Here is a 57,671-nt window from a genome sequence, read left to right as displayed (position 1 = left end):
ATTGCGTAAGAAAGCTTCTATGTGAATCCTTTCGACGGCAAGTAGTTGAAGATTCTTCGTTGTAATCATTTTTCTACCTTGTTTAACAAGTATGAGCTCACACTATAGGCACTATCGAAACGCTGTTCTCGGAACCCTAGCGAGTTGGTAAGCACCCCGACTGTCCAACAATTGATATTGATTTGGCTGCAATCCTAATTGCTCAAATTTTTCGGGATATCCCAGCAACAAAATAGAGGGAGAAGTTGGGTTTTTAGATTGCTTAATGTAGTCGATCGCCTTTGTGACAGCTCGGTAGTAAGTCACCGGCTCTTGGGTATAAAAAACCAGACTTGGTTTCCAGAAACCAACCATAATAAACTCTTCCCCCGGCAGTTTTTGTTGAACCGCAACCTGTGCTAAATGTCTCAGAGGTAACTGGCGGTTGATATCAACCACTTTGTAAGCCGGAGTAAGACCAAAGATGATAAATGCTACTAACCCGATCAGGTTAGCAACCAAAATCCAGCGCTGTTGCCGCTTCCAAAGTAAAAGTGCGATCGCCACCGCTGTAATTATCCAAATCGTACCGCCGACAATCAGCAATCCTGACTGCTGAATTGCTTGGGGAAAATTGGGCATTGCGGGGTCGTCTCCCAGCCAGTTGTAGCAGTAGAAAGTTGCTCCGGCTATAATTAATAAAAATACGACATTGAAAATGTATGTAGCTAACAGCCCTCGCGGTAAAGAATTCGATTTTTTTTCTAACTTTATCCGCCTGTTATCGGGTTCGTTGCCTGCAATAATATCCCTCCACAGCAGCGTTACCAAAATCGCAGCGGCGGGGATTAAAGGCAATACATAACTGGGCAATTTGGTAACGGCGATCGTAAAAAAGCCAAAAATGCAGCCGAACCAAAATAGGGCAAATAAACTCAACTGAGCCGATCGCGGTTGACGACGCCAGTAACTGCGCTGCCAAAAACGGGTGCGGGCTATCGCCACGGGCAAATAAATCGACCAAGGTGCAAAACCGACTAGCACTACAAAAAAGTAAAAATACCAAGGCGCTGAGTGCTTGTTGACTACTCCAGTAAAACGCTGGAAATTGTGATAGCCAAAAAAGCTGTCAATATAAGTTTGACCGTTGGCTAAAATAACCAAAATGTACCAAGGCAGGGCGATCGCCAGAATAATCAAGATTCCCGACACCGGACGCATTTCACGCCAAAGTTGCCGAAAATTTCCCAAATAAAGCCCAAAACCGCCAATAATCAGCGCTGGCACGACAATTCCCACAGGTCCCTTAGCCAGAATTGCTAAGGCAATTAGTACGTAAAAAGTCAGATACCACTTATTCGGAAATCGCGAAGCGGAAACAGTGGAAAATTCTGCTTGTTCTCTCTGTTCTTCTAGAGTGTAACCGAGAAAAAATGCGAGGAGTGCCGAACACATACAGCCGACTAATAGCATATCTGAAACGCCAGTCCGTCCCCAGGCAATAGTTTGGGGATTTAAAGCTATTAGGGCCGCACCAATCCAAGGAGTAGAAAAAAAGATTGGGAGATTGGGGGAGTGTCCGAGGGGGGGAGTGTCCGAGGGGGGGAATTTTGCTTCTTCCTCATTCTGTCTTCCTTCTTCCTCATTCTGTCTTCCTTCTTCCTTCGATAAGGTATAAAATCCGAGGCAAGTCAGACCGATCGCGCACAAGGCCGAGGGAAGACGCACGGCCCATTCGTTAACGCCCAGAGTGCGGTAGGCCACGGCCATCAGCCAGTAAATCAGCGGCGGCTTGTCAAACCTGGTTTCGCCGTTGAAATAAGGAGTGATGAAATCCCCTGTCACCGTCATTTGACGCGCGGCTTCGGCAAACAACGGTTCGGTTTCGTCAACTAAACCGATGTTGCCGAGATTCCACAAAAAAGCCACAGAGGCGATCGCGGACAGCCATAAAATTGATAGCAGCAAAAGTGCGAGCCTCTTCGAGGGCTTCGCTAACGGGCGATTTCTAAACTCTGACAAATTTTTAATAACTTCCTTCACGGAAACTTCCTGCGATTTTAGATTTTAAATTTTAGCTCGCATAGAGAGTCTACCGAAAGATTCGCATTCTCGAAACTCCCAATTCGATCGAATGCGGTTCAACTGAGATGTTACACCATTGTCAATAAGGCTTTTATGGGCGGGCTAGAGCAACCCAACTCCTACTCCCCACAACAAAATTCACGCTTTGTAGAACAGGCAAGATGCCTGTTATTTATAATGATTCGGCTATGTAAGGTTAACCTCACATAGCGGGATCATTCTCAATAAGACCGTATCAACCGTGTTTCTCGATTAAAATCTCGGCACCTGCAGCTAAGGGTTCACGGCTGCAAAATTAATTGCCATTCTCCGGCTGTGCTGTTCCAAGCGGGCGAGGATGTCTCCCCGGCGACGAAAGGCCCCCAGTAGCGGCGAGAACCATCCTGAGCAAAAACCACCAGAATGTCTCCTCGTTTGACTTGTAACTTGCCCTCCGGCAGCGATAGCATCAGTCCCTTGCCGCCGCCTTCCCCCGGCGCAAAATCCCAGTGCGCGGGTTTCCCATAGGATTTCTCGGCTTGCCGTTTCGACAGCAGGGCTACTCGCACGGGGTGTTCGCTGCGGTTGCTGACGCGCAAAAGGCCGGAGGCTTTAGCATTTACAGGGACTGAGGAAAGCAATTCCTCCTCTGGATCTGGGGGGGTTGGTGTTGAGTCGGGTTTGGGCTCGCTGGCGGTGTCGGCAGAAGCTGTCGCGACTGGGGAAACCGGGGGTATTGGGGGGAGTGCGGTGGCTTGTGAGGGCCAGTCGCTGGACTGATTTGAACCGTTGGAGATAGTGATTTCAAAACGTCCTAGAAACATTCCTGTAATTAGGACGATCGACACTCCAATTACGATCTGGTAAATTTTAAGATTCATAAATTTTAGGCTTAAAGGATAGACTGCACCCGAAATTAGTCTTAACTATTTTTAATGTAAAACCAGGGTCTGCTGTGGCACAAGATACAGTTACACTTAATTACTTGAGCGTTCTCGGCTATAAGTCCGCGATCGCTCAATACCATTTTAGATGTTAAATTTTAGATTTTAGATTGCGACATACTCCCCCCGGTAAGAATTTGGAGTTGGTCAGGAGGGGCATTTGTTTGCTCATCGGTTTACCTTTTAACAATACTCCGGACAGTTTTTGATTCAGAGGCTGAAACCCTCATTCTACCGTTAGCATTTGACCTCGCTGAGAAGGCTAAAACCCTCATCCTGCGGTTAGTGATTGAAAAGTGTCCGGACTATTGTTTTAATAGAAGTTAAAAAAAAGAGTACCACTATAGGCCTGTACTCCAAACCTCAATAGTCATCAGTTATTCCGCATCTCAAATTTCAAATCTCCAATCTCAAACCGTATAATTTTTATGCAGAATACCCGAATTAACAGATTGATTGAGGTTCTGGGCGATCGCTTCGGAGGCTGGCTGAACAATCCTTGGCGGCGGATTTCGCTCCTGCTAATTAGCCTGCTGTTCGGCACTTTTTTGGGAACAGCTATTTCGACGATCGCGGGACAATCTGCTGAGTGGGATATTATCGCGGCCGGGCTGTTGGTGTTGTTGACGGAGTTCGCCAACTGGCTGGTTTACGCCGGGCCGCGGGCTGTAGCAGGTTCTTTTTGGGTAGATATGCTCAATGCTCTGAAAATTGGCGTGACTTACAATTTATTTGTGGAGGCTTTCAAACTAGGTTCTTAAAAACTTTTTGAATCGGCGCGGCTTTAGGATGAAATATTTGTTAATTGCAGATAGGATTTGTACAAAACCCCCTCTGGCATCAAGAGTTTTGAGAAGATGGCTCGATCGACTGTAACCCCTGTTGAAATTTTACATCGATGGCAAGCCGGCGATCGCCCGATCGCTCCCGACTTCGATCTCCTGGCTTTGTGGGAACTTACGGATGATGTGCGATCCTCTTCGAGGGCTTCGCTAACGCGCGCTTTTGGCATTACTCCCGACAATGTAGCTGATGTTGTCCGCTGCAAAACCGATTTATTCTTTTCTCTTCTTGACGAACTGCATACTTTCCCTCTAAAGTCAAGTGTTTTCCTCGAAACTTTGTGGAATCTGTGGCTGCCGCTGGCAATGCAATTATCGGCTGCCAAACAAAGTTTAAAGCGTCCTCTAATTCAAGGAATTTTAGGAGTGCAAGGAACGGGAAAAACTACTTTATGCCAAGTTTTGAGGCTGATTCTGGGAAAATTGGGATATTCTACTGTCAGCCTTTCTTTAGACGATCTTTACAAGACTTATGCCGATCGCCAACAACTCCAAAAAGCAGACCCGCGTTTAATTTGGCGCGGCCCTCCCGGCACTCACGATATTGACTTGGGAATCGCAGTTTTAGACAAGTTGCGCGGTTCTCTAACTCACAATTTAGCAGTAGTTGACAATCCCAAATCTGATGCCCTCAAACCGGATTTAATTAATAAAAATATAGAAATTCCCAGGTTTGAGAAATCAGCCTATGGAGGTGCAGGAGATAGAAGTCAACCCGAAATTATTTCCGGGGCGGATATTGTACTTTTTGAAGGTTGGTTTGTCGGTGTGAATCCGGTGGTTGATGCCAAATTAAACGAGTTTTTGGCGACTGCACCGTTTCCGATTTCCACAGAAAGCGACTGTCAGTTTGCGCGCGATATGAATGCGAAGCTGCACGACTATCTACCGCTGTGGAACCGATTAGATCGGTTGATGGTTTTGTATCCCCAAGATTATCGCATTTCTCAAGTGTGGCGCAATCAGGCGGAACGGGAAATGATGGCGGCGGGGAAGTCGGGAATGTCAGAGGCTGAAATTAATCGGTTTGTTGAATATTTCTGGAAAGCGCTGCATCCCGAGTTATTTATTAAGTCGATGCTGGAGGGCGATCGCGTGAATTTAGTAATTGAAATTTTGGGCGATCGCACTGTCGGCAAAATTTGTCGGGCGATCGACTTAAAACTAAGCGATTAGGGACACTAAAAATTAATCATTTAAGGACACAACATTGTTGTGTCCCTACGGTATGGCAGCTTATCGTACACTCACTTGACAATTCAGAACTTATGCAAAACGTGATTTGACGCGGGAATTATAGGGGTAAGGCGGGGCATCAGCACCCTACAATACAGAGGTTTTGCATCGAAGATGGAGAATTTCTAAATTAACTGCCGGGAGTACCAAGATCGATCGCTTTCTGCATCACATCGTCGGTAACTTCGCCTGGTGTACCAGCAGGCTTAATTTCCTGAGCCATCGAACGAAAATCATTGGGATTGCCGCTTGTATCTACCGGCTTTGCAGTATTATCTTGAGCAGCGGGAATAGGAAATTTAGGTGCAGTTGCAGCGGCGGCAGCTTGAGCGCCGGCACCTGTGCGATCGATGTCACTAACGCTGAATTCTTTTGAAGCTTCGTAGTCTGCTGATACATCAACGGTCGGCAACTTTTGTTCTCCAGCTTCCGCGCTTTCAGTGATCTGCTGAGCGTCAAAATTTTCAGTGTTATTGACTTCTGTATTGATTTCAGACATAGCCGACTCCTTGGTACTTTTATTTAACAATTCACTGTATCAATTATTACTTTAGCACCCGGCTTTTTCATCTACCCGCAGATGTATCGTTGGCTTCTATCTTAAGGATGATTTATTCTAGGTTAGTGCCTTAACATTACATCACTTTCCGAAAAGAATGCAGCTTTAGACAAGCTCCCAACCCATACATACTAAGCCATTCCCCCTTGTTTAATCTAAAATCTAAAATCTAAAAACTAAAATCGTATTACCTCTCGGGGATGGTGACTTGTACTTACAAATCTTGATATTTGTATATTCTGGAAGCATTTTTAAGGAATTTTGTTTATGAACTCACCCGCCGCCACCAATCCTCACTCTCTCTCCAACGACACTAAAAACATCGTTCAGACAATCAACGGGTTGGGTACAGATGAAAAACTGGCGCTGCTCTACTTTGTTTATGAAAAAATGGGAGATTCAATTACACCAGCCGCTCCCGCCGCTGCCGAACCAGAATTAGCTCCCATGCTGCTGGATGATTTTTACAAGCTTTCCCACGACCAACAACTAAATATAATGCGCGGTATTGTCAATGGCGACGACACGCCCTATTCCCACGCTTACGGAGCTTTAACTGCTAACAATCAGTTGGTGGTTTGGTATGCTTGGGCTATTGGTATGGGAGAAACAATTGTCGATATCCCCGAAGGATATGAGGCAACTGAGGCTGTCAATGGCGTGTTGGGTCAAATTGAAGGTCTTGATTTTGAACAGCAAATTACAGTGCTGCGCGACGTAGCTAATAATATGGGCTACACCGATGTTAAACCAATTGCTACTCAGTCGGAAGTAGGGAAAACTTCTAGTCTGTAGATAGGAGTCTGGTGTTGCAACCTATCCTACACAAACTCTCCTCCTAGCAGAGAGGGACTCAAGAATAAACGAATTACCCAAAACCTCTATATGTAGGGTGCGCCGAGGCGCACCCTACCGCCATAAGGAGTAGGTAAAACCTTTTTTTGCTCTTAGTCATATTTATTTTTTCGTGTCTTAGAGAGGGACGAAAGTTTTTGTAATCAGTTAAAATCGGCTCTTCTGAGAAATATAAAAAGGTCTTCAGTCAGCAAGTGAGTTTTTTAGGGTAAATTTTTCGCGGGAACTCCATCCGAAATATCGAACCTTTGTTGGGTTGACTTTCGGCGGTAATTGTACCGTCGATCATCTTGACTAAAGAAGCACAAATAGCTAGTCCTAAACCAGTGCCGGTATATTGGCGAGTTGTACTTTGGTCGCCTTGGTGGAACTTGTCGAAAATGTGGGGAAGATCCTTTTGACAGATGCCGATTCCTGTATCCCGAACGGTGATAATTAGCCGATCGCAATTTAATTCCCGCACCTCAATGTAAATGCTGCCCTCATGTGTGAATTTAACCGCGTTGGAAACGAGATTCACCAAAATTTGCCGCAGGCGCAACTTGTCATTAACTATCAAGTGATCCTGCAAGCAGACGCTGACGGACAATGCCACGTTCTTATCGGTGGCTTGATTTCCGAATTCCAGGGCGACATCCATTACTAAATGCGTTAAATTAAATTTTTCAATTTTTAATTCTGTGCGGCCACTCTCGATTTTGGAGAGGTCGAGGATATCGTTAATTAGCAGTAGCAGGTTTTTGCCGTTATGTAAAATGCGCCCTACCATTTCTGTTTGCTGGGCGCTCAGCAGTTGTTTGTGCTGGCGCAGCAGCAATTGGGAAAAGCCGATAATCGAATTCATGGGAGTTCGCAATTCGTGGGACATAATGCCCAAAAATTGCGATTTTAACTTGGCTGCTTCTAGCAGTTGCAATTTTTGCTGTTGAATGCGTCGCCCCTGATTTTCCAGTTCTTCCTGCTGGCGAATTAGCAGCTCGTTTTGCAAGTCTAAAAGCTGTTCCTGTTTTTTTAATATTTCGATCGCCCGCGCGCTGTTAATCGCGATCGCAGCTTGTTTTCCCATCACCGCCAGCAGTTTCTGAGTATGCCCGTCAATGGCCGTGCTGTCTTTCCCGTTGCCGATGGCCAACACACCCAAACGCCCGCTTTCCCCGGACTCGATCGCCGCAGCACAGGCCGCCGCCGGCAGCAAGCCGTCGCCAGACTCCGACCGCAACAGTACAGGCTCTCCCGTCGCAAATGCTTTCCACAGCAGCTTGTTTTGCACGTGCGGGGTTTGGCCGGCACGTGCAAAGTTTTCCGCGCCCCCGACAGCGCTGAGTTTGAGGCCGCTGCAATCGCACTCCAAGAGAGCAACCAGGCAAAATTCCGCTCCTGCGATCGCCTCTACAGTCGCATCCGCAATGCCTTGCAACAACTCGCACAAGCTACCCGCGCGCTGGCTTAACAGATTTGTAAATCGATCGAGCGCGTGCAACTCGTGTTCCGCGTCCCTTACCGTCCGGGCTTCAAACCAATTTTTTACTGTAAAATTGTTTTCCGAGGACACTTGATCGGGCAAAAATTCTGGTTCTGCTTGGGGTGCGGCTGGAGTTTTTTGGATGGCGTCGATTTCGGTGTAGGTTCCCGCCCACTCCAAAACTTCCTGACTGTCTACATTAGCGGGCGTTCCTCTGGCCATGTTCCAGCGGTAAATGCCCTCTCGCGTCTGCAGACGAAATAGAATTTCGTAGCTTGGCGGCGGGAACTCAGAAATGTGCGATCGCGCCAAAAGACGAGGATGGTCTTCTGGGTGGATCTGCGCCAGATAGCCGAAACCCAAAGCTGCTGCTGCTGGTACGCCCGTGTACTCCTCCCAGCGCTGACAGAAATAAGTCGCCCAGCCGTCGGCCTTTGTTTTCCAAACTATGTGAGGAATTGCCGACCGCAGGCGATCGTCCTGACTTTCGCAGTCGCCAACTTGCGGTTGGGGGGAGGTTATTTCAGATACTTTGTGTAAGATTTCAGAGTCGGAAAACTCCGACGGAAAAGACTTATTGCGGTCATACTGAGTCATAACAGGTTATATAAATAAGCATTGAACTTGAGCCCTAACACCGGCTAAAGACTCGTGCTGCTAGCTTTATGGATTTTGACGTGCCAACTGCATCAAAATTTTTTATACTTTAAACTTATCTGGGTAGTGATATCTTTACCTCTATCAACGGGCGGACAATGAGATAATTCAGTTAAACTGTTGAAACATTGAGAGCTTACCTGTTCCGAGGAAGGCTCGTGCAGGCATCGCCGCAAAATAACTTAAAAATTAACTTGCATTCTTGGCGGCTGCATGAGTATGCTTAAAAATGATGTGCAGCCTGTAAAACCCTAAATCAGGACACATTCTCAAATTTACTCAGTTTAGCTGAGTCAGTTGACGATATTTTAAAAGTTTAGCGGACTATTGGAAGAAAGATGAGTAAAATTCGCGTTGCTTTGATAGAAGACCATGACCTGACAAGAGTCGGCATCCGCACAGCTCTACAACAGCGTGACACGATAGAAGTTGTCGGCGATGCAGCTAATGCTACAGATGGATTGAAACTGCTTCAGTCTTCAAAACCTGACGTGGCAATTGTAGATATTGGGTTGCCGGATTTTGATGGCATTGAATTGACACAAAAGTTCAAAAAATCCGTAGCGGAGTCCGATCCAGATACAAAAATTTTGATTCTGACTTTTCAGGACAATGAAGAAGAAGTTCTGGCAGCTTTTGCCGCCGGAGCTGACTCTTACTGCATGAAAGATATTAGCTTCGATCAGCTATTAGATGTAGTAAAAGTAACTCACGAAGGTAATTCTTGGATCGATCCGGCGATCGCCCGTATCGTCCTGAAACAAGCTCGTACTCAGGAACCCGCGCCGGAAGAACCGAAGGCTGAGGGCAAAAGAGTCACAATTAAGGCTGCCGAACCCGAGTTTAGTCACATCATTGAGACTTACCCTTTAACCGAGCGGGAATTAGAGGTTTTGGAACTGATCGTGCAGGGTTACAGCAATGCTGCAATCGCCGAAAAGCTTTACATTACTGTCGGTACAGTGAAGACTCATGTCCGCAATATTTTGAACAAGTTGTGCGCTGATGACCGCACTCAGGCAGCCGTTCTCGCCCTGCGTTCTGGCTTGGTTGGATGAAGCCTTATCATCAGGCCAAATCAAGTTAAAAGTAGGGTGCGCTGTGCGCACCTTACGGCTGCTGATTTAGGGTGTGCAGTGCACACCGACTTACTAATTATTAGCAAAAAATTAGGGTAGGCAGTGTACACCAGCCGAGCAATTGTTTGTTGTTGAAAAAGTAATAAATTTTAAATCCGCATCTATCCCAGTACAGATATTTTTTCAACTTTAAAAAAAGTAAATATACCTTAAGATAGATGCTAAAAAACTATCATATTACTAATACTTAGTGTTGACCGATCCCCAATTAGATAAATTTCGCTGCCACTGCTAATATTGCGCGATCTCACTTCATAAAAGGCGCAGGCAGAAGCCAGATTACGATACTTTTAGGAATAGTTAGGCATTAAAGAAATTATATCTGCAGAGCGATGCTGAGTTCGCTTAAATTAGCGAAATTAAAAGTATCAACTGCTACTGAAATGTTTTAGAAAGAGGTATTATGGCCGCCCCAATTGAATTCAAGTTATTTGCTCCCTACAACAAAGGAGCTGCCTTGATTGGCTCTTTTTCTAATTGGGAAGAGATTCCGATGGAAAAGGACGAAGAGGGTTATTTCCGCACGCGAGTTGAGTTGGAGGATGGCGTTTATCAATACAAATTTCGCGTTCAGTCGAAAAGCTGGTTTCTGGAAGCCGATCAGTGGGTAGATGTGGTCGATCCCTACGCGACTGATATCGACGATCCTACTCAAAACGGCATTGTTCGGATCAAAGATGGCGATCGCATTGTCGATACCTACGTCTGGAAAAACGACGATAAACCGCTACCGGCCGATAGGGAATTAGTGATTTACGAAATGCACGTTGCTGACTTTTCCGGCGGCGAAGATGATCCCTTCGCCCGCGGCAAGTACAAGCACGTCGTCGAAAAACTCGATTACCTAGTCGAACTCGGCGTTAACGCGATCGAACTCATGCCCCTCAAAGAATACCCTGGGGACTACAGTTGGGGTTACAACCCCCGCTACTTCTTCGCTGCCGAGTCTAGCTACGGAACCACAGAAGAACTCAAAAACCTGATAGACGAGTGTCACGGGCGCGGCATTCGCGTCATCATCGACGGGATTTACAACCACTCGGAAGCGTCGAGCCCCCTCACTCAAATCGATCACGATTATTGGTATCACCACGAACCCCGCGATCCAGACAACAATTGGGGCCCGGAATTTAACTACGAATTCTACGACGAAAACTTAGACACTTACCCGGCCCGCAGATTTGCTGGCGATACAGTCCGCTTCTGGATTCAAGAATATCATCTCGACGGCATTCGTTTCGACGCGGCGCGACAAATTGCTAACTACGATTTCATGCACTGGGTCGTTCAAGAAGCCAAAAGTGTCGCCGGCCCCAAACCATTTTATACCGTTGCCGAATACATTCCCGAAAATCCCAGCATCACGAATTTAGACGGGCCGATGGACGGCTGCTGGCACGACAGTTTCTATCACTCCATAATTCCACAACTCTGCGGGGACAATTTTGATTTAGAACGGCTCAAAGAGGTAATCGACTGCAAGCGGCAAGGTTTCTTGGGTGCTACGAATGTAGTCAATTATTTGAGTAATCACGACCACGATCGCGTTTTTGCCGAATTGGGCGATCGCGGAATTTTGGATGAAGCAGCATTCAAACGGGCGAAGTTGGGAACCGTGCTGTTAATGACAGCAGTTGGCGTGCCGCTGATTTGGATGGGCGAAGAATTTGGCGAATACAAAGCCAAAACAATTGAGCAAGCTAAAATTGACTGGACGCTGCTAGGAAATGACTTAAATAAAGGTTTGTGGGAATACTACAAAGGCTTGATTCACCTGCGTAAAAATAACCAGGCACTTTACACAGAAAACATCGACTTTTTCCACGAAGACCCCGACTCAAAAGTTTTTGCTTACACTCGCTGGAACGATGAAGGTTCGAGAGTGGTAGTAGTGGCGAATATGTCGGAAAATTATCTAGCAGGTTACAGCGTTCCCCACTTTCCGGCAAACGGAACTTGGCACGAATGGACAGGGAATTATGATATTGAATCTGGCGATGACAATATTATGATTGACTTGCCGGAATACGAAGCGAAAGTGTTTGTTTGGCAGTAAGTTGTCAGACCTCCGAAGCACTGATTCCCCATTCAAAAATATCAGGACTGAAGTTCTTACTACCAACCAGGAATAAATGTGGGTAGTAAGGACTTAAGTTTTTTCTTAATTCCCCCAAACTCCGAGAACGGATTTCCTGACTACAAACTTATCAGGCAATACGGTTCAGTTAAAACTATTTATTCCTCGGATATCCCCCTAAATCCCCCTTAAGAAGGGGGACTTTGAGTAAGTTCTGCCCCTTTTTTAAGGGGGGCTAGGGGGGATCGAGCTTAACTGAACCGTATTGACTTATAAGCATTATTTTACAGACTCTGATCCCATTCACAACTCTAAACAAAAACTCTTTTGTGTTCCGCTTCCCGATTGTTAATTTAAACTCCTTATATCCCAGATTGATTTTCTAAGCACAATTGGGTTATAGCCGCCGCCGGTATTGGTTTGCTAAAAAAGTAACCCTGACCCATATCGCACTGATGCGAGTGCAAAAATGCCAACTGTTCTGCTGTTTCCACTCCCTCAGCAATCACCTGTAAATTTAGGCCCTGTCCCAAGGCGATCGCCAGTTTCACAATAGTAGCACCGCTGCTGCCGGTCACCAAGTCGGCCACGAAAGATTTGTCTATTTTTAAATTATTGAGGGGAAAGTTTTTCAGAGACCACAGCGAAGAATAACCGGTGCCAAAATCGTCCAAAGCAATGTGAATCCCCATGTCCTGCAACTGCTGCAATACCGACACCGTAAAGCTCACATCTGTCATGGCAATACTCTCGGTAATTTCTATTTCTAAATATTCGGGATTTAACTTGGTTTCTGATAAAATTTCAGCGATGGTTTGTACCGTGTGAGGTTGCAGAAACTGCCGGGCTGATAAATTCACCGCTATCCGCATCGGCGGCAATCCCAGTAACTGCCACGCTCGATTTTGCAAGCAAGCAGTCCGCATCACCCATTCGTCAATTTGGCAGATTAATCCTGTTTCCTCAGCTAAGGGAATAAATCGATCGGGAGAAATCAAACCGCGTTCTGGATGTTCCCAGCGAATCAGAGCTTCCATGCCGACTATTTTACCAGTCTTTAAATTTATTTGCGGTTGATAGTGCAGCACAAACTCGGATTTTTTTAGAGCTTTGTAAAGATGATTTTCTAAGTTAAGATCCTCGGAGACTTTACTGCCGATCGCCCGCGTGTAAAACTGATAATTATTGCGACCTTTCTGTTTAGCTTTGTACATTGCAGCATCAGCATTTTTCAGCAAAGTTTCTGCATCTTCTCCGTCATAAGGAGCCAAAGCAATTCCCAAGCTAGCCTTAATATAAAGTTCTAGACCCTCAAAATCAAAAGGACTGCTTAAACTCTGGATAATTAGCTGGCAAATTTTAGTTGCTTCGTCAGGGCTGTTGATATTGTACAGCAGCACAGTAAATTCATCTCCGCCCCAACGAGCCATCGAATCCCCCACGCGCAAACAGTTAGTTAAACGCCGAGATACACTTTGCAGCAACAAATCACCCACTTGGTGACCTAGGGTATCGTTAACATTTTTAAATCTATCCAAATCTAGAAAGATAACCGCCAGCATTTCTGCGTTTTGGTGAGCACTAGCTAAAGCTAAAGATAGCCTTTCATTAAACAGCAATCTATTAGGTAAACCAGTTAAGGGATCGTGAGAAGCTTGATGTCGGATCATCGCCTCGACCCGTCTCTGCATTGCAGCCATGTACAGGTGAGTTCCTAAAGATTGTGCTAGCTTCTGTTCCTCGCTAGTCCATTTTTGAGCTTCGCCTGTTTTGATTTCTTTCCAAGCTGCAAAGGATTGTCGGGGACGATCGTTCCGGGCGTCCGAACTGCAACGCCCCGCCCACAAAATTTCTGTTTCTATAGGGCTGCGAAAAACGGTGAGACAGCCGATGCACTGTTGGCGGTATTGCAGCGGTACTGCCAAAAATGAACGAATGGAAGCTGCGACTAAATTGGCAGATACAGATTTGAGTTGAGGTTCTTTAGAAATATCCGCAATTGCATACAAATGCGGTACGATAAAACTGGAAACATTGCTGTCAATTGAACTGTAATGCTGGGAATATAGATTTTCAAAAATATCTAATGGGCTTGTATGATGAGCAGTTTGTGTTCGATCGCCTTGGTTGTCCAACCCCATGATCTGCTGCCAAAACGGGCTGAGTTCAAGGTCGATGTCCGCGGGCTGCTGGCCACAGGTATAAAGCAAAGCCGGTCGATCGCCAAACTCGGCTGCAAGGTAGAGTCGCCCTCCCGAACCGTGCAAATGCTTGACTGTTTGTTCCAGAACTGCTTTCCGAATTTCGTTGAGTTCCAGAGGAGAATGCAGCAAACTGGTAATTTGGTTGATAACGGCTTCGTCACGCGCTTGCTGTCTAGCTTGACTCAGCAGAAAAGATTGGGCGATCGCAATTGAAAGTTGATCCACAAGCAACTGCACCATTTTCAATTCTCGATCGCTAAACCGTTTCGGTTGGCTGTGGTGAGACACCAACAGCCCCCAAAGGTGATTTTGATGCACAATCGGCACCGTCAGAGAAGAACGTGCCCCCATAGCCTTTAGATATTCAGCGTGACAGGGGTCTACAGGACTATAGCTAATATCTTCAACTGCTAAAGTTTTGCCTGTTTCTGGACAATCTAACCGATTAATTGTTTGATGCTTCAATTCCACATCTACAATCACTCGCTGGCGGGCTTTGAGAAACATTTCCCGAGCGCTATTGGGAATGTCGCCTGAGGGAAAGCGCAAACCCAGCATAGAGGACAAATTGTGGCCGTTGATCGACTCAGCAATGACTTCACCGCTACCGTCGGCCTCAAAGCGATAAACTTTTACTCGATCGCTCTCTAAAAAGCTGCGGATTTCTCGGGCAGTTGTCGTCAAAATCTCCTGCAGTTCTAAAGAGTTGCGGATGCGATTGGTAATTCGATTGAGTAAAATCTCTTGTTCTAAAGTCGATCGTGACATTTGTCTAACTTTGGTGCGGGTCATGCCTTTTGATCTCCCGGGCTGTTGACAGCATTTTTGCGATCCACAGTCTTAACTTGCCTTGTATTATACATTACAACACTTTCGCGGCGTCTAGGGGCTTGACCCAACCTCAGACCTAGAAACTCGGTTTATGGGAATATTTCGGCTTTTTCGACAAATTTCGGTGATCTACGGGGTTTTTCACAGCACTTACAAAGCAAGAAAAGAGCCATCAGAAAATTAGTGAGGACTCAAGTCCAATCTAGTTCGATCGGGACTCAAGTCCTCACTACAAAGCAATTCCAGAGCTACAAGACAAAACGTATAGAGAAACCGGGTTGACCAACCAATATTCTCGCTCTTGAGAGCAGAATACTGATTGGTCAACCCGGCTGGTAAGTATTTATACCTTAAAAGGTCTCGTTAAGCCGACTCCCAAATTCCCCGAATTCTGTCCGGCAAAAAGCCAGCTATTTCCTGAATTCGCTCCTCGGACAGCTCATCCTTGGTGGCAGAAAATACAGCCGCGATCGCAGTTTCCGGTTTTACTCCCGAAGGAAGTGACCCTTCTAGTTCCACCCTCCGTGCAAACAAATTGCCATCGATCCCCGCAGGTGCAGGCGGGCCGGTCAAAGGCTGACGTATGCGGCTGAGCAATCCCACCAGCGGATTTGTATCTTTCCAGAGGTCTGCTATTTCTTGTTGCAGGGTTTTGTCATCCGTAGGCAAAACTTCTTTGTGCAATTCAGATTCCACGTGCTCGATGGCATCTTTTGTCATCACATCGCGCATGACCCGGTACACTACTTCGGTAATGTCCCTGGCATCAAAAATATCCTCCAAGTGGCCGTTTACCATCACTTTTTCCAAAAACGGCATATCCTTTGAAGCGATAGGAACTGCCGATCCTTCCTGGTGGAGCGACGTAGGAGGATTCGTCTCCATTTTGTGTAACAGTTTGCGGCCTTTTTCTGTTAACTCCGCTTCTTGAAATGCCACTAAAGGCGGCAATAACTGAGCTCCTCCATAAGGCTCGCCACTAAACTGAGCTTTGATAAATTCCCTTTGGTTGAGGTAGTCCAAATGACCGAGCAATTCTGCTTCTGCCACCTCGTGACCGACATATTCTTCCGCTGCGTTCCTAATTTCCGACTCTCCCCTGCCGTTGTCAGTGCCAATCTTTTTGAGCAAAATGTAAGTTAGGTCGTCTCTGAGTGGAATTGTCATTAAAACCTCCTAGGTTAATATCCGGTCAAGCTCATGTAAAAACTAATTTTTTTTACTGGCTTAAATTGTGATGATTACTACTTAAAAATATTGAAGTCTAAAGTACAGTAATCAAGTATCTCTCAGCAGGTGGAAGTTATTAAAATTAAGTATCGGTTAGAATCTTCCTTTAGGTAGATCCCTGTAGGGGAACCCATGTCTAATGTGGTTAATATCCTAAAAAGCTGTCGCCACTATTGAATGTTATTAAGCGAGGATGCTTTATTGGTAACATTTTTCGTCTTTATTGCGTATTTTTACCAACTGACGCACCAAGAGTGCCTTAGTTGGTAATTGGTCCTGGGAGAGGTAGAATAAAGCAGATGCTATGCGGTTAATCAACTGCAGTCGTTTTGCCTGCAGCTTGTAGCAATATTGTATCGGGTTAGACCAAAAACTGGTCATCGGAGAACTACAAATACGAGCCAATCTGTTTCAAGTGCCGCAGCGCCACTTGAAGAATGCCTCGGAGACAACTTTTTTGATCGTTTCGCTCGGCATTTATGAACTACCCTCATTGGAACAATACATTGGAATCCTCGTCTTTCACTAGCGGTCAACCCCCGGTTGAGCAGCGTCCTTTAGTGTTGGCGGTAGACGACAATCAGGACAACTTAGAGCTGCTGACACAAATACTCGATTTATTGGGCTGTGAGTGCGTGGGAGCAGTTGACGGGTACGCAGCTCTTTCAGCCGCAGTCGATCGACATCCCGACCTAATCGTACTCGACATTTGCTTGCCGGATATAGACGGTATGGAAGTAGTAAAGCGCGTCCAACAAAACCCCGAGATCAGACATATTCCGATTGTTGCTGTCACAGCACTAGCAAAACCAGAAGACCGCGCTCGAATTCTCCAAGTAGGCTGCGTGGAATACCTTTCCAAACCTTTTAACATCAAAGATTTAGAAAGAGTTATCCGCCAGCACCTCAACTCTCAAATGGTTGTGGTTGAGTTTTAGATTTATAATTAGAATCACGAACTTGAGGTGCAGAGTCCAAAATTGCGATCGTTCCAGTGCGGCCAGTCTCCAAGGTCGCATCGCGGAGCAAATCAGTGACTCCCACGCCCAAAACCTTTTGGATTAATTCTTTAAGGGGCAATTCCAGCACTGATTCTAATTGTGTCCGCACCTGCAAAGCCAAATCTTGCTGGCCGTTCTGAGCCAGTAATTTTTCGGGTTGAGTCAGCCCATTTTCGACAACAATTATCAATTTGTTATCCACAAGATTGCACAGCGCCTGACTCGTTGGGTGTCCGAGTTGAGAGCGGTACAAAGCTTGAATTCCCTGCGAAAGAGTCCGTTCTAATTTCCCCCGAGTAGGTTCTAAGGTTTCCCCTGTCATATTTTTTATTGAAACCATGAGAGATAAAAAAAACAGTTAGCAGTTAACAGTTAGCAGTTAAGTTAACTGTTAACTGCTAACTGTTAGAAATAACCGTCGCGTTAGCCGACAGTAACTTCATTAGTTTCCACCCCAGTTGCACCCTTAACACCTTTAGCAATTGTCACCAACTTGTTGACAATTTCCTGACTGGGGACTGTACCTTTAAGAACCACAGTAGTGCCAAGTTGAGCCACATAAACAGTCTCAATATCCGCAACATCTGGATTTGCATCGAAAGCCTGAGCCACCCGTTTAGCTAAGCCGCTTTGATCGTATTCTCCATTCAAGCCCATGCGTTCCGGCGGGATTGTCTGAGCGCTCGCAGCAGGTTGAGCTTGAGCTTGAGATTGAGCTACAGGTGCTTGGTAAGCAGGAGCGTCAACAGTTTCTTGATTTTCAAGTTTTTCTAAACCAAACAATCTTTTTAGCCAGCCCATAGAGTTTGTCCTCCGACAAAGTTTGTGTTAATTGACGTGTTAATTGACGTGTTAATTCACGGTTGGCAAGTCGCCCTGTAATTGTTATTCTCAATACCAGGAATTACGATCGCACTCTTGGATGCAGAAACCGAGTTTTTTTACAAAAAAGTATCGTTACAGCCATCCACTTAGGTAGAAAAACCCAGTTTGTTGAGTTTGGTGCGCCCGTCTTAAATACAATTTACTGTTGTACAACTGGGCCGTTCATCTGCCTGGAGACATAATTCTCCCGCTCTCAAACAAATACTTGCGCTGACCATTCCGGCAAATCAAACTTAAACCCTTCTTCCCCAACTTCTACTATTTTGTTATACATCCACTCGTGCCAAGTTCCTGCCGCTGGAAACTTAGGAATGCAGTAACCAGATAGATAAGTATCCGAAAAATTAGCGACAACTACTGCTCGCGTTCCCTCATCACTCCAGCGATAGTAAGCCAGCACTTTGGCTTCGGGATTTTCGTGGATGAATTCAATATTTTCGGTATAAAGTGCCGGCAAATGTTGCCGCAGCCGAATCACCTGTTTGTAGTATTCCAACAACTCATGATTTGGCTGATTTTTCAACAAAGACCATTGCAGTTTATTCGGCTGGTTGGGAGTTTGCCCAGTGGATTGTCCAAACTCTTCGCCCATCCACAGCATCGGTATTCCTACTGCTGTGACTAACAAAACCGCTCCCAATTTAGCGCGTTTAAAAGCCGCTTCTCGATCGATATCCCGAAAGCTGGCTTCGGCCAGCAAGTGGTCACGGTCGTGACTGGCTAAATAATTGATCGCATTAGTTGTGGTTTGATAGCCTTGTTGTTTGGGTTCTAGAACTTGCTTGAGCTTTTCCATATCGAAAGTCTTCCCCGCCAGATTTTCTATGGCAAAAATGCGAAAACTTTCGTGCCAGCACCCATCCATCGGCCCGTCTGCAGCGACGAGTTCGGGAAGTTCTGGAATGTGTTCTGCTATGTTGTAAAATGCCTTGTTACCGGCGGTTTTTTTCGCTTCACGAGTTATCCAGTGTAGGAAATCTCGATTGTCCAACTGCCGCACAGCATCGTAGCGAATGCCGTCGATATGATATTCTTGAATCCAGAAATTAACGACATCGCCGATGAATTTCCAAGCGGGACGAATGCCGAGTTTGGGGTCGAAGTTTTCGTAGTTAAACTCCGGGCCCCAGTAGTTAGCCGGATCTTCGGGATAGTGTTTGTCGCGGTAGTACCAATAATTGCGATCAATTAGCAATAAGGGACATTCTTCATCGCAGTGGTTGTAAATCCCGTCCAGAATCACCCGAATGCCCCGTCCGTGGCACTCGTCAATCAATTGCTTCAAATCTGCGGTTGCACCGTAACTGGACTCTACGGCAAAGAAATCGCGGACTTTGTAGCCCCAGCTATAATCGCCCGGATATTCATTAACTGGCATTAGTTCGATCGCATTTATCCCCAAATCGCAGAGATAATCTAATTTCTCCTTCACCTGCTGGAATTTACTGCAACTGTCGGAACCATCCGACCCGGAAAAATCAGCAACGTGCAGTTCGTAAACAACTAATTCTTCATTATTGGGGAGTTCTTTGTCGTCGTGCTGCCAAACATAGGTATCAATAATTCGCGCGCCTGCTTTGATGCGAACTGTACTTGTATCCGTAGTGCGGTCAATTTCAGTGGCGTAGGGGTCATTGACTTCTACCCATTCGTCCGGTTCAAAACATGGACTTTGCGACTGAACTCGGAATTTGTATTGATAAATACCGTCTTCTAACTTAATGTTAGTGCGGAAATAACCTTTGTCATCTTTTTCTAAAGGAATTTCTGCCCATTGGGAAAAGGAGCCGAGCAGTTTAGCTGCTTTGTTGTTGGGAGCGAAGAGTTTGAATTCAATTGCAGCGGCCATGAATATCTTGTTTGCAGAACTTATAAGTGTGATTAGTATTGATTTTTACAATTTGGTAAATCTGTCGCCATCGTTCTTAAGAGTTAAACCTCTAACTCTTATGTTGTAAGGTACTTGGGGGCGCAGCCGGAAGATTTAGTAGTGCGAACCCTAGCGATTGAGTAAGGTGCGCCCCTAGGCACCCGGAAACCAGATGTTAATCAAAAATGTAGTTAAAGTAACTAAAAATTATTAAGTGCTATTTATGAAAAATAGTCCGGGCTGTTTTGAGTTCGTAGTCGGAAACCCTAGATTTTCCGTTGGTAGCGAACTTGCCTTAGAGCCTTGAACCCTTATTCTACGGTTGGCTATCAAAAACTGTCCGAAGTATTGTATGAAAAATAATTTAACTTTTGATAACTAGATAAATCGTGGTGAACATTTAAGATTTGTAACTAAAGAAACATTTTTTAGCGGACAGGAATAATACCGTAGAAAGATGTCATTTTATGCGGAAACAGGGAGGATGAGCGTGTAATTATAAGGCAAGGGAAACCAGAAACATGAATTATTTATTCCACTGGGTTTTCCTGGGACTTTAAGCCAAGTTTGAGCCGAGAATAGCAATGATTATTTTTGCTTATGTCTTGGTAGCACTTGTTTTATAGTTTTTGACCGGCAAACTTTGTAGGACCAAAATCAGCTTTAACGACTGCTGCTACCTCAGTAATTGGTAATTGGTGAAAATCTCATTCGTCCCTATTACCCGTTAGATATTCCGAGCAGTGGCTCTAAGGCTCTAAAAGTTTAATGTGGGATGTTGGCGAATTACCGTTACTGTAAAACTCTGGAGTGTTAAAAATGCTAAAACAAATGTGTTGGTTGCCCAGACTCGGAGGCAATGGAGAAAAGATATTGCACTTGCGTACCGATGCCCGTCAGGCGTGGCGGCCTTATACAGCTTTTCCGCAGTTCGCTGCACCCGACTACCGGGAACCGGGCGGTTCTAACGGATGGGCAACATTTCAGAAGCTGAGAGTTCAAGGGTGGAATTTAATATCGACTGAAGAAGGGCAGCAGTCGATTTTTGGCGAACAGAAAAGTGCTTAAAAAATCTGAAACCGCAGCAATAAAAGAAGAGGTAAAATCCTCTTCTTTTTATTAGTTTTGGAGACAGAAACTGGGCTTTTAACCATCCTAGTTGGTAGAAGAGGTAAGGTGTAAATTGCTCACCTTACATAATTTTAAGATGTTTGCCAGTTGCAAGTAAATTAGGCGATCGCCGTTTCTCTCTCGGCTGTAGTTGCTACGTTATGGAGCACCGGCTGGCGAGTTTTCAAGTTAAACCGGTATCCGTGGGGGAGGATGTGCAACTTGGCCCCGCAAATCGCTAAAGCCTCATCCTTCAACAATCCCTCCAGATTGTCGTGGAGTTTTTCTGACTCGTCGATGACAGTTACAGCGCTTTCCCCAATGACTTCCAACTCGTCACCATCGACTAAAATAGCTGTATTTTCGTCAATACCAAATCCCAACACAGCAGGTTGCAGCAAGAGTGCCGAAACTAACCGTCCCAGACGACCTCGCTGGGCGAAATGCTGGTCGATGACAACTCCTGGAAGGAAACCCATTCCCGGGCCCATTGCTACCACATCAACGCGGGGATTTGTCTCCGAGTCTCCTTCAATAATCATCATGTCTGGCATCATTGCCGCGCCGGCACTGGTGCCGCCAATGATAATCCCTTCAGAGTAGCGTTTGTGCATAGCTGCGTCGAGTTTGGTGTCTTTCAAGCAGCTAATAATCCGCGCTTGATCTCCGCCGGTAAAGAATATGCCAGTGGCTTGTTCGATCGCTTCTAAATAATCTGGATTGCTGGCATCCTCTGGTCTCTGCGTGTCAACAACTCGCACATCTTCAGCGCCGAGCCGCTCAAACACTCTGATATAATTATCTCCTACTTCTCCCGGTAGGCTTGTCGCAGCAGTCATGACAACAATGCGGGCTTTAGTGCCTCCGGCGCACCGCAAGAATTCCCGCAGAATTTTGCAGTCCCCCTCTTTGTCTTCCGCGCCACCAATAATTAGCAACTTCCCCTGAATTTCGTTGCTCGCCATATTATCTCCACTTTTAATTTATTAAACTTCACTAAAACACAAAATTCCTTTTTCCGAGAACTGCCAAAAGGTATATATAAATACAAAAAAATCTCAGACTGCTACCCCTCCAGGACGCACACAGCAAGGGTGATATGGGTGTTTACTCTTGCTCGTGGCTGTAACGATGTTTTTGTTAAATAGTCCTGGAGGTACTAGGCTAAAGAAACCCGAAATAGAAACGAAAATTCTGCGTGTGAACGGAAAACCTTAACTGAGAAACCCCGGTTTTTGAGAAAGCTTTTGCGTCCGGGACTGGTAAAAAAACCGATTTCTGCGTCTAGGACTATCTATTTAGCTCATCCTTGACGATCGACAAAACAAACTTACCCCCCCTAACAGGAGATAGGAGGGGTCAAGAAATGAGCTTAAATTACAGGGTTGACGCGCGCACGGTGATCAATCCGGTTTCTGCTCCGATTCTTCGCTAATCCTCCTCTGATTGCTCGTAGAAATCGGGTTGATGAGCGTAAGTCCTCAATTAGTCCGATCGCCCGTTAGTGCGATCGCTCGATCAAATTGCTCAATATGGTACTCGCCCGTTCTAAAGGTAGGTGTCTGGGTTTGCCGTTCCAGACAATCTGATATTCGTTGCTGTTTTGACCATCGCCGTAGCCAGAAATTAGCTTCCGGTGAAATGCTTCCTCAGCTAATTGGTGAACTTTGTCCCTGAGAGCAGTTTGTGCGATCTTCATAATTTGCTGCCTCTTAAATTTTCTTTCACTGTCATAAACAATTATAAGTACAGAGTGTACCTCTCAAAAGTTATAGCTTTTTTGGCGAGGGGGGAAAGAAGTAGTCATTAGTCATAAGTGCTTAGTCATCAATGCTTAGTCATCAATGCTTAGTCATATCTTGAAGGAACAAGAAATATTTTCCCACTCTCGCCCTCTCACCCTCTCCCCATCTCCGCTACTATCCCACTCCCCCTCTCTGGCAATACTAAAGACAGAATTGCTCGGAGTATTTGTTTCACTGCTGGAATATCTATGCCCGCAGGTAGTATCCCATGCGCCGACTATAAAGTTACCGTAAAAGTTTAACTCAAAGGAGGTTAGAAAATGCTGCAAGAAAAAAGCACCGAAACAGCCCGCGTCAATGCTCGAAAAACCGATGTTTTTGATGTTTTCAACTTCAAACACTATATGGGGCCAAACCCTTATTTAGACACCGCAGCTTTAGTTTTCGATTTAGCGGTAACGGGCGCTAGCGAACCTTTGCCGATCGCACATTACCATAAAATTATTAGCGATCGCTACCCGCAACTGCTGCACGAAACTTTCTCGAACCATGCCCAACTGTTCGGCCGTACCGCCTCAGAAGTAGCAAAACTCGACATGGGTTTGCACTTCCAAAACTGGAACGTCAAGCCATTTTCTCACTTTAACAGAATCAGCATAGAAGCTCTTCACGCCCGCACCGCCAGAGCCGTAGTTTACGCAGTTTGGGATTGGTTTGAAGCCATCAATCAAAATCAAGACTTTCCCTTGGAAGCACAAATGGGCGCGCTGCAAAATGTGTTCCGGCAGTCAGTCTACGGAGGCCCGACAGTTTATTCGTTAATGCGATCGGCATCCCAAAAAGGCATTCCCGCATTTTATTTGTGGGATGAAGGACTAATGCAATATGGGTACGGCAAAAAACTGGTTCGCGGCTCTGCAACTACCTTTGATTCTGACAGCCACTTAGACTCAGATTTTACCACGCGCAAAGACGATTGTAAAGCTTTTCTCGCTACATTAGGATTCCCTGTTCCCAAAGGCGATATCGTCTCCACAGAAAACGGAGCTCTGGCAGTTGCTAGAGAAATTGGCTACCCTGTTGCTATCAAACCAGTAGTCGGTCATAAAGGAATTGGCGTAACAGCAGATGTCCGAGATGGTGAGGAATTGCAGGCAGCTTTTAAAAGAGCAGTTAAGGCAATTCCCGAAACAGACCCGGTGCGAGTAATTGTGGAAAACAGCATCAAAGGATCTGATTTTAGGCTGCTATGCGTTGACGGCAAGTTTGTGTCTGCAACTGAACGCCGGCCAGCTTGGGTAACAGGTGATGGCGACTCAACAATTCGCGAATTGATCCGCCGTGAAAACCGCAAACCAGAACGTTTGGATACGCCAACTTCGGCGATGAGCAAAATTCAGTCCGACGAAGCGATGGAAATGTATCTGGAAGAACAAGGGCTGTCATTGGATAGTGTGCTAGAGCGCGATCGCACTGTGTCTCTACGCAAAGTCGCTAATCTTTCCGCAGGCGGCGTCAGCATCGACGCTACCCGCACTATTCACCCGGATAACATTGTTTTGGCTCAAGATATCGCCCTACATTTTCGGTTAACTTGTTTGGGCATTGATGTGGTAACAGAAACTCTCACCAAATCTTGGAAAACAGGCAATTTTGGGATTATCGAGATCAATGCCGCGCCGGGAATTTTTATGCACCTCAACCCCGCTGTCGGCGAAGGAGTTGATGTGCCTTCCCATATTATCGACACTTTCTTTGAATCGGGAAAATCAGCCAGAATTCCGATTATTACTTTCAACAGAATTTCGGTACATGAGCTACAAGAAACTATCGACCATATTCTGTTGCAGCATCCCGATTGGACAATTGGTGCTGTTTGTCGCGGTGGACTTTTTGTTAACCGTTCTGAAAAAGTTTTGAATAAGAATTACCATCTGAACTTGCAAAGTTTGCTGCGGAATCCCAAGCTTGATTTGTTAATTGCTGAATATCCAGAAGATATTTTGGAAGCTGAGGGAATGTTTTATCGGGGCAGCAATATGGTGGTGCTGGACAATCCGGGGGAAACGGAGATGATGCTGGTTAGAGAAAGCACTGATGACGATACTGTGGTGGTGAGGGAAGGAAGTAGTATTTCTATTCGCCACCAGGGGTTGATCGAACAGTATACTCTGGGGGATGATGAACCGTTTACACGGGTTTATTTGAAGGAAATAGGGACTGTTTTGTAAGCTGTTCCAAATTTAAGTTGGCTTTGTGGGGCGGGTATTGAGTACCCGCCCCACCAGATTAAGGTTTTTTGTCGTTCCCAGGTTCTTCCGGGGCAGGAACTTGGGAGCACCCAGATGGGAACTGGCTTCGTTACACTTAGTTACAATTGGTTTCCATTCCTCAGTCGTGGATGCACTATTCATAAACAGCCGATTTCTTCCCCACTTTCTCGTTACCACACCAATATTTTTGTAGAAAGTGGGTTTCTCAGGCGAAATTCTATTCTTGCGATCGTAAGTTTTTAGACAATCTGGTTTGTTGGCTGTCCTTCGTGCTATCAAGGAATTTTACAAGTCTTTAAAAAATTGCACTCTGGTGGCAGAAGGTATGAAAATATGAATTTTGAAAGCAAGGGGTTTAATTCGCTGACAGAAAGTTTAATGTCGCGCCGTAGTTACATTCCAGCAGCCTTGACTCTTTGCATCGGTACGAGTTTGTCATTGGCAGCCGCAGCCGTTGTGTGGCATTCGGAAAACCAACGAATGCAAGCTGAATTTCATCAGCAAGCCGATCGCCTGAATGTGGCAGTGCAGCAAAGCATCAACAAAAATTTAGAATTTCTGTACTCACTTGAAGGATTCTACAGCGCATCTACTGAAGTTACCAGACAAGATTTCAAGCAGTTCACTCAACCTGCACTTGGCCGAAATTCTGCTATACATTCTGTTAACTGGATTCGGCGCGTCCCTGCTGGCCAAAAAGCAGCTTACGAACGGACAATTCGAGCCGAAGGTTTTCCGTCATTTCAAATTTACGAGCAAACTCATGACAAAAACCAGATCAAAGCAAGAGTGCGATCGGAATACTTTCCAATTATTTACAGAGAAGCACTAGAAGAAGATAACCAAGTGCTCGGTTTTGATGTTGCCTCCAGCCCCGATCGCAAAGCAGCTTTAGAGAAATCGGTGAATACCGAGAAAATAGCGGCTTCCGCGCGGATTAGATTAGTCAGCAACAATCAACCGGGATTGCAAGTATTTCTACCAGTACCCCGCCGCACAACTTCTGCAGATAACTCGGTTAAAGGCCGCCAAAACCTAATGGGAGTTATTGCGGGTCTGTTTCAGATCACCAGTATGGTCGATTCCTCTTTAGAATCGCTAAATTTAGACAACATTAATTTTTACCTCTATGACAACTCTGCTATAGAGAAAGAACGCTTTCTGGTGCGCTACGACTCACAAGCTAAGCAGTTGATAGATAACCCAAAACACGAAAAGCCAGAGTTAGCTAATTTGCGGGGAAAAATCTGTCAAAATCCTAGTGCTTGCACTCGCTTATTTAACGTAGCAGACCGCCAGTGGAGGCTGCTAGTTTTCCCCGGGAAGGGGTACAACAGTATGACGACGCATCAGGGTTCCCTGGCAATTGGCGCGATCGGGCTATTGATGACTGGCGGCTTGACGATTTACCTGTTGATGTCTCTAGAACGTACTGCAAAAGTAGAACAACAAGTGTACGATCGCACAATTCAACTAAAACAGCGCACCGCTGAACTAGAAACGGCACTAAAAAATTTGCAGGAAGCTCAATTTCAACTAATCCAAACTGAAAAAATGTCCAGCTTGGGGCAGTTGGTGGCTGGAGTTGCCCACGAAATTAACAATCCTGTCAACTTCATCTCTGGCAACCTGATCCATACAGGCGAATATACTCGAAGCTTGCTGGAACTTGTGGAAATATACCAGCAGCAATATCCAAACCCAAAACCAGAAGTGCAAGCCAAACAAAAAGAGATCGATTTGGAGTTTATCAGTGAAGACTTGCCTAAAATCCTAAAATCTATGAATATGGGAGCTGAACGCATCCGCCAAATCGTCCTTTCTCTGCGGAATTTTTCGCGCTTGGATGAAGCTGAAATGAAGTCGGTTGATATTCACCAAGGCATTGACAGCGCCTTGATGATTTTGGATAGTAGGCTGAAACCCCAACCTGGTTTTCCGGGCATTCAAGTCATCAAAGAATACGGAGATTTGCCCTTAGTGGAGTGCTGGGCGGGACAATTAAATCAGGTATTTATGAATGTTTTGATCAATGCCATTGATATTTTAAATGAAGCAAGAAGTTACATTTTACCCAATGGTAAAAATACCTATGATGGGGATTTTTCACCTAGGATTCGGATTCGTACTGAACTGTTAAGTTCTAATTGTGTATGCGTGCAAATTGCTGACAATGGAGCGGGCATGACGGAGAATGTAAAAAAACGTTTGTTCGATCCGTTTTTTACTACCAAACCTGTAGGCAAAGGTACGGGCTTGGGATTGGCGATCGGCTATCAAATAGTGGAAAAACATAAAGGTTCGCTCAGGTGCGTATCGGCTCCGGGAGAGGGAAGTGAATTCTGGATAGAGGTGCCGGTGCGGCAACAGTCTAAGCAATCTGTTTCTAAGGTTTCACCTGCGGTAGGTGCCACTTGGAATTAGCGGGAGAAATCTCGCTTCTAGCTGAGTCTTACTGGGAGCATCTCAATGAAAGCAGCCCAGCTAGAAATAGGAGTTTGGAGGCAGGAGGCAGGAGGAAGAAGGAAAGAGCCAGGAGGAAAGAGTCAGAAGAAAAGAGCCAGAAAAAGTGTTTTACAAATATGAGATGCTCCCTAATTCCTGTGTAGAAAATGCGAACAATCCGCACTCTACTTGGGAAAGATGCGGATTTCGCACTCACTCTACTTTCAACTGTTAACTGTTATAGTTATTGGCAAGCGCGTGCAAATTCCTAGTGGAATATTGCCGAAAACAAATATATGGGGTTTGACCCGTCGTCACAATTTATAATTGTAGCAAGACCAGATTACCAATTATTAACTACGATGTCTTTACAATCTATTAGCATTCCGCCCACAACCGATCGCAAACCTGTCGCTTTGATTGTCGCTTTGCATGGATGGGGTGCTAATGCTCGGGATTTGACTCCCTTAGCACCGGCTTTCAATTTGCCGGATTATCAGTTTGTGTTTCCCGATGCCCCCTTTCCCCATCCGCAAGTAAGCAGGGGCAAAGCGTGGTATAACCTTCAAAGCAAAGACGCTCAGGGATTGGTAGAAAGCCGGCAATTGCTGAGGGAATTTTTGCTGTCTTTGGAAAGCAGCACGGGCGTGCCTTTGTCTCGCACGATTTTAGGTGGCTTTTCTCAAGGCGGAGCGATGACTCTAGATGTGGGATTGACTTTGCCCGTAGCCGGTTTAATTTGTTTGAGCGGTTATTTACACCCGATTTCGCCAGTTGCTGGGAGTGCTTTGCCACCTGTTTTAATCGTACACGGTACTCAAGATACTATTGTTCCCGTTAGTGCTGCTGCGCGATCGCGCGAGAGTTTGACGGCTTGGGGAGCTGCGGTGCAGTATCAAGAATTTAACATGGGACACGAGATTCTGCCGGAAGTTATAGATGTAATGCGAAGTTTTGTTGTAGAAACTGTGTCGAAATCTGATTAAAGGTTTAGTATATAGTATGGCGGAAGTCTCGGGCAGGGGAAAAAAATGAAAACTTTAACCAAAGCATCGCGCGATATTGCTGTACTTACTTCTCAGGACGTGGCAGAATTGGCTGTCCGTTTGGAAGTTGACGATTATACAGATCCTTTTGAGGGATTGAATGATTGGCATTTGTTGCGATCGCTTGCCTTTCAGCGGCCGGAGCTGGTTGAACCTTATCTCCACCTTCTGGATATGGAAGCCTACGACGAAGCATAGACTTAAAAATCTAGCTCGAAAATTTCGACGGAATTGAGGAAGAAGTTAGCAGCATATGTTGTTGCGGATTAAACAGATGAATTAGGGATTTTAGCCTGTTTTTATCTTAATTTCTTTCTTGATTCTTTTTTATGAAAAAATGACATGAAAGGCAGACGAATTTTAATCGGCGTTAGTGGCGGGATTGCGGCTTACAAAGTTTGCGAAGTAGTTTCCACTTTAGCGAAAGCAGGAGCTGAAGTTAAAGCTATTCTTACTGATGCGGCCGGGGAGTTTGTAACGCCTTTGACTTTTGCTACTCTGTGCCGCCATCCTGCTTTTACTGACAAAGATTTTTGGCAAGCAAGTCACGGGCGCCCCCTGCATATTCAATTGGGAGAATGGGCGGAAGTTTTTGTTATTGCTCCTTTGACAGCTAATACTTTGGCTAAGTTGGCGGGGGGTTTTGCTGATAATTTGTTGACTAATACTGTCTTAGCTTCTACTTGCCCAATTTTGCTGGCACCGGCGATGAATACGGATATGTGGGAACAGCCGGCGGTGCAGCGGAATTGGCGGGAAGTGTTGACTTATCGGCGCTATCATGCTGCGAATCCGGGGGCGGGAATGCTGGCGTGCGATCGCGCCGGTGTCGGCCGCATGGCAGAACCTTATGAGATTTTGCCTCATATTGAATCGCTGTTGTATGCGAAGGGCGATCGAGATTTAGCCGGCCTTCGGGTGTTGATCGGTGCGGGAGGAACGCGGGAACACCTCGATCCGGTGCGGTTTATCGGCAATCCTTCCAGTGGCAAAATGGGTATAGCTTTGGCGCAAGCTGCACAGCACCGCGGCGCTACAGTGACGCTGGTACACAGTATAACTGGCGAGTTGCCGCTGTCAGGTGTGCGGGCGATCGCAGTTACGAGTGCACAAGAAATGCGGCAGGCGATGCTGCAATGCTTTCCCGATGCTGATTTGACGGTGATGGCTGCGGCGGTAGCGGATGTGAAGCCGGCTGAGTACAGTAGTGAGAAACTGCCGAAGCGATGGCTCCCGAATTGTTTACCGTTGGCACCGGTAGCGGATATTGTGGCAGAGTTGGGAAATTTGAAACAGCCGCACCAAAAATTAATTGGGTTTGCAGCACAAACTGGGGATATTGTCAAGCCAGCTTTGGAGAAATTGCGGGCGAAGAAACTCGATGTAATTGCCGCAAACCCGATCGATCGAATAGGTGCAGGTTTCGGCAGCAATACCAATGAAGCAATATTAATTAATGCCGCCGGGAAGCAAGTAGAAATAGCATCTTGCAGCAAGCTAGAAATGGCTCACCGATTGTTAGATTTTGTGAGGGAAGGGTGAGGGCGCGATTTACTCATTAACTGGCATTAACTACTGGTTCGGGCGATAATTCTGATTCTCCAAAATCCGTTGATTTCGAGTCAGCGGGCAAATCAGTATCTGCAACATTAATTTCTAGTTTAAATCCTAACACTTCGAGCAATTCTACCAAACAGTAAATTTCCGAACCGCCGCTTTCAGTCAGCATCTTATCGAGTTTTTCGTGAAGTTCTTTTGCTGACTCCGAAAGAGAATTCATCCTGATTCTAGCCTCAATCACATTTCTGATGGCATTTCTCAGGAGTGCGGGTTCAGGGTCTTTTTCTTCCAAAATAGCCCAGATGTAACCACCAGCTTCTTCAGCCTCTTTGAGAGATTCAATTAGGTACTCGCGGTAGCTATGACTTGTCGGTGCTTTCACGTCTTTCATAATCTTTCCAGTATGCTATGGCTTGTCGAATATCTTGTTCTTGAGTGCTTTTATCTCCGGCTACCAGGATGACCACCACGGTCAACCCAACTTGTCCGAAGTAGACGCGGTAGCCCGGGCCATAATTAATTCTGAGCTCAAAAACTCCTTCTCCTACTGACTTTATATCTCCGAGATTGCCTTGTTGAACTCGGTCAAGCCTAGACTTGATTTTAACCCTGACATTCCGATCGCGGACGGAATCAAGCCACTCGTTGAAAGGAAATTTACCATCTGATGTACCGTAACTTGTAATTTCCCTGGGTTGTACTTCCACAATTTTATCCTAATTCTTTGCCAATTTCTATAATAAGGCTGTGAAGCCTAGCTACCCCGTAGGGAATCGCCCTCACATTTAAAAACTAAATCATACTTCAGACAGAGGCATTAGATCGCCTTTCAGGTAAACCTTGTGCAGGAAACTTTAATTAAAACAGGGCATTGTGAATGAATTTTAAATCGATCGCAAAAACCAATCTACTATTCGGCAGCCTGATAATTAGCCTCGGATTGCAAACACTTCCAGCCACAGCGCAAGCAGTCACCAACGCGCAAGTTTCCGCCCTCGTAGAAGCGCTGCGACAAGCCGCGCCGCCACAAGCCGCAAATGACGGAATGTACAGTCAGTGGCAAGTTTTACCCAAGAATATTTCCCGCTGGGCAAAATTTTGTACCAAACAAGATTTAACACCGCAACAATTTGAGGCCGACGCGACAAAAGCCAAATCAATTGTTACCTGTATCGTGGGCGATTTGCTGCGCGACGAATACAAAGCTAGCAGCAACAATGAATTAACCGCTGTACGCCGCGCCGCTTGCTGGTGGATGACTGGGGAATCCGCAGCTTGCAAAAGTGGCGCAACTGCTACTTATGCCGATAAAGTTGTCAGCGTTTACCAGCAGCAGCGGCCTAAAAAGTAAAGTTTGTGCTGCAGAATTTAGATTTTTTTGACTGCCGCCCCTAGGTTTTAGGGAATACCGGGACTCGGAGGAGTAAGTTAAATAGGGGCGCAAATGACGGCTGAAAAATTGCACCATCCGTGCATTATCAAGCGTTATTTTGATGCACGGCTGATTGATTGAAGAGAGTTGTCATATCATTTCCGGTTACACCGTCCGTGATGTTGACGGTTGAGGGTTGACTGTTGACTCTGTGAACAGTCAACCCTCAAAAGTGAGCTCGAATTTACTATTCCGATGCTAACGGATTTGATATCATTTGATACACTTTGATTATATTAGTGGACGTGTTTTGAGATGCTCTGCCCTCTTCTCAATGGTGCGATTGCCACTAACTATATATCGATGAGAATCAATTGTTAAAAACGCTTGATTCCGGCGATTCCGGTATTAGGTTTAAGGCAGCTTATCCGAGGAAAAGGCAAGCTCTGGGTTCGCCTGAGCTGCCTTCATTTTATCTCACAAAACCTGGTTTGATTCGTAGCGGGATTTGAGCTTTTCATCAGAGATGTTTTGCCTTGAATTGAGCGACTCTTTAGTCGAGGCAAAAAGTAGCGCGGGGACGGGTCAGCCACAAGCGCTGCTGACCCGTCGCACTCAGCCGGTGCGCGGTTCTAGACTGCGACGAAATTGGAGGCAGTCAGAGTATTAGTATTCACCCCAGTCAGGACGGCTAAAACGTCACTACCCACACGAATCTGATTCCCGGAGAACGACAGATTCCCAAACGTTAAACCTCCAGTCAGACCGATTTTATCGCTACCCAAACTGAAGTCAGTAATCGTATCGGTGCCCTCGCCTGCTGCAAACACGAAAACATCCTTGCCGTTGCCACCGGTCAAGATGTCGCTACCTAGTCCACCCCTCAAGGTGTCCTCGCCATTGTCACCGTTGAGTACGTCGTTGCCGGCGTTCCCGAATAGCAAGTCAGTGCCATTGCCGCCAATCAAGGTGTCGTTCCCGGCATTGCCGGTGAGGGTGTCGTTACCGTTGCCGCCATTGAGGGAGTCGTTCCCGGCATTACCCGTGAGGGTGTCGTTGCCGTTGCCACCCATTTGAGTACCGCCGACACCGACGGTGACAGTACCGCTGCTGCTGCCGCCTTTACCATCGCTGAGGCTGTAGTTAAAGCTGGCGTTGCCGCTAAAACCAGTAGTCGGGGTGAAGGTGATAAAGTCATCGGCACTGTTGGTTGGAGTACCGTTGTCGTTGAGGACGGCGGTGCCTCCGGTGGGGTTGCTGACGCCGGTGATACTTAAGGGGTCGTTGTTGGCATCGGTGTCGTTGGCTAGCAGGGTAGCAACAGAGATGTTAGTTGCTGTGTTTTGATTGGTGCTAACCGTGTCAGGATTGGCGACGGGGGGAGTGTTGACAGGCGCGGTCGGACCGTTTTGGTAGTAGCGGATTCCGCCATCATAAGCCCCAACAAAGGCATCCAAATCACCATCGGAGTCAATATCGGCCAAGGTTGGGACGGCGTTAAAACCCACAGAAACGCCGTTAAAGGGGTTGGCGGTGCCGGTAAGTTGGGTAAATGTGCCGCCGTTGTTTTGGAAGTAGGCGATTATGCCATCACCTGTCCCAATAATGGCATCTAAATCGCTATCAGAGTCAATATCGGCAAAGGTTGGGCCGGTATACTTACCCACATTAACGCCATTAACGCCGTTAAGGGGGTTGGCGGTGCCGGTAAGTTGGGTAAAGGTGCCACCGTTGTTTTGGTAGTAGCTGATTGTGCCAGAATTTGACCCAACAAAGGCATCCAAATCGCCATCCTTGTCGATGTCGGCAAAGGTTGGGGAGCTCGAATACCCCACATTAACGCCGTTAAGGGGGTTGGCGGTGCCGGTAAGTTTGGTAAATGTGCCGCCGGTGTTTTGGTAGTAGCTGATTGTGCCAAATTCTGTTCCAACAAAGGCATCTAAATCCCCATCCTTGTCGATGTCGGCAAAGGTTGGGCGGCTGTTAGTGATCCCCACAACGCCGTTAAGGGGGTTGGCGGTGCCGGAAAGTTCTGTAAAAGTGCCGCCGTTGTTTTGGTAATAGCGGATTGTGCCACTCTCTGACCCAACAAAGGCATCTAAATCCTCATCCTTGTCGATGTCAGCGTCGATGTCAGCAAAGGTTGGCGCGGCGCGAAAACCCACATCTACACTGCTAAAGGGGTTGCCGGGAAGTTCTGTGAAAGTTGCCATTTTTATATGCTCCTAATTGGATGGTTTACTTGGTATCAACTCACTGAGCGAGTCGGGAAAGCTTGAGCGCTTCATCTGGAATTTTTTGATTTTTTCGCTCATTTTTCATTCGCAGGCGTCTAGCAGGGGTGAAAATGTCTTAACTCTCTTCGGCGGCGAACGAGAGTTTATCAATTTCAAGTTTTTGGGTTTAATTAATTGCATAGCCAAGGCAGCGGAGAGGATGGGTAATAATTTGTGCAATTCCGGTAGGGGCCATTCCCCCGGAGCCAGCCCCTATCATTGGGCGCTGCCGGAGTCACCGCCCCTAGGTTTTAGGGAATACCGAGACTCGGAGCAGTAAGTTAAATACGATCGCAAATGACGGCGGACAAATTGCAGCATCGGTGCATTCTCCCTAGAAACGGCAAATTTATACTGCGGCACAAAACTGCTTATTTGGCGTTTAATTGCTGACGCTAATAAAGAAATTCCGCGACCCATTCTCTGAAATTTCGGCAAGACAAATAATGTGGAATAGCGAATTGTATCTTCAGCAACGCGATGCGTCACTATCCAGCCGACTATTTCGTTTTGATAGCGCAATCCCAAACTATTGAGCGGTTCGATTCGCGCTTCATCTTTGAAGGGGGAAAGCATTTCTGGATACTCTTTTCGCGCCAAAATGCTTTGTTTTTCTTCGGCTGTTAACTCGCTCCAAGGGAAAATTTCAAACTTTTCTGGTAAAGGATATTTATGCAGCCAAGGAGCTCGATCAATTTTTTCGGTGATAGTTTGCCCTAATAAAAAAGTGGTCTGGGGAGCTAACCAGCCGCATTTTTGCAGCAGCGGTTCTAAAGCGAGGGTACTAATTTCACTACTTTGATAAGCGATTCCTACCTGGGTACATCCTTGCTTAACTAAATGGTTTTCCAAATAAGCTACCAACAGAGTGCCAATTCCTTGATGTCGGTGCGCGGGAACTACGAATAAGGAAAGAATTTCGGCAGAAGTGGATGAAATTGTCTCTGAAGCGGGGAGAATTTCAGCAATTACCATTCCTATCATTTGACTATCAATGGTGGCGGAAATTCCAAAGAGTTGGCCGCGCTGGGGGTGGGTTTGCCAGCGTTTTTGCAAGCTGGGAAAGGTAAAGGCTTCGTAGGCGATCGCATTGTCGGGATTCAGGTGATAAACGGATTGGTATTTGACTGCGGGGCGCGGCGTTTTGGGGGCTTGTGTTTCTCGATTTGGGTTGGGTTGTTGGGTGGGCGGTGCGATCGCGTTAGGGTGCGACAAAGTGGCGATCGCTTTTCTCGCTTCGGCATTGTCGGGTTTGAGACGCAGCACTTCCCTGAAATACTTTTCTGCTACGTCATTTTCTCCACACGAGGCGTGCAGTTTGCCGAGGTTGAGATGGGCGAGATAGAAGTTAGAATCGAGGCGCAAAGTTTCTTCATATCCGGCTTTTGCTGCTTCGAGATTTCCTTGCAATAGGTAAGCGCTGGCGAGATTGCACCGGGTGGCTGCTCGATCGGGGTTTACTTGTAGCGCTTGCTGGTAATAGGCGATCGCTTCGGGAATTTTTCCTTGTAATTGCCGGAGATTTCCCAGGTTATTGTAGGCGGCGATATAGTTGGCATCGAGGGAAATTGCTGCTTGGAAACAAGCGGCGGCTTCTTCTAATAACCCTTGTTTTTGCAATTCCCTGCCGCGCTCAAAATTCGCGGCGGCGGTTTCTGGAGGGGGGCAGCTACGAGGGGCAGCCCATACGCTTTCGTCGGTTTCGGTGATTTTTACAGGAGTTTCAGGGGGGTGATGAATGCCCGGTCTAATTGATACAATGCGGTTACAACCGGGAAATGTAATTAAGCGTTCAATTTCATCTGTTTGAAATCCTAACGCTATTGGGTGGCGCACTCCGGGCAATACGGCGATGTCGAATAATTCTTTGACAACTTCTTCAAATATCAGCCAGTGAACGATGTTGCCGGTGGTTAAATCCACTACCATTAATCCGCATTGAGATTGTTGCTTTTGCGCGTCCAAGCGATCGTCTAATGCCAATCCTTGAAAATTGTCATGTCTGGGTTTGGAGAGTCCGACGATGGCAAAATTTTTGTGAAATGCTAACCCTCGCACGAAACCGGGGCAAAAAGCGATCGGCTGAAATTGTCCGTTTTCCACATAGCCTAATTCGCCACTCCCGGAGTTGAGTACCCACAGTTTTTCTTGATAAAATCGGGGCGAGTGAGGCATGGTTAAACCGCTACAAATGATTTCGTTAGAACGAATATCGATAATGCACCCGCCGCCTTGCCTGTCTAATCGCCAACCTGCGGGGACATCAGTTTGGGAACAAGCGGTCACGCAAGCAGGTTCGCCGTCTACCATTGCCAAACCGTTGAGGTGACAGCGATCTTCGGCGGCGAGGGAGGAGATAAACGGCGGTTGCCAGATGGGGCGAAAACTGTAGTCGCGATCGAGGGTAGCGAGACAGCTATATTGGGTGTTGATAAATACCCAATTTTGCGATTTATCTACGATTAAGTCGTGAGTATTTACGTCGCCGGTGGTGTAAGCAATGCGGGGAACGTAGAGTTTGTCGTACTCTAAATAATCCCCTACCTCCTGGCTGCAAAGGTTGTCAAATTGCCAGATTTGATAGCGGGTACTCATTACGAGGCGATCGCTTGTTGCAAAGAGTCCCATCGGGCGCTCGAATTCGCGATCGAACACTGATAATCTCCCGTCGGGTTTCAATCCGATGAGGAATAACCGATTGGTTTGATAGGTGGTGAAGGCGAGGCTGATTCTCTGTGCAGCCAGCCATTCATTCAAGTGAGTTGAGGCGGTAATCGGAATAAGAGAAGTCATAAATTCACCCTAAAATATTTAGAAACAGTGCCAATAACTAATAAGATTCATTCCGGCTGCACCAAACTTAGAGGGAAAGGGGAAAAGAAGTAAATAGTAAAAACTAAAAACTAAAAGTTATTTCTTTTTACTTTTGACTTCCCAGGGGGATAAAGGGAAAGGATGATTTTTTGATTGCGGGCATGAGTCAAGCTCGGATATTCCTTACTCCTAAGTTTTTTGACTTAATTTACCGGACTTGATGTAACGCCTTTTTTGGCGCAAATTTTATTTTTTTGTCGAAAAAATTAGCTTGGCTGCTGAACAAACTTACAAAAATGAGGGCAATAAGTTACGATATTTCTCTGATAATCGCTGTTGCTAACCTCTATCTTCTGGCGCTATGTCTGTGTCTCAATCTCTTGTGATGTTTTATCCCCGATAAATAAAAAAAGTGTTTGTTGTTTACGCTGCTGGCTTTTAGCATTCGCTTCACAAAAAAAAACGAAGTGGAGATGCTGTCCCACCCTAGAAGCCAGGGTTTGGCCCAAGCAAAGCAGCCAGTAAATTTGAGCCTGAATGTAGCAGTCCTGAGCAAATATGGAGTTTGTAACGACTCATCATTAGGATTCTCCTGAGTGTAGATTGCATCTGCCAAAGGAATGATTTTCCCTGTTAACTTTACCCCTCACTATTATCTATTTAGATAGGTGTCAGCCTAAAAAAAAATATTTTTTTAGATTAGCAGGGGGATAGACCAGCGTCAACTATTCTCTTCTTTCAGAAGTGTGAAATTGATACAAAACTTTACATTTAGAGTCAAGCAACGATCGCATCGTTCCTTAACTCTAAATTTGGCTCTGAATATAAATGAAGATGGATCGAGGGCAGTTGATTTAAAAGACTTGCTGCCAAATATCGGCTTTTTTGCGATCGATAAAACCGTGTGGCGATGCTTTCCCACTTTCGATAATGTTCACCGCAGGTGTCACCGCGGGGCACCTGTTCTGAGTATCCACAGAATGCTGTTCACCACTTGTCGGCGGTCGCGATCGGGTTTACCTGTTCGGGGTTTCAGTGGTGGAAGTAGCGGTTTTAACCAATCCCACTGTTGGTTGCTTAAGTCTCCAAGGGTTCATGAGCGTTAACAGCTTGCGATCGCCTATTTTCTAGGATACAACGAGGCAAGAAAACACGCCCTAGCCTGTGCAGGCTGGTTTCATTCGTCCCGCCGCAGGTTTCAATCCGATCCTGAATTATCCATTTTCTGCCTGACTTCTCATCAACTTTTGCACGCTGGCTAAAGCGCGATTTAATTCATAACTCTTTCTTTCTGAATTCTGCAAAAAAGCCTGCTGTTCTTCCTCAATCATTAACACATCCTGCCGCACCAAACCATCTAATAACTTTTGAGCAGCACCGAAACAAATATCTTTAATAAACTTGCGAAACCAAACAGGCAATTTGTGAAGCCGCCAAAACGCATTTAATGAGGTAAAATGAATTAAATAAGCGCGAGTTGCTGTCTCGCTCACCGGACAAACCAAGCAGTAAATCTTAAAGTCGCTCCCCAAAGTTGAAACCCAGTGCGGGTAAACATAACTCACCTCTAGCGGTTCCGGGTGCAGTCGGCGCAGAGATTTAAAAAATAACTGAGAAATTGACCAGATTTTATCTATTTTGTAATAACTTTGTGCCTGATAGCGAGCAGTTACTTGACAATCATCTTCGTCTAAAGTCTCTAATACCGGATTTGCCCAAGCTTGCCAATCATCGTGCAAGTGTCCGTGGTACATATCCATCAAGTTTTCAATTAAAAATGAATAGTGTGCCTGACAGTCGATGACTGAAACTGTGGCAATATAATTGAGATGTTCCCACTCTGATAAATCTAATAAATCTATTTTTTCTGCTTTGGTTTCGTCCCCTGGAAACAGCCAGATAAAACCGTTTTTTTCCTTAACTGGATAGGAGCGAATTTTGCAGTTAGGTAGCTTTTGATTTTCTGCTAAATAATCCACTTCGGCGCATTCACCGCTTGCATTTAAACGCCATCCGTGGTAAGCACATTCGATTAAATCGCCTTTAACTCGGCCGTGGCTGAGTTTAACTTGCCGGTGGGGACATCTATCTTCTAAAGCGTTGATTTTGCCTGCACTGTCGCGGAAAAGTACGATCGCCCGATTCCAGATTTTCGCAGCTAGCGGGTGAGTTTGCACCTCGCTGCTGCGGGCGATCGCATACCAGCGATCGAGATTAATGCCCAACTCGCGGATGTGAGTTTTTTCTCCCCTTGCAGCTACCGATTTTATCGCGTTGTTTTGCATTACAAATGTTCCCAAATTACGCCCATAAAACAACCCAATTTTACAAAATAACAGCCCGGAAAGCAACGACCGTAAATTTTTCTAAATCTCCGTTCTGACAAATACCTGTCGCTAGCTAAATGTTTCAACCAACTTGGCGACAGTCTAAATCTTAATAATCTTAAAGCATTGCGAAATCCGTAGGTGGAACAGTCTGGTCTAAAATCTCTCGCCGCACCTAATATGTAGCCTATTGTCGCAGGTGTTTCAACTTCCGATATATGATCTAAAAAGACGATTTTTCCGTGCGGATTTAACAATTTTTTAATTGCAGCGAGGGAGGCAGGGAGGTTCGGCAGGTGGTGAAAAGTAGTAGCACTAACTATTAAATCAAATTTGCGCTCGAGTGCTAATTGACTAGCATCCATTTGGATGTATTCGATATTGGGTGCTGAGCGTTTTTGACGGGCGATGTCCAGCATTTTTGCTGATAAATCGACGGCCACTACATTATCGTAATACTGGGCTAACTCAAAAGTAAGAATTCCCGAACCGCAGCCAATATCTAATACTGCACCTTTGCTGGTCGATAAATTTTTAGTAAAGAAATCGTTCTGGCTTTGCAAGGTGGCGGCGAAATCGTATTCTGTTGCAAAAGCATCAAACATTACAGATTTATTGCGAATTTTGCAGTTACTCTTCAGCATCTATTATTGCTTTATACTCATTCAATAATATTTTAACCGTATATCCACCCCCCTCAACGCAGATATTTTTTTGTTCGCAAGCTCTGCCTTTTCTCTTCAGATAAACCATACCCACAAACCATAACTTATTTTAACAAAAGAATATAACTGTAGGAAACCTCCAAGCCCTTCTTAAATCAGTCATTCTCATTGCGTAAAATCTAAAATCTAAAATCCTATGGCTGGGGGCGGGTTTCACCGAGGAGACCAGCCGATAATTGACGATTTATAAAACCCGCCCCCGCTGCAAACCTTAGATTTTTAACACGCCTTCGGGATTCACCGTCAAGAGCGATCGCCTCTGCAAACCCTCCTGATATAAAATAGCATTAGCTGCCAACAAACCGCTGCTAACTGCCCTTTCCATTAAACCGCACGGAAACGGCATTTTCACCCAATCTCCCGCAAACAAAAGATTGGGAACAGCGCAGCAAGTTTCTGGTCGTTCTGCATAGCTACCGGGCGGATATCCAGAGAAATTCTTTTGATTGACCAATTCCCGGTGCAGCATATTTGCCTCTTTTAATTCCGGTACAATTTCGTACAATTCTTGCTCAAAAGTTGCCAGTAAAACTTCCTGGTTCGGAAACTCCTTCTCCTTGTAACAATAAGCGTGCAGTTCCACTACACTACCGCCAGTTTTCTGATTCCACTCGATGAACTGATCCTGAATTCGGTGGTAAAGCGTAATGCTGTCAGTCAGTTTGTAGCCCGAAAGCGAACTGAAATTGCTGTGTTCCCAGGGAAATTCGCGATCGAACCAAAAACGGCCCACCGCAAATGGATCGGCTATTTTCAAGCTCTCGATCCGGCTGTACACTTGCGGATTCACTTCACCGCTAGCCAAACTAAACAAATGCTGCATCCCCGGAACATCAGCCGCAAAAACATAGTAATCAGCCTTCAATATTTCTCCCAAATTTGGAGGCTGCGATTGGTTAACCGCTGCTGCTAACTGTATTTCATCTGCTTTTTCATCAACTACCTTAAATCGAGGCAAGTCCCGCTGAGCAGGCCCGCTGACAACTCGTCCTTCGGCATCAAAAACGGCTCCGTGACAAGGACAGTGAAACTGACCGTCGTTTTGTTTCTGAACAGTGCAACCTTGGTGAGTGCAGCTCAGAGAAATTGCCTCTTTTCCAGACGGCGCGGCGGCAAATACGCTGTCCCCAGCGCCGAAGTATTCAGTAGAGTTGCTGTCAGTTAACAGCGCGTTTCGCTTCACCCAAAAAGGTATTTTACTTTGCACGTCTCCAGACTGGTAACTCAGAGAATGAATCTGGCCGTTTTCCCAACGAATCTCACTGACTGCGACATCTGTCAATACTTTGCCGCCTTTGCTTTCAATGGCTCTGGCAATAGGCTGCACCAAACTCGTGCCCATATCTTGCCGCGTGCCGTTGAAGGCCAAACCCTCTGGATTTCCGAAAAAATAAAAGTGGAAAAATTGCATTAATTCTCCCGCGCTCAATTCGTCGGGAGCGTTGAGGCTAGATTTGGCAAAAGGCAGAAAATACAAGTCATAAAGTCCGCGCGGAAATTCACCTTTTACCCAGTCGGCAACTGATATATTGTCGAGGCGATCGAAAGTTTTTTGAGTTTGAAAACCGCCGATTTCTCGAAACACTTGCCAGTGAGCCGGTTTTGTCAGATTGATTCCCCACTTAAGCCGATTGGGAGAAGATATCCCCAAGTCAACTATATTCCAGGGAAAAGCTGAATGGTTGGGACGAAAAACTTCGGGTTTGTATTTGCCGTCTCGAAACAGAACGGCGTAGGATTCTAAAGATACAAAGTTATCAGTAATTTCTAGTTCTTCAACCACACTTTTGAGGTTGTAGTATTGCGGAAAAAAACCGTGGAAACCGTGTTCCATCATAAAAGTTTCGTTCCCGACTTGAATCGGCCAACTAGCAATTTTGCCACCGAGTTGGGGCGATTTGTCGAGCAATGTTACGGCGAAACCTCGCTGGGAGAGTTCGTAAGCACAGGCGAGCCCGGCCAAGCCTGCCCCCACAACTGCAACGGTTTTGCGGTTATTCAGCATTCGCGGCAAGTCAAGAGAATCTTGCACAAAAATGGTGGGTTCTGGCTTGGAAAATCGAGAGTAGCCCAGCAGCCCGCCGGCGGCACCAACGCCGAGGAATTTGAGGGCGGTGCGTCGAGAAACTGGTTGGGATAGCGGTGAATTGGTTGATTGACTCATCAGCGGTACGCGGTAACGGGCTTTAAACACAAATACGCCATAAGGCATATATCATAGACTGAAAGCAGGATGTGTGAAGAAATACTAAGATACATTCCTCACTCCGATCGCGATCGCACCGTGTCAATCGATTTGAGATTTGAGATTTGAGATGTGAGATTTGAGATTAAAGAATTGAAGCCTTGACTTCACGGATAAATTCGGGGGGCAAGTTTCGTCGGATACAGGTTTTTATTTCTCCACGGATGAATCCGGGGGCTTATATCCTGAATGCTTTCGGTCAAGTGCGATCGCACACAATGTATAGTGGAAGGAGGCAGGCTTTAGTTATCTAGCAGAGAACCAAGAATCAAAAAGGAAAAAGCGATCGACCCCAGAGCGTAAAATCCTCTAAATAATTAAGTGTTTTTATTTATGTTGCTCAACTCTTGGCAACCGTCGCAAATGATGCTAAAAAACTAGGAGATTTTCAGACTAAATCTTAGGCAAAAGGCAGTCTAGACTAATTGTACGAAATAACTGGAAATATCTCCGAGGCTAAACAATTAATCAGTCGATGTTTAAGTAAGTTTACGCGAAAAGACTCAACTATTTTAAAACCAGTAAATACAGAGAATATATCTACTGAAATCACTCAATATAGGGTCGCTCGGTTCATGATATTCCTCATTCAACAACAAGAGCAAACCCGATTCAACTTGAGAAGTGCGGATGTGCCACAAAAAGTCAAAGACGCCCGTAGAGGTAATGCCGCTTAAACTCACATCTTGCACCATTCTTAAGAACGGGCTCTGGGGCCCATTCCACAAGAGATCAATTTTTTGTGGAACAGGCCGGAAAGTCTGTTCATAAAAGGATTATTGATAATGGTGCAACATCTCAGTTAAATGCACCTGGCTGCTAGGTAAAAAATAGGACTTACTTGAAGAAACCGGGTTTTTGTGTAAGTCCTGTTTATGCAAAACCCCTGCATAATTTACAAACTTTTACATAAATCGCGAATTTCTTAGTGTGGGAACTCTGTTCCTGCTGGTATCCACACCCTACGGTAGATATTTGCGGTTGGTCTTGAATGCTATAATCATCCGGCGATCGCCAGCACAGTCAAAATTCCCACCCACATCCCAACTTTTGCCAACTGCTGCCGCCAACGGCGCCCTTAACCGCCCCAAAATCATGCACTACCAATCCCAGCAGCAACGCCAAAAACACACGACTCAGAAAAAAATTAAAAAAGCTATTTTTTACTGTTTGATAGCAATATTTTTCTGCTGGAGTACCGCGAACCTCGCTACAATTGCCCAAAACACAGGCCAGGGCGGGCTTAACGGGCAAGAAATGAGAAATTTACTCGATCGGGGCAACCTCACCGAAGCCGTAACCAGAATCGAAGAAAGCTGGGAAGAAGACTATCAAACATACTTTGAACAAGACTTTGGAACCCGTGCAAAAACCGCCGAAGCAATATCAAAAACTCTCTCCCGCCTAGCAGTTCAAACAAAGAAAAAACCTGCTTTAATTTACGCTATCCCCCGCACCGACCAACTAGAATTAATCTTAATATTGCCCGATCGCCCGCCTATTCACCGCAGCGTCCCGGAAGCCAAACAAGAAAAACTGCTCTCAGTAGTCAAAGAATTCAGTAGCGAAATCACCAACCCCGTAAAACTCAACACCACCACCTATCTAGAACCAGCCCAACAACTCTACAAATGGATAGTTGCACCCCTAGAAACAGATTTGCAAACAGCAAAAATTGAAACCTTGCTTTTCTGCGTCGGCGAAGGTTTGCGAACCGTACCCCTAGCAGCAATGCACGACGGACAGCAATTTCTGATCCAAAAATACAGCCTTGCCCGCATCCCCGCATTCAAACTCACAGACAGCAATTACACCGACCTCAGAAACGTGCAAGTTCTAGCAATGGGCGCATCAGATTTCGCAGAAACGGCGAACAAAGAACCGCTGCCAGCAGTGCCGTTAGAATTGGGCGCGATCGCCCGACAGTGGCCCGGTCAATCCTTTCTCAACGAAGATTTCACCATAGTAAACTTGCAATCCCAGCGACTGCAACACAAATACGGGATCATCCACCTTGCCACCCACGCCGAATTCCGCCCCGGAACCCCAAATAACTCCTACATTCAATTTTGGGACACCCAACTGCGCCTCGATCAAATGAGAGATTTAAAATGGAACAATCCGCCTCTTGAACTGTTAGTATTAAGCGCCTGCAGAACCGCTTTGGGAGACAAAGAAGCAGAACTCGGATTTGCCGGCTTAGCGCTGCAATCAGGAGCAAAATCAGCCCTCGCCAGCTTGTGGTACGTCAGCGATGCGGGGACTCTCGCCCTGATGACAGAGTTTTACCAGCAGTTAAAAATCAGCAGGCCAAACGACCCTCCAATCATTAAAGCTGAAGCTCTCCGGCAAGCACAAATTGGTGCGATAGAAGGCAAAGTGACGATCGAACGCGGTCAACTGCGAAGTTCCCGGGGCGAAACTCCCTTGCCCCCGTCCATCTCGAAACTCGACAGCAAAGATTTATCCCATCCTTACTACTGGGCAGCTTTCAGCATTATCGGCAGTCCTTGGTAAGTGGGCCTCTTGACCGAGAGTGATGATAGGCTATAAAACATAAAGTAATTCAATGCCTGTAGCTGTCGCTCAACAGCCCGCTGCCAAGCTGTGACGAATCAAGCGGGAGCCTTCAAGGGGAAACTAAAATGAAAAAATTAGAATTTTTGCTACAAAAAGAAGGCGATCGCGCCTGGTTGCCCCTAGAAACCTCCGACGTGGAAATTCTAGAAGGTAAATACCGTGTTGTTGCTCGCATTCAGCACCCCAACACCGACATCGAAATTCGCGTTACCCATACCTCCTTCGACCCAGGGGCGCAGCGGAAAGTCCAAAGCCGCTCGGCCCGCACCAACCCCGAAGGATTAGTCGTGATCATTCCCTACACCAGGCTAAAACCCGGACTGTGGGAACTCTCCTGCTTGCCAGATCCCAAAGCAACACCATTAAAACCTTGGCAGTACGGGGTTCAGTTGGAAGTATTGCCCGCAGAATCTGAAACCTCCGAACCCCTACCGCCGATCGACCAAACCGAACCCGCAGCTTCCCCCGCAGCCCCACAAATTGCAGCACCGGTCGATCGCGCAGCCCCACAAATTGCAGCACCGATCGATCGCGCAGCCCCACAAATTGCAGCACCGGTCGATCGCCCCGCACCAACCCAAATCGCAGCAGCCGATTCAGCACCGCAGCAAACCAAAATTTACCAATTCCCAATTCCCCAAACCCCCGAACCTAAACCGGGCGTCAAACTCGAACTCGTCCTCGATCGAGAAACCTTCGTCACCCAACTCGGTCGCCCCTTAATCATTTCCGGCAAAATCGACATTCCCCAACCCCCCCAAAAAACCAGAAAAACAGCAACTCTCATCGCCGAATCCGAAGCACTAGAACTCAAACAACTCATCGGTTCAGCACAACTGCAAATTTACCTGCGCGACCCCCAAACCTCAAAAATTCTCGCAGAAATCCAGCAGCCAATGCCAGAACAAGTTCCCCCCTGCATCTTTGCCTGCGTCACCTACATCCCAACCGAATGCAAAAGTCGCCTCATTTTAGGAGAAGCAATTCTTAGCAGCGGCGGCGTCACCCTAGCCACCAAACTATTCACAATTACAGCTCGTTTAGAGCACCTTCTACAGGAAATTAAAGACAATTTCATCGAAGAAAAGCATCAAGCTGAACCTTCCCCAACAGCCTCAAAACCCTCTGGAAGCGCTAAAAATATATCCTTCCTCAAGCTAGTAGAAAAATCCTTAGACCCTCCCTCCCCTGCCGAAGCCCCAACTACTGAAGCCTTACCTCCCCTACTGGCTTCGCGTCACACTCCAAGTGCAGGCGGTCTAGAACTGCCCGCATTTGGTAACAAACTGCCCGACAGCAGCCGAGCGCAATTGCTGTCGGAAATCTCCAATTCGCCTCGAACGGTCGCAGAGTCGAGCGACCCACAAACCAAACCCTCAGACATCCCAACTCCCCCTCAAACAGCGGAAACCGACGCGATCGACCAAAAACCAGAAGAAAACAACGTCGAATTAGAAAAAAAAGCCCCAGAAACGCAGCCAGCACCCACAAAACAGGCATTTCAAACCTTAAACGTCGAAAGGCGATTTTGGTCGCGATTGAGTTCTTTAGCCAGCAACGGCGAATCCCCCGACTGGCTCAAAGCAACCACCCTGTCACCAACTCGAACACCCGCAGCAAATACCAGCGACGAAATTGCCGTTGTGGAAGAAAGCAGCGGAACCCAGCAGCAACCCGAAACCACCCAAACAATTTCCGACCCCAAATCCACTAGCCCGGAAGCCAGAGAATTTGTGGTTTTTGACGAACCCCCACAACCGAAACAAGTTGCTCAAAAAACCAGAACTGTCGCTGCAGAAGACACTCCCTCGACTCCCTACGTTTTGCCAGAAGACGAGTTAGTACCGATGCCGATTTTGGAATTGCCGCGGGCCGAAATTATCGCGGGCCAGGCTGTAAAAGTGCAAGTGCAACTACCGGAATTAATGCCCCGGATTTATGTGAAAGTTTGGGTGTACGATCGACAAACCTACCTGATTCTGGACGGGCCGCGCTGGATTACAGAATTTACATCTAACGGCTTGGGAAAAGTCCGAGCAAGTGTCGAGTTAGAGATTCCTTACGGCTGCATGGAAGTCGAATTTGAGGCGATCGCCGTCGAAATGCAAACTCAGCGGGAAAGTCATAAAGTAAGCGTTCACCGCCAAGTTTTGCCCCCAGCCGGGCCAACTTTACCCCTGGATGGGTAGCCAAAATCCGCGTGCATCCGCGTTGATCCGCTGACATCTGCGGTAAAAAAAGCCTCTTGACAAAAGACTCTTAGAAAACTCTGGATATAGCGGCGAGAAATCGAGGAATATTTCCCCTTTCTCGCGCGCCCCAGTCCTAATCTACTTACCAGTCAACTGCCGAAACTTCTTCTTAAACTTATTCTTATACACGTAGATCGATCGCTGTAAATCCTCAACTTGCAGCGACATTTCGGCAGCCAAACCCGTGCGGTTCCAAACATCCTCCTCACACTTGCGGCGACAAAAATTCATCGGTTCCGAGTAAACTTTACCACTCGATAAAGTTGGCTTCGGCCCGCACCAGTGAATCACCGTCGCCTGAGTGCGATCGCCCCCAGGCCCGCTTGACTCCATCGGAAAGCGCTTCTTCACCCAATCCTGGTCAAAATCCGGCACCAACAACTGCATATCCACACTCTGCACCCGCAGCCGATTTTCTTGCGCCGCCCGGAAAATCATAAAGTTCAAAAACCCCATTTCTCCGTACTTAAATATCCCCGGATTTGCCGCCGTAAAATCTAAAATTTCTACGTATTCTTCCAAGCTAAAAACGCCGCGTTTTGCAAAAAAAGTACCAGTGCAGAAATAATTTGCTCGATATTTCGACCAGCTAAAACTGGGGAAATGCTTTTCAACGCCCGGAATGTCAAAGAAAAATTTTGAAACATCTGCATCTGAATTTTCCTGACAAGGTTGGTCTACAATAAAATCAAATTCTTGAAAATTAGCCAATTTGAGAATATCGCCCCAGACGATCGTATCGGCATCCAAAACCATAAAATTTGACCAAGGACTTTCCCAGAAAGCAATCATTTTAGTTTTTCCCCAACCAAAACTTCTTTTCCTGAGAACCTCTTCAGACACGGTTGTGCGATCGATCACTCGTACCCCATAGGACTTTTCCAAAGCACTCACAGAAAACGTACCGTCTATCAACAGACAAATCGGCACATCTCCCAGGAAATATCGGATACTAGCACAGCAACCCTTAGCAAACAGGTAATCTTGGTCGCAGCAGGCAATAATAATACCAAAGTCTTCCATAAACCCTCACTATTTTACTAACTTGCCTACCCACAGCTTTTCGGTTTTTTGTTCTGAAAGCAGCTCGATTTTCAATTTTTGCATTTTCGCCAGCTTAGCACTAAACTTCTGCGATCGCCCGTAGACAAAAACATCGCTAAAGCCACTAGGAATATTTGGTATAGTTGGTCTGTCAAACAACTGAGTTCGACGCCGCGCTTCCGGGTCAAGCAACACCAATTGCAGCCGCATTTTCGGTTCTAACAAATGACTCATTGACAGTATATTTCCCAGACTGACTTCCGAGATATCACTGACAAGCAGCGGCTTTGGAGAACGATCGATCGTGCGAGCAATTTCGGGATTTTCCCGGCCCCATTCCTTAGTCCACCAAGTCTCGGCTTGAGAACTAACGGCATTCGACAGCAAGCCGCCCGTTAACAGTACAACTGTCAAAACTTTCCACATTTGCCGTTTCCAGCTTGGCACGCCCAGCGCGGTAATTTTAGTCGCTAACAGGTAAGCAACAGCGATTTGCATCCCCAGATAAGTCGGAAATAGGTAGCGAGCTTTAGTCGATCGGATTCCTCCCAATATAACATCCGGCAGCACGAGTGCCAGTGCTGTCACCGCCATCATCGTCACCACAAACAGCCAAACCTGCTTGCTCGTCTCCGAACACAGAAAATAAACTGCATACCCTACGATTGCCACTAAAATTAAAGTAGCTGCCATTAAAGCAATAAAATATATCGATATAGCACTAGAACTTAGCCCCAAATCAAAAAAAACGCGACCGATATTTCCGGTCCAATTCTTAACTAAAGATAGCCTCTGACTTTCTAGATTTGCCCAACTTGTCGCCCCGGATGCTGCGCTTTTATTTATCAGTAAAATTACCATCCAAGGCAGAAATGCTAGCAACGACACGGCAATTGCGATCGAGTAACTCACTAGCTTTTTATTCAACGTAAAACCTTGAATTCCTACTAGATAAATTCCGTGTCCGAACGCAACTAACAAGCTAAATAAATGAGTATAAAATCCCAGAATATTTGCTACTGCGTAAATGCTCCAACTCAGCTTTGTTGGCAGCCGCATTGCTCGTAGCAGAGACGCACAAGAAAGCAAAATCAGCGCCGGCCACAAACTGTAAGGACGTGCTTCTTGAGCGTAAAGCACGTGCAAGGGAGAAACTGCTAGCAATCCCACGGCTATCCACGCAACTTCCGGCGATGCAAACAATTCTCGGCACAGCCAGTACAGGGCAGGAAACGCTAACAAACTCATCCAAACTGAGAAACTTCTTATCGCCGCAGGAGAATCACCGAATAGTTTTGCCCAACACTTGACTGCCAGAAAATATAGTGGTGGCAGTTGAGGTTCTTCTATGGCCAGACTTTTAACAGTATCGCCAAAATTTTTTGTCGCATTCAGGCGCTGATATTTCATCAAATCTTGGGCTGCTACTAACTGACCGCTGCTTATTTCATGAAGGACTTCTGTTTGCGTGTATCCAGAAATCCGCAGGGAAGTAAATGCTTCATCGTACCAATAAAACTTTTTGTCGATGTTGACGAAGCGAAAGAAAAATCCTAATAGCAATAATACCACTACTAACAGCCGCAGTTGTGTTTTCATCCCAGTCAGAGATGGTGTAAAAAAAATATAGATGGTACGCATCAATTTAACATACCATAGAAAGAGCGAGTGCATTGCCCAATATATAGGTTGTTCGATCGCCCTCCCATAACTGCCGACATTTACTTGTGTTCTTAGCAAATTAAAACCGTCTTGGATGCAGTCCTTACTCTCATAAACTCGGTTTTTTAACTTCGAGCGATCGCCTAAAAGCAAGTATTTGCGTTCCTAAAACCCGGTTGATGCGTCCAGGATGCCCGGAGAATAAATGGATACTTTGGCAGTGGCATAAATTACAGAGAAAATGTGCTTTGATATCCCGAGGCTGTGCCAAAAAAATAACTGGTTGTCAAACGCAAGACACCGAGGCCACAAAACTATAATTTCAGCTAACAGAGATTCAGTCGGCTGCGGCTGCCAGACCGCAAAAAAATTGTGTTAGAGTAACGGGAAATTAAATCCGCCGACGGCCCGTCTCAAAAAGGGCGATCGCCCTGGCAAGTCCCGACGGCAGCGGGCATCAAAAAACCAAAATTGGTCAAGCCTGAACTTTGGTTTGGATCGGGTAAATCTACCAGCCTTTAGGTCTCAGTTCCCCACTCATGGCGGGAAAATAGCCCCTGCCGGGTCGCGAGGTTTAAAGTGAGGTTAAAAAGCTTGACATTATAGGATATAAAGCTGTATAAGGGATGCGACAAGCAGCCACAATCCTACCTATAACTGTCTGTTAAGTCTGGCATAACCGAGGACTCTGGGCAGTTGTCAGTTAGAGGCAGATTGTGGTCGAACCTGTAGAACCAGTTGTCGATCGCCTACAGAGCAACTTAAGCAAATCTGGCGATCGAGACATGAAATTAGCACGTGATGGTATAATCAACTGTAATGTAATGTGGGCTTGACCTGAATTGATGCCGGGGCGGTATAAGGGCTGGGCCCCTACGTTCAAGCAGAAGTAGACACGCCTACTGTGAATCAACAGTTATGGATATGTTCTATTTTGGCATTTATTGTCAACAGGCAAGCAACCACAAAAATTAGCAGTTGGGAATTGCTGCTCGTCGAGTTGAATAGAGTGTGAAGGTGTGAGGAAAATGAACAGAACTTTTTGGAATTTACTGCTAGTATCCCCGGCAATTCTGGGGCTATCATCAGTCATGAGTACCGCTGCGATCGCCGCAGAAGTGACCGCAACCGCTGAAGCCAACCAGCTAGCTACAGCTCAGTCATCTGAGTCAAAAATTGCAGAAATAGTTGGAGAAATAGTTGCAGAACCAGTTGCAGCAGCCCCTGCTGCCCCAGAAAACCTGGCTTTAAACAGCAGCGTCGAAGCGGCCCAAACCCCGGTTGTTAACGAAGCAGACGCTGAAAAACTCGCCTCAATCAAACCAGAAACCAGCGAAGCAGCAGTGCAAACAACACTGCAAACAACAGGGAGCGACATCGACTTAGCAGCCCCAATCGCTCCTGCCAGCGCAGCAGCAGCGGCTGAACCCCTAGCAGCAGCAGGCACAGCCGAACCGTCGCCCCAAGCATCAGACTTGGCAGTACAAAGCAGCCACACAGATGCCCCTCGGACAATTGAAGTGCCAGCAGTCGCCAGCACCCCAGCTACTACCCCAGTTACTACCCCAGCTACTAAGGTAGAAATTGCTCAGACAGTACCCGCCGGAATGGGCGGCCCCATCGTCCCTGTCGCTCCCCAAGCGCTGCCGGCCCAACCGTCCGGAACCATGTCCCAGGTGACATCAGTCACTCAGCTCTCCGACGTGCGACCGACAGATTGGGCATTCCAAGCCCTGCAATCCCTAGTCGAACGCTACAATTGTATCGTAGGTTATCCCGACGGCACCTACCGCGGCAACCGCGCCCTGACTCGCTACGAATTTGCAGCCGGCGTCAACGCTTGTTTAGACCAGATAACCCAGCTAATTGGGTCAACAGGTAACTTAGTTACCCGAGACGACTTAGCTATCCTGCAGCGCCTGCAAGAAGAATTTGCGGCCGAACTTGCTACCCTGCGCGGACGAGTAGACGGCCTAGAAGCCCGCACCGCCGAACTCGAAGCCAACCAGTTCTCTACCACAACCAAACTGGCTGGAGAAGCCATTTTTGCTGTCAGCGACACCTTCGTCGGAGATGGTGTCAGCCTTGAGGACGATAGAACAGTCACCAACTTCGGGTACCGGGTGCGGTTGAACTTCAATACCAGCTTCACCGGTCGAGACTTGCTCAGAACCCGCTTGCAAGCCCTCAATGTCGCCAACTACTCAGCAGCAACCGCTACGGGTACTAACATGGCTCGCCTAGCGTTTGACGGAGCTGAGAACAGCAATTTCACACTAGACGAACTGTACTATCGTTTCCCGATGGGTAAAGCTACAGTCTTTGTCGGTCCTAAAGGACTTGACCTAGATGAAATTGCAGACCAGGCTTCTACCTTTGGTAACTCTACGAGTAACGGTTCACTTTCCAGATTTGGAGTTCGCAACCCGGCCGTATTCCGCGGCCCGCAGGGAGCAGGCGCAAGTGTGAGTTTCAACTTGGGCAGCTTACGAGCTACCGCGGGCTATCTCGCAGGCGACGGCGATGCTCCCAACCCCGCAGACGGCAGGGGCGTTTTCGACGGTTCTTTCAGCGCTCTGGGTCAGATCGGCTTTTTTAGCAGACCGTTTGACTTGGGCTTGACTTACACCCGGAAATACAATCGGGCAGGCGATGTTAACCTCATGGGTGGCGTCGGCAGTTTGTTGGCTAATCGGCCCTTCGATCAATCACCCACCGCATCAGATAACTATGGCGTGCAAGTTAACTTCAAACCCAGCAGTCGCTTTCAGATTGGCGGTTGGTACGGTTATACGAAGGCTGAACAACTGCGGGGTGGCAACAATGACGCTACCATCCAGAATGGTGCTATAACTGTGGCCCTGGGAGATTTTGCCCGACAAGGCAACGTCCTCGGCTTCGTCTTTGGTGTACCGCCAAAAGTTACTGAAAGTGATGTCGCCAGAAACCGCGACACCTCTTATCACTTAGAGGGTTTCTATCGCTTCCAAGTCAATGACTTTATTTCGGTGACACCGGGTGTTTACGTGATTCTGAATCCTGAACACAACAACAATAACGACGATATCTGGGTCGGACTCCTCCGTACTACCTTTAGTTTCTAAGGTTTCCAGACATCTAGTTACAGCTAAAAGCGGCAGGCGACTGCCGCTTTTATTTATTGGTCATCAGTGGCTAGATTTTAGATTTTAGATTTTAGATTTTAGATTGTCAACAGTTAACACTCATCAGTCAACAGTTGACACTCATCAGTTCACCAATTATGAATTTTGGCGGCAAATCCCGAATACGGATGTGTAGCCGTGCAGAAATGTGCTGCCGCCGACGGGGCCGATTTCGCCGTTGCAGAAAAAGCCGCTCAGGGGGATGTTTTTGAGGTATCGGCCAAACAGTCGGGAGTCAAAGTTCGACTGGCCGTAAAGCCCTTCGCCGCGCCCCAGACAAGAGAACATTAAGGCGCCGGCGCTAGATGTACCGCTGTACTCGGCAGCCCGCTGATAGCGATCCAACAGCATTTCTAGGTCTTCTGCGGAGGTGCGCGCGTCCCGCAGGTGAAATTGGATGCGCTGTCCGGGACGGACTCGATCGCCGATCGCTATTGCCCCGACTTTCGGATCTACTCCCAACAGATTGCGGATTAAAAAATCTCCCGGCTCTAATGTCAGCTTGAATTCATCGCTGACTAAGCCTACAAATAACGAGTGCTGAGCTAATTCTCGGTCTTCTTCGCTCAAAGTTTGAACTAACTCTCGCAAGGCCTCTAAGGGCGATCGCTCGATGCCCCCGCTGCCGATATCATCGGTTTGTTCTTCGAGTTTCAGCAAAATATTGCGATCTCCTTCCGTCACCCGATAAGGATGCCCGATCGGCCTGCAGCCTTGAGCTACGATCGTTTCCAAAACTATATTGCCGCTCAAAGCTACCCCAACCGTCCCTTCTCGGTAAAGCTGATAGTCGCAAAACAGCGCCGCGCCTCTGCCCGCACCGTCCCCCCCGGCGAGTCCCCCTACCTTCGCCGCACCCGGATAGGCATAATCTAGCCCTTGTAGCAAATCGTTAATTTTTGCCGAAAAGGGGTCGGCCAAGATGATAAACTGCGGTTCTTCCAGGGCCGGTACGCCCAAGAGATCCACCCAAGTATCCGGGGGACTATCTAAGTCCGGCAGTTCTTCTGCACCGACGTGAAAAGTTCTGACATTCACTCCCGGCAAGCGCGCCAGACTGAGGCTGACTGCGGGAGATCCCTCGACTTCTTCGGTGAGGCCGCCCCGGTTCGTGCCGATGACTCCTCCCCCGCCACAACCTAGGATCGCGGGTACTGGCAGCAGTTCTCGGAGTAAAGGCATCAGCCGAGAATACTCGCTGGCAAAGGCAGATGAGATAAATATCAGCGCTAAATCGGCCGGGCCTTCTAGGTCGCGATCGGCTTGTTCTATAACTTCTTTGAGCGCGGATTCCAAAGACGGACGGGTTGATAAAGCGCTGACCCATTGCATTTGGTTTTGGGTGTACATAAGGCAAACTTCTCTATAAAACTATCTCTATACATTACGCTAACCGGAACTGGCCGCTGGCCTTCTCGGTTTTCTGGGGCGATCGATTCCCCCTCGATTGCCGTTGTTGTGTTAACATAAGTTAACATGAGAGTCCCATTAATCTGTTGTGTGTTAAATGCCGTGTTCAGCTAAATCTTAAAAGATAAAGCTCAATACAGTTTGACACACCAACCTCGTGTAATGTTTTCATCAAAAGTAAGGTCAGCTCGACCTACATTGATGCCTGTGGACTCTTCCCCCGCCCACGGGGTAGAGTAAAGCAGGAAGTAGAGACGGGCTGCGATCGCAGTTATGGATGGTTTCTATCTGGGCTGCTGCAACAGCAGCGCATCTCAAGCTATTATGAGCTGGAGTCGCCAGACCGAAACAGCAAATCCAACCCAAACTAACATCCAAAAAGAAAACCTTTCTTACTTAATAAGGTCAACGAACCAGGTCTAAAGACACTGGGCTTCTAGCCTAAGACTTAAACCACTCTTGACTAGCCTAAGACTTTAGAAGTCTACGTTTTTTGAGTTATGACACCAAGCTGCTGCTTAGCTAGTCCCTTGCTCTGTCGTTAACGGTTAAACATCTTTATTTGGGTTAAGGACGTGCCGTTAGCCGAACAAGCTCACTAAACAAAGGCGCGTGCTAACATTACCTAGAAATAGGTCGGGGACCACCATATTCTCCTACACATTCATACCAACAAGCTTTATGACAACAACACCCGCAGGCAACATCCAAGAAAAAATTGAAGAAGAACTAGAAAGCGCTCGTACCGTCTGTGACCTCAAGGGCGCCACTTCCGGGGAATGCGCGGCGGCGTGGGACGCAGTTGAAGAACTGCAAGCAGAAGCTTCCCACCAAAAGCAAGTCAAGCCTAAGAATTCTTTTGAAAAATTTTGCGACGACAATCCTGACGCTGCTGAGTGCCGCATCTACGAGGAATAAACGAGCCATTTAGCTCTATCCCTTCCCTCCCGCGCCGAAATCTAACTTTTGGCGCGGGAGAATTTTATTTTAGGGGTTAAGCCTTGAAATAGTGGCGAGATTTGCCATCTATCCCAATACGGTTAAAATCAGGCAGCTTCTCCCCACTCCCCGAACCAAGGGGGACAATAATTTGCTCTGGCGCGCCTTGGTTAGGGGGATGGGAAGGCGAGATTTGAGGAATAAACAGTTTTAATCCAAGCATATTGCCGTCTATTGCGTCTCAAGTACCCTTCAAAGCGCGCCAAGTACCTTAGAAAAAATAGCAGTAACTGAAACATTAAGACCGTGTTCTGGTTGCTGATTTTTTAGCATTTTTGTAGTAAAATTTGTGACAAATAAGTGAGTATATTTTCCCAAAGATGTTGAGTCTTTTATTGGCAGCCACCGGGCCTTGGTTTCAACCGCTAGTCTGGATGGATTACCGGTTGTCTGTGTTATTAACAATTTCGATCCCGCTGGTAGTGCTGATTTGGGCTGTTGTGGCAAAAGCTGAGGCGATCGTCCGTTTGTCGATTATTTATTGGCGGGTGGCGAGTTTGCTGGCAATTACACTTTACCTGATGATGGCTGCGCTGCCTGTGAGCTTTGTATCGTCGGTGATTGGGAGGGCCTTAATTCCTGCTAGTCTGTGGTTTTGGGAGGATTTAAACGAAGAAATTGCCGATCGACCGCAGTCGCCCCTGAAACTGGCTTTTACAGCTTGGCGGTGGGCGATTACTGTTTACAGCGGTTTGGGCGCACTAGCTCAACTTCCGTTCTTAAGCTGTGCCTTTAAATCTCAAATTCAGATAATTGACGAACCTTTTTGCCGCGTTTGGTTAGACCCACCTTGGCTCTACAAACAAATGTTTCACCCTACGGCAAACCCTCAATTTTTGGGATTGTTGGGTCTGATAGGTTTAGCAATCTATGTAATTTACTTGTCATATTTTGTGCTAATTAGACTAGGAAAACAGGGGAGGTCAGCTACCGGAAATTAAGTGGATTTTAACTAATTCTTTGCCTCCTAAATGGCAGCTAAAGTATTCAACAAAAAGCTCGAAAATCCCAACTCCAAAAAGGGGAACATCATCTAGTAAAAATTTAAACTAACAGCAGGGTGATGACGTGAACTCGCCCAAAAACGGATACAAGCCGCCGACTCCAGTCGTGGAGATCTAAAAATTTGAGACTTAGGTTCCAGCTTCCAGATTCATCTGTAGAGTAAATCTAAAATCTAAAATTTAACATCTAAAATCGACTGACAGCAATGTTACTGGGAAAGACTGTGATGGATAGCAAACAAGCCTACTTACAGTGCTTAGAAAGGCTGATTTGGGCGCTCGATCGCCTGGAAGCAAAAGTCGAACCAAGTGAAGTCGCTCGGATTGCCGAACTGATTGTTCAGCCGATGATGGGGCCCTGGCGGTTTTTTCACACTCCCGAACATATTTTTGAGGTGGGGGGAGATGAAGATGCGATCGAGGTTTTGGCAGCTTTATTTCACGATACCGTCTACGTGCAAGTCGATCGCAGCATTAACTTTAACGTCAGCTACTACATCACTCCTGTTGCAAAAGAGGTTAACAAACAGCTACAAATTAGAGATCAATTTGAACTGCCGGCGGATGCTATCTTCGAGATGGTAATGCTGGTATTCAATTTTGTACCGGGCGAAGTCCTCAATCCTTTCGCCGGACAAAACGAATTTCTCAGCGCTGTCGTAGCAGCAAAAGCTCTAGAACCATTTCTCAAACGCGAGCAATTGCTTCAAATTGCAGGCTGCATTGAAGCAACCATTCCGTTTCGCGCCGCCGAGTCGGGAGTAACAGTCAGCCAGCGCCTTTATGACCGCTTGCAAGCAATAAATAGCCGATTTAACCTCAGTTTGACTGATGAGGAAATGCGGGAAACGGTCAAAAAAGCTGTGCGAATTTCTAACCGGGATGTGATGAGTTTTGCTCACCATAGTTCAGCCCATTTTTTGGCAAATACCTGGAATTTACTGCCGGAAACCAATCACAATCTCATCTGCTGCGGTTTTTACACGATTCGCGACTACCGAGTTGCTTTGCTCAAGATGGAAGGTTTTCTGAATTATCTCAAGCCAGAAATAATTTTCCGGCAGTTTGAGGGATATCCAGACGATCGCACATATCAGCGCTGGGAAACCACTGCTAAGTACAATCTCAAAATTGCGAAGCTTTATTTGGGGTGCAAACTGTCTGCCCTAGCCCTACTAGAAGCTCTTTCTTCGGATTTGGGGATTGAGGTTTCTCTGGCGATGATGATGGGAGGAATTCCGGAGCAGGCTCCTAACTGCGTGCGCCTAGAAAGCTTTTTTCCCGAAATAGACAAACCTTATCAACCTAAAATTAGTTTAGAAGCGGAAGTCTTGAATTTATTAGAAAATGGGCGGGCTAAAAGCACCTCTAATACCGATTTGGAGAGTTCGCCCCTGACAACGTTTGTGGTAAAAATTGTTGGCTTTGACGAAATGCGCTATCAGTGCGATCGAGCCAAGGAATTTTTTCAAGAAAATCTAAATGCCGAGGACTTTATTTCCGACTTTAACCCGATAGTTACAGAAATTGTCATTGATTCAATTCTCAAGTTGTTTGACAGCCGGAAATCTACTATCTACCGATACTACGATATCACTTCTAAGTTAAAGTCCAAACCCCATAGCCATTTTCTCGATCGTCCTTTCCGCTCAAATAGTTAACTAGCTTTAAATACAGTATTTTTGCCTTCTCTATATAAAATACCCTTATACCAATTTACTATGAAGTTGCACTTAATATAGCTTCAAGGATATAATCCCAACCACAGAGAGATAAAACTTCT

General features: G+C 46.4%; 42 protein-coding genes and 1 pseudogene (1 of these 43 running past the window's edge). 19 read left to right on the top strand and 24 right to left on the bottom strand.

Annotated elements, in window-relative coordinates; genetic code table 11:
* The 3 genes from QUA27_RS21045 to QUA27_RS21035 form a co-directional block, all read right to left on the bottom strand.
* Positions 1 to 69: the beginning of a GNAT family N-acetyltransferase gene (locus QUA27_RS21045; protein ID WP_333070179.1), read on the bottom strand. It extends 459 nt beyond the left edge of the window; only the first 69 of its 528 coding nucleotides appear in the window; it begins with the start codon at positions 67 to 69; the stop codon falls past the left edge of the window.
* 42 nt (positions 70 to 111) lie between these two features.
* Entirely contained in the window at positions 112 to 2,022 is a 1,911-nt protein-coding gene (locus QUA27_RS21040; RefSeq protein WP_333070178.1) for an ArnT family glycosyltransferase, read from the bottom strand.
* 323 nt (positions 2,023 to 2,345) lie between these two features.
* Positions 2,346 to 2,924: a hypothetical protein gene (locus QUA27_RS21035; protein WP_333070177.1), complete on the bottom strand. Its 579-nt coding sequence runs from the start codon at positions 2,922 to 2,924 to the stop codon at positions 2,346 to 2,348.
* A gap of 491 nt (positions 2,925 to 3,415) precedes the next feature.
* On the opposite strand from QUA27_RS21035, the gene QUA27_RS21030 reads away from it, so the two are divergent.
* Together QUA27_RS21030 and QUA27_RS21025 are read left to right on the top strand one after the other, a co-directional pair.
* A complete protein-coding gene (locus QUA27_RS21030; RefSeq protein ID WP_333070176.1) occupies positions 3,416 to 3,748 on the top strand; it encodes a DUF565 domain-containing protein in 333 nt (110 codons plus the stop codon).
* Positions 3,749 to 3,844: 96 nt separating this feature from the next.
* On the top strand, positions 3,845 to 5,005 hold the full coding sequence (locus tag QUA27_RS21025; RefSeq protein ID WP_333070186.1) for a glycerate kinase: 1,161 nt from the start codon (positions 3,845 to 3,847) through the stop codon (positions 5,003 to 5,005).
* A gap of 190 nt (positions 5,006 to 5,195) precedes the next feature.
* Here the strand turns inward: QUA27_RS21025 and QUA27_RS21020 are convergent, their stop codons facing one another.
* Positions 5,196 to 5,564 carry a hypothetical protein gene (locus QUA27_RS21020; protein ID WP_333070175.1) on the bottom strand — a complete coding sequence of 123 codons (369 nt, stop codon included), beginning with the start codon at positions 5,562 to 5,564 and terminating at the stop codon, positions 5,196 to 5,198.
* 327 nt (positions 5,565 to 5,891) lie between these two features.
* Here QUA27_RS21020 and QUA27_RS21015 point away from each other — a divergent pair, with 327 nt between their 5' ends.
* On the top strand, positions 5,892 to 6,419 hold the full coding sequence (locus QUA27_RS21015; protein ID WP_333070174.1) for an orange carotenoid protein N-terminal domain-containing protein: 528 nt from the start codon (positions 5,892 to 5,894) through the stop codon (positions 6,417 to 6,419).
* A gap of 247 nt (positions 6,420 to 6,666) precedes the next feature.
* Here QUA27_RS21015 and QUA27_RS21010 read toward each other — a convergent pair whose 3' ends face one another.
* Positions 6,667 to 8,538, bottom strand: coding sequence for an ATP-binding protein (locus tag QUA27_RS21010; RefSeq protein WP_333070173.1), 1,872 nt, complete (start codon positions 8,536 to 8,538; stop codon positions 6,667 to 6,669).
* Positions 8,539 to 8,936: 398 nt separating this feature from the next.
* On the opposite strand from QUA27_RS21010, the gene QUA27_RS21005 reads away from it, so the two are divergent.
* Both QUA27_RS21005 and QUA27_RS21000 read left to right on the top strand, forming a co-directional pair.
* The gene (locus QUA27_RS21005) at positions 8,937 to 9,656 is read left to right on the top strand and encodes a response regulator (RefSeq protein WP_333042026.1); all 720 of its coding nucleotides are present in this window, start codon (positions 8,937 to 8,939) and stop codon (positions 9,654 to 9,656) included.
* A gap of 484 nt (positions 9,657 to 10,140) precedes the next feature.
* Positions 10,141 to 11,793, top strand: a complete 1,653-nt coding sequence (locus tag QUA27_RS21000; protein ID WP_333070171.1) for an alpha-amylase family glycosyl hydrolase — start codon at positions 10,141 to 10,143, stop codon at positions 11,791 to 11,793.
* A 383-nt stretch (positions 11,794 to 12,176) separates the two neighbouring features.
* Here QUA27_RS21000 and QUA27_RS20995 read toward each other — a convergent pair whose 3' ends face one another.
* Both QUA27_RS20995 and QUA27_RS20990 read right to left on the bottom strand, forming a co-directional pair.
* Positions 12,177 to 14,810: an EAL domain-containing protein gene (locus QUA27_RS20995; protein ID WP_333070168.1), complete on the bottom strand. Its 2,634-nt coding sequence runs from the start codon at positions 14,808 to 14,810 to the stop codon at positions 12,177 to 12,179.
* 402 nt (positions 14,811 to 15,212) lie between these two features.
* Entirely contained in the window at positions 15,213 to 16,016 is an 804-nt protein-coding gene (locus QUA27_RS20990; protein WP_333070166.1) for a DUF2267 domain-containing protein, read from the bottom strand.
* Between the two features lie 569 nt (positions 16,017 to 16,585).
* Between QUA27_RS20990 and QUA27_RS20985 the strand changes: the two genes are divergently transcribed.
* Positions 16,586 to 17,017, top strand: coding sequence for a response regulator (locus QUA27_RS20985; RefSeq protein WP_333070165.1), 432 nt, complete (start codon positions 16,586 to 16,588; stop codon positions 17,015 to 17,017).
* On the opposite strand, the gene QUA27_RS20980 is transcribed toward QUA27_RS20985, so the two are convergent.
* The 3 genes from QUA27_RS20980 to QUA27_RS20970 form a co-directional block, all read right to left on the bottom strand.
* Positions 16,986 to 17,420 carry a Na-translocating system protein MpsC family protein gene (locus tag QUA27_RS20980; RefSeq protein ID WP_333070163.1) on the bottom strand — a complete coding sequence of 145 codons (435 nt, stop codon included), beginning with the start codon at positions 17,418 to 17,420 and terminating at the stop codon, positions 16,986 to 16,988. The two genes, QUA27_RS20985 and QUA27_RS20980, sit on opposite strands and share 32 nt — an antisense overlap.
* Before the next feature lie 83 nt (positions 17,421 to 17,503).
* Complete coding sequence (locus QUA27_RS20975; protein WP_333042016.1) at positions 17,504 to 17,881, bottom strand: BON domain-containing protein; 378 nt, start codon at positions 17,879 to 17,881, stop codon at positions 17,504 to 17,506.
* 277 nt (positions 17,882 to 18,158) lie between these two features.
* Positions 18,159 to 19,814, bottom strand: coding sequence for an alpha-amylase family glycosyl hydrolase (locus QUA27_RS20970; RefSeq protein WP_333070162.1), 1,656 nt, complete (start codon positions 19,812 to 19,814; stop codon positions 18,159 to 18,161).
* An 840-nt stretch (positions 19,815 to 20,654) separates the two neighbouring features.
* Between QUA27_RS20970 and QUA27_RS20965 the strand changes: the two genes are divergently transcribed.
* On the top strand, positions 20,655 to 20,903 hold the full coding sequence (locus tag QUA27_RS20965) for a hypothetical protein (protein WP_333070158.1): 249 nt from the start codon (positions 20,655 to 20,657) through the stop codon (positions 20,901 to 20,903).
* 161 nt (positions 20,904 to 21,064) lie between these two features.
* On the opposite strand, the gene QUA27_RS20960 is transcribed toward QUA27_RS20965, so the two are convergent.
* Positions 21,065 to 21,910 carry a cyanophycinase gene (locus tag QUA27_RS20960; protein ID WP_333070156.1) on the bottom strand — a complete coding sequence of 282 codons (846 nt, stop codon included), beginning with the start codon at positions 21,908 to 21,910 and terminating at the stop codon, positions 21,065 to 21,067.
* Between the two features lie 536 nt (positions 21,911 to 22,446).
* Complete coding sequence (locus tag QUA27_RS20955; RefSeq protein WP_333070153.1) at positions 22,447 to 22,644, bottom strand: hypothetical protein; 198 nt, start codon at positions 22,642 to 22,644, stop codon at positions 22,447 to 22,449.
* Positions 22,645 to 23,010: 366 nt separating this feature from the next.
* Between QUA27_RS20955 and QUA27_RS20950 the strand changes: the two genes are divergently transcribed.
* From QUA27_RS20950 to coaBC, 5 genes are all read left to right on the top strand, one after another.
* The gene (locus QUA27_RS20950) at positions 23,011 to 24,921 is read left to right on the top strand and encodes an ATP-binding protein (protein ID WP_333070151.1); all 1,911 of its coding nucleotides are present in this window, start codon (positions 23,011 to 23,013) and stop codon (positions 24,919 to 24,921) included.
* 375 nt (positions 24,922 to 25,296) lie between these two features.
* Positions 25,297 to 27,387, top strand: coding sequence for a CHASE domain-containing protein (locus QUA27_RS20945; protein ID WP_333070150.1), 2,091 nt, complete (start codon positions 25,297 to 25,299; stop codon positions 27,385 to 27,387).
* A gap of 383 nt (positions 27,388 to 27,770) precedes the next feature.
* A complete protein-coding gene (locus QUA27_RS20940) occupies positions 27,771 to 28,394 on the top strand; it encodes an alpha/beta hydrolase (protein ID WP_333070147.1) in 624 nt (207 codons plus the stop codon).
* A gap of 45 nt (positions 28,395 to 28,439) precedes the next feature.
* The gene (isiD, locus tag QUA27_RS20935; RefSeq protein WP_006632739.1) at positions 28,440 to 28,652 is read left to right on the top strand and encodes a protein IsiD; all 213 of its coding nucleotides are present in this window, start codon (positions 28,440 to 28,442) and stop codon (positions 28,650 to 28,652) included.
* Between the two features lie 144 nt (positions 28,653 to 28,796).
* Positions 28,797 to 29,996, top strand: a complete 1,200-nt coding sequence (gene coaBC, locus QUA27_RS20930; RefSeq protein ID WP_333070146.1) for a bifunctional phosphopantothenoylcysteine decarboxylase/phosphopantothenate--cysteine ligase CoaBC — start codon at positions 28,797 to 28,799, stop codon at positions 29,994 to 29,996.
* 16 nt (positions 29,997 to 30,012) lie between these two features.
* On the opposite strand, the gene QUA27_RS20925 is transcribed toward coaBC, so the two are convergent.
* Together QUA27_RS20925 and QUA27_RS20920 are read right to left on the bottom strand one after the other, a co-directional pair.
* On the bottom strand, positions 30,013 to 30,405 hold the full coding sequence (locus QUA27_RS20925) for a helix-turn-helix domain-containing transcriptional regulator (protein ID WP_333070145.1): 393 nt from the start codon (positions 30,403 to 30,405) through the stop codon (positions 30,013 to 30,015).
* Complete coding sequence (locus QUA27_RS20920; RefSeq protein ID WP_333070144.1) at positions 30,374 to 30,721, bottom strand: type II toxin-antitoxin system RelE/ParE family toxin; 348 nt, start codon at positions 30,719 to 30,721, stop codon at positions 30,374 to 30,376. The genes QUA27_RS20925 and QUA27_RS20920 overlap by 32 nt, the downstream gene beginning before the upstream one ends.
* A gap of 170 nt (positions 30,722 to 30,891) precedes the next feature.
* On the opposite strand from QUA27_RS20920, the gene QUA27_RS20915 reads away from it, so the two are divergent.
* Positions 30,892 to 31,365 (top strand): hypothetical protein, encoded by a 474-nt coding sequence (locus QUA27_RS20915; protein ID WP_333070142.1) that lies wholly within the window; start codon positions 30,892 to 30,894, stop codon positions 31,363 to 31,365.
* A 653-nt stretch (positions 31,366 to 32,018) separates the two neighbouring features.
* On the opposite strand, the gene QUA27_RS20910 is transcribed toward QUA27_RS20915, so the two are convergent.
* From QUA27_RS20910 to QUA27_RS20885, 7 genes and pseudogenes are all read right to left on the bottom strand, one after another.
* Entirely contained in the window at positions 32,019 to 33,599 is a 1,581-nt protein-coding gene (locus QUA27_RS20910; protein WP_333070141.1) for an FG-GAP-like repeat-containing protein, read from the bottom strand.
* 279 nt (positions 33,600 to 33,878) lie between these two features.
* A complete protein-coding gene (locus QUA27_RS20905; RefSeq protein WP_333070139.1) occupies positions 33,879 to 36,455 on the bottom strand; it encodes a TIGR03032 family protein in 2,577 nt (858 codons plus the stop codon).
* Between the two features lie 967 nt (positions 36,456 to 37,422).
* Positions 37,423 to 37,545: pseudogene (locus QUA27_RS27490) on the bottom strand (transposase); the annotation flags it as partial.
* A gap of 145 nt (positions 37,546 to 37,690) precedes the next feature.
* Entirely contained in the window at positions 37,691 to 38,761 is a 1,071-nt protein-coding gene (locus QUA27_RS20900) for an aromatic ring-hydroxylating dioxygenase subunit alpha (RefSeq protein ID WP_333070138.1), read from the bottom strand.
* Positions 38,761 to 39,447, bottom strand: a complete 687-nt coding sequence (locus QUA27_RS20895; RefSeq protein ID WP_333070136.1) for a class I SAM-dependent methyltransferase — start codon at positions 39,445 to 39,447, stop codon at positions 38,761 to 38,763. The genes QUA27_RS20900 and QUA27_RS20895 overlap by 1 nt, the downstream gene beginning before the upstream one ends.
* A gap of 292 nt (positions 39,448 to 39,739) precedes the next feature.
* Complete coding sequence (locus QUA27_RS20890) at positions 39,740 to 41,692, bottom strand: FAD-dependent oxidoreductase (protein WP_333070135.1); 1,953 nt, start codon at positions 41,690 to 41,692, stop codon at positions 39,740 to 39,742.
* A 593-nt stretch (positions 41,693 to 42,285) separates the two neighbouring features.
* Positions 42,286 to 42,468 (bottom strand): hypothetical protein, encoded by a 183-nt coding sequence (locus QUA27_RS20885; RefSeq protein ID WP_333070133.1) that lies wholly within the window; start codon positions 42,466 to 42,468, stop codon positions 42,286 to 42,288.
* Between the two features lie 250 nt (positions 42,469 to 42,718).
* Here QUA27_RS20885 and QUA27_RS20880 point away from each other — a divergent pair, with 250 nt between their 5' ends.
* Both QUA27_RS20880 and QUA27_RS20875 read left to right on the top strand, forming a co-directional pair.
* Positions 42,719 to 44,290 (top strand): CHAT domain-containing protein, encoded by a 1,572-nt coding sequence (locus QUA27_RS20880; protein ID WP_445251531.1) that lies wholly within the window; start codon positions 42,719 to 42,721, stop codon positions 44,288 to 44,290.
* A 128-nt stretch (positions 44,291 to 44,418) separates the two neighbouring features.
* A complete protein-coding gene (locus QUA27_RS20875; RefSeq protein WP_333070131.1) occupies positions 44,419 to 46,542 on the top strand; it encodes a hypothetical protein in 2,124 nt (707 codons plus the stop codon).
* A 141-nt stretch (positions 46,543 to 46,683) separates the two neighbouring features.
* Here the strand turns inward: QUA27_RS20875 and QUA27_RS20870 are convergent, their stop codons facing one another.
* Both QUA27_RS20870 and QUA27_RS20865 read right to left on the bottom strand, forming a co-directional pair.
* Complete coding sequence (locus tag QUA27_RS20870; RefSeq protein WP_333070130.1) at positions 46,684 to 47,628, bottom strand: hypothetical protein; 945 nt, start codon at positions 47,626 to 47,628, stop codon at positions 46,684 to 46,686.
* Between the two features lie 9 nt (positions 47,629 to 47,637).
* Positions 47,638 to 49,464 carry a glycosyltransferase family 39 protein gene (locus tag QUA27_RS20865; protein ID WP_333070129.1) on the bottom strand — a complete coding sequence of 609 codons (1,827 nt, stop codon included), beginning with the start codon at positions 49,462 to 49,464 and terminating at the stop codon, positions 47,638 to 47,640.
* A gap of 875 nt (positions 49,465 to 50,339) precedes the next feature.
* Between QUA27_RS20865 and QUA27_RS20860 the strand changes: the two genes are divergently transcribed.
* Positions 50,340 to 52,415 (top strand): iron uptake porin, encoded by a 2,076-nt coding sequence (locus tag QUA27_RS20860; RefSeq protein WP_333070128.1) that lies wholly within the window; start codon positions 50,340 to 50,342, stop codon positions 52,413 to 52,415.
* A gap of 156 nt (positions 52,416 to 52,571) precedes the next feature.
* Here QUA27_RS20860 and QUA27_RS20855 read toward each other — a convergent pair whose 3' ends face one another.
* Positions 52,572 to 53,825 carry an FIST signal transduction protein gene (locus QUA27_RS20855; protein WP_333070127.1) on the bottom strand — a complete coding sequence of 418 codons (1,254 nt, stop codon included), beginning with the start codon at positions 53,823 to 53,825 and terminating at the stop codon, positions 52,572 to 52,574.
* Positions 53,826 to 54,566: 741 nt separating this feature from the next.
* On the opposite strand from QUA27_RS20855, the gene QUA27_RS20850 reads away from it, so the two are divergent.
* From QUA27_RS20850 to QUA27_RS20840, 3 genes are all read left to right on the top strand, one after another.
* Positions 54,567 to 54,803 (top strand): Calvin cycle protein CP12, encoded by a 237-nt coding sequence (locus tag QUA27_RS20850; protein WP_190662788.1) that lies wholly within the window; start codon positions 54,567 to 54,569, stop codon positions 54,801 to 54,803.
* 401 nt (positions 54,804 to 55,204) lie between these two features.
* Positions 55,205 to 55,825, top strand: a complete 621-nt coding sequence (locus tag QUA27_RS20845; protein ID WP_333070126.1) for a DUF3177 family protein — start codon at positions 55,205 to 55,207, stop codon at positions 55,823 to 55,825.
* A gap of 269 nt (positions 55,826 to 56,094) precedes the next feature.
* Positions 56,095 to 57,549, top strand: coding sequence for a hypothetical protein (locus tag QUA27_RS20840; RefSeq protein ID WP_333070125.1), 1,455 nt, complete (start codon positions 56,095 to 56,097; stop codon positions 57,547 to 57,549).
* The last annotated feature ends 122 nt before the right edge of the window (positions 57,550 to 57,671 follow it).

The sequence above is a fragment of the Microcoleus harperi Pol14_C6 genome (assembly GCF_036701295.1).
Lineage (GTDB): Bacteria > Cyanobacteriota > Cyanobacteriia > Cyanobacteriales > Microcoleaceae > Microcoleus.
This window is presented reverse-complemented; position numbering and strand designations above follow the sequence as displayed.

Bases quoted from the DNA above. Each gene is read 5' to 3' on its own strand.
- QUA27_RS20910 (WP_333070141.1), bottom strand. From the start codon at position 33,599: ATGGCAACTTTCACAGAACTTCCCGGCAACCCCTTTAGCAGTGTAGAT.
- QUA27_RS20960 (WP_333070156.1), bottom strand. From the start codon at position 21,910: ATGGCGAGCAACGAAATTCAGGGGAAGTTGCTAATTATTGGTGGCGCG.
- QUA27_RS20990 (WP_333070166.1), bottom strand. From the start codon at position 16,016: ATGACAATTCCACTCAGAGACGACCTAACTTACATTTTGCTCAAAAAG.
- QUA27_RS20945 (WP_333070150.1), top strand. From the start codon at position 25,297: ATGAATTTTGAAAGCAAGGGGTTTAATTCGCTGACAGAAAGTTTAATG.
- QUA27_RS20855 (WP_333070127.1), bottom strand. From the start codon at position 53,825: ATGTACACCCAAAACCAAATGCAATGGGTCAGCGCTTTATCAACCCGT.
- QUA27_RS20905 (WP_333070139.1), bottom strand. From the start codon at position 36,455: ATGACTTCTCTTATTCCGATTACCGCCTCAACTCACTTGAATGAATGG.
- isiD (WP_006632739.1), top strand. From the start codon at position 28,440: ATGAAAACTTTAACCAAAGCATCGCGCGATATTGCTGTACTTACTTCT.
- QUA27_RS20995 (WP_333070168.1), bottom strand. From the start codon at position 14,810: ATGACCCGCACCAAAGTTAGACAAATGTCACGATCGACTTTAGAACAA.
- QUA27_RS20890 (WP_333070135.1), bottom strand. From the start codon at position 41,692: ATGAGTCAATCAACCAATTCACCGCTATCCCAACCAGTTTCTCGACGC.
- QUA27_RS20950 (WP_333070151.1), top strand. From the start codon at position 23,011: ATGCTGCAAGAAAAAAGCACCGAAACAGCCCGCGTCAATGCTCGAAAA.
- QUA27_RS20970 (WP_333070162.1), bottom strand. From the start codon at position 19,814: ATGGCCGCTGCAATTGAATTCAAACTCTTCGCTCCCAACAACAAAGCA.
- QUA27_RS20850 (WP_190662788.1), top strand. From the start codon at position 54,567: ATGACAACAACACCCGCAGGCAACATCCAAGAAAAAATTGAAGAAGAA.
- QUA27_RS20895 (WP_333070136.1), bottom strand. From the start codon at position 39,447: ATGCTGAAGAGTAACTGCAAAATTCGCAATAAATCTGTAATGTTTGAT.
- QUA27_RS21020 (WP_333070175.1), bottom strand. From the start codon at position 5,564: ATGTCTGAAATCAATACAGAAGTCAATAACACTGAAAATTTTGACGCT.
- QUA27_RS20965 (WP_333070158.1), top strand. From the start codon at position 20,655: ATGCTAAAACAAATGTGTTGGTTGCCCAGACTCGGAGGCAATGGAGAA.
- QUA27_RS20875 (WP_333070131.1), top strand. From the start codon at position 44,419: ATGAAAAAATTAGAATTTTTGCTACAAAAAGAAGGCGATCGCGCCTGG.
- QUA27_RS21005 (WP_333042026.1), top strand. From the start codon at position 8,937: ATGAGTAAAATTCGCGTTGCTTTGATAGAAGACCATGACCTGACAAGA.
- QUA27_RS21010 (WP_333070173.1), bottom strand. From the start codon at position 8,538: ATGACTCAGTATGACCGCAATAAGTCTTTTCCGTCGGAGTTTTCCGAC.
- QUA27_RS20845 (WP_333070126.1), top strand. From the start codon at position 55,205: ATGTTGAGTCTTTTATTGGCAGCCACCGGGCCTTGGTTTCAACCGCTA.
- QUA27_RS20975 (WP_333042016.1), bottom strand. From the start codon at position 17,881: ATGGGCTGGCTAAAAAGATTGTTTGGTTTAGAAAAACTTGAAAATCAA.
- QUA27_RS21035 (WP_333070177.1), bottom strand. From the start codon at position 2,924: ATGAATCTTAAAATTTACCAGATCGTAATTGGAGTGTCGATCGTCCTA.
- QUA27_RS21025 (WP_333070186.1), top strand. From the start codon at position 3,845: ATGGCTCGATCGACTGTAACCCCTGTTGAAATTTTACATCGATGGCAA.
- QUA27_RS20980 (WP_333070163.1), bottom strand. From the start codon at position 17,420: ATGGTTTCAATAAAAAATATGACAGGGGAAACCTTAGAACCTACTCGG.
- QUA27_RS20860 (WP_333070128.1), top strand. From the start codon at position 50,340: ATGAACAGAACTTTTTGGAATTTACTGCTAGTATCCCCGGCAATTCTG.
- QUA27_RS20940 (WP_333070147.1), top strand. From the start codon at position 27,771: ATGTCTTTACAATCTATTAGCATTCCGCCCACAACCGATCGCAAACCT.
- QUA27_RS20870 (WP_333070130.1), bottom strand. From the start codon at position 47,628: ATGGAAGACTTTGGTATTATTATTGCCTGCTGCGACCAAGATTACCTG.
- coaBC (WP_333070146.1), top strand. From the start codon at position 28,797: ATGAAAGGCAGACGAATTTTAATCGGCGTTAGTGGCGGGATTGCGGCT.
- QUA27_RS21000 (WP_333070171.1), top strand. From the start codon at position 10,141: ATGGCCGCCCCAATTGAATTCAAGTTATTTGCTCCCTACAACAAAGGA.
- QUA27_RS20915 (WP_333070142.1), top strand. From the start codon at position 30,892: ATGAATTTTAAATCGATCGCAAAAACCAATCTACTATTCGGCAGCCTG.
- QUA27_RS20900 (WP_333070138.1), bottom strand. From the start codon at position 38,761: ATGCAAAACAACGCGATAAAATCGGTAGCTGCAAGGGGAGAAAAAACT.
- QUA27_RS20955 (WP_333070153.1), bottom strand. From the start codon at position 22,644: ATGAAGATCGCACAAACTGCTCTCAGGGACAAAGTTCACCAATTAGCT.
- QUA27_RS20840 (WP_333070125.1), top strand. From the start codon at position 56,095: ATGTTACTGGGAAAGACTGTGATGGATAGCAAACAAGCCTACTTACAG.
- QUA27_RS21015 (WP_333070174.1), top strand. From the start codon at position 5,892: ATGAACTCACCCGCCGCCACCAATCCTCACTCTCTCTCCAACGACACT.
- QUA27_RS21030 (WP_333070176.1), top strand. From the start codon at position 3,416: ATGCAGAATACCCGAATTAACAGATTGATTGAGGTTCTGGGCGATCGC.
- QUA27_RS20925 (WP_333070145.1), bottom strand. From the start codon at position 30,405: ATGAAAGACGTGAAAGCACCGACAAGTCATAGCTACCGCGAGTACCTA.
- QUA27_RS20885 (WP_333070133.1), bottom strand. From the start codon at position 42,468: ATGGTGCAAGATGTGAGTTTAAGCGGCATTACCTCTACGGGCGTCTTT.